Origin of the sequence: Peribacillus frigoritolerans, assembly GCF_030676415.1 — a bacterium.
Lineage (GTDB): Bacteria > Bacillota > Bacilli > Bacillales > DSM-1321 > Peribacillus > Peribacillus frigoritolerans_A.
This window is the reverse complement of sequence record NZ_JAUUTW010000018.1, coordinates 1-57,671: the sequence shown is the minus strand read 5'-3', so window position 1 is coordinate 57,671 and position 57,671 is coordinate 1. Positions and strand designations below refer to the sequence as shown.

General features: G+C 38.6%; 52 protein-coding genes and 3 pseudogenes. 14 read left to right on the top strand and 41 right to left on the bottom strand.

What is annotated here, in order from left to right:
• Positions 1–150: 150 nt before the first annotated feature.
• The 6 genes from Q8G36_RS17305 to Q8G36_RS17280 form a co-directional block, all read right to left on the bottom strand.
• Positions 151–888 carry a class I SAM-dependent methyltransferase gene (locus Q8G36_RS17305; protein ID WP_305161139.1) on the bottom strand — a complete coding sequence of 246 codons (738 nt, stop codon included), beginning with the start codon at positions 886–888 and terminating at the stop codon, positions 151–153.
• Positions 889–1,048: 160 nt separating this feature from the next.
• Positions 1,049–1,564 carry a MogA/MoaB family molybdenum cofactor biosynthesis protein gene (locus tag Q8G36_RS17300; RefSeq protein ID WP_305161138.1) on the bottom strand — a complete coding sequence of 172 codons (516 nt, stop codon included), beginning with the start codon at positions 1,562–1,564 and terminating at the stop codon, positions 1,049–1,051.
• A gap of 90 nt (positions 1,565–1,654) precedes the next feature.
• Positions 1,655–2,230: a dCTP deaminase gene (dcd, locus tag Q8G36_RS17295; protein ID WP_305161137.1), complete on the bottom strand. Its 576-nt coding sequence runs from the start codon at positions 2,228–2,230 to the stop codon at positions 1,655–1,657.
• A 51-nt stretch (positions 2,231–2,281) separates the two neighbouring features.
• Positions 2,282–3,130, bottom strand: a complete 849-nt coding sequence (locus Q8G36_RS17290) for a metal ABC transporter permease (protein WP_305161136.1) — start codon at positions 3,128–3,130, stop codon at positions 2,282–2,284.
• Positions 3,076–3,783: a metal ABC transporter ATP-binding protein gene (locus Q8G36_RS17285; RefSeq protein WP_305161135.1), complete on the bottom strand. Its 708-nt coding sequence runs from the start codon at positions 3,781–3,783 to the stop codon at positions 3,076–3,078. Before Q8G36_RS17285 ends, Q8G36_RS17290 begins: the two co-directional genes overlap by 55 nt.
• An 89-nt stretch (positions 3,784–3,872) precedes the next feature.
• Entirely contained in the window at positions 3,873–4,865 is a 993-nt protein-coding gene (locus Q8G36_RS17280; RefSeq protein ID WP_370694079.1) for a metal ABC transporter substrate-binding protein, read from the bottom strand.
• A gap of 446 nt (positions 4,866–5,311) precedes the next feature.
• Here Q8G36_RS17280 and Q8G36_RS17275 point away from each other — a divergent pair, with 446 nt between their 5' ends.
• The 5 genes from Q8G36_RS17275 (at position 5,312) to Q8G36_RS29330 (ending at position 9,380) form a co-directional block, all read left to right on the top strand.
• Positions 5,312–6,247, top strand: a complete 936-nt coding sequence (locus Q8G36_RS17275; protein WP_305161134.1) for a CobW family GTP-binding protein — start codon at positions 5,312–5,314, stop codon at positions 6,245–6,247.
• Between the two features lie 343 nt (positions 6,248–6,590).
• The gene (locus Q8G36_RS17270) at positions 6,591–6,983 is read left to right on the top strand and encodes a (2Fe-2S) ferredoxin domain-containing protein (RefSeq protein ID WP_054396478.1); all 393 of its coding nucleotides are present in this window, start codon (positions 6,591–6,593) and stop codon (positions 6,981–6,983) included.
• A gap of 14 nt (positions 6,984–6,997) precedes the next feature.
• Entirely contained in the window at positions 6,998–7,987 is a 990-nt protein-coding gene (locus Q8G36_RS17265) for a CobW family GTP-binding protein (protein ID WP_305161133.1), read from the top strand.
• A 141-nt stretch (positions 7,988–8,128) separates the two neighbouring features.
• On the top strand, positions 8,129–8,569 hold the full coding sequence (sufU, locus tag Q8G36_RS17260; RefSeq protein ID WP_305161132.1) for a Fe-S cluster assembly sulfur transfer protein SufU: 441 nt from the start codon (positions 8,129–8,131) through the stop codon (positions 8,567–8,569).
• A 382-nt stretch (positions 8,570–8,951) separates the two neighbouring features.
• Positions 8,952–9,380, top strand: a complete 429-nt coding sequence (locus Q8G36_RS29330; protein ID WP_370694078.1) for a Fur family transcriptional regulator — start codon at positions 8,952–8,954, stop codon at positions 9,378–9,380.
• Between the two features lie 560 nt (positions 9,381–9,940).
• Here Q8G36_RS29330 and Q8G36_RS17255 read toward each other — a convergent pair.
• The 11 genes and pseudogenes from Q8G36_RS17255 to Q8G36_RS17205 form a co-directional block, all read right to left on the bottom strand.
• A pseudogene (locus tag Q8G36_RS17255) lies at positions 9,941–10,120 on the bottom strand (C40 family peptidase); the annotation flags it as partial.
• Positions 10,121–10,300: 180 nt separating this feature from the next.
• Positions 10,301–11,044, bottom strand: coding sequence for an amino acid ABC transporter ATP-binding protein (locus Q8G36_RS17250; protein ID WP_305161131.1), 744 nt, complete (start codon positions 11,042–11,044; stop codon positions 10,301–10,303).
• A gap of 14 nt (positions 11,045–11,058) precedes the next feature.
• On the bottom strand, positions 11,059–11,718 hold the full coding sequence (locus Q8G36_RS17245) for an amino acid ABC transporter permease (RefSeq protein WP_305161130.1): 660 nt from the start codon (positions 11,716–11,718) through the stop codon (positions 11,059–11,061).
• Positions 11,719–11,788: 70 nt separating this feature from the next.
• Positions 11,789–12,562, bottom strand: coding sequence for an amino acid ABC transporter substrate-binding protein (locus tag Q8G36_RS17240; RefSeq protein WP_305161129.1), 774 nt, complete (start codon positions 12,560–12,562; stop codon positions 11,789–11,791).
• 604 nt (positions 12,563–13,166) lie between these two features.
• Complete coding sequence (locus tag Q8G36_RS17235; protein WP_336622973.1) at positions 13,167–13,745, bottom strand: PepSY-associated TM helix domain-containing protein; 579 nt, start codon at positions 13,743–13,745, stop codon at positions 13,167–13,169.
• A gap of 11 nt (positions 13,746–13,756) precedes the next feature.
• On the bottom strand, positions 13,757–14,299 hold the full coding sequence (locus Q8G36_RS17230) for a PepSY-associated TM helix domain-containing protein (protein ID WP_305161127.1): 543 nt from the start codon (positions 14,297–14,299) through the stop codon (positions 13,757–13,759).
• Between the two features lie 988 nt (positions 14,300–15,287).
• The gene (locus Q8G36_RS17225) at positions 15,288–16,598 is read right to left on the bottom strand and encodes a haloacid dehalogenase-like hydrolase (protein WP_305161126.1); all 1,311 of its coding nucleotides are present in this window, start codon (positions 16,596–16,598) and stop codon (positions 15,288–15,290) included.
• Positions 16,599–17,174: 576 nt separating this feature from the next.
• A pseudogene (locus Q8G36_RS17220) lies at positions 17,175–17,625 on the bottom strand (toprim domain-containing protein); the annotation flags it as partial.
• A 720-nt stretch (positions 17,626–18,345) separates the two neighbouring features.
• On the bottom strand, positions 18,346–18,774 hold the full coding sequence (locus Q8G36_RS17215; RefSeq protein ID WP_305161125.1) for a MarR family winged helix-turn-helix transcriptional regulator: 429 nt from the start codon (positions 18,772–18,774) through the stop codon (positions 18,346–18,348).
• A gap of 124 nt (positions 18,775–18,898) precedes the next feature.
• Positions 18,899–19,528: a fumarylacetoacetate hydrolase family protein gene (locus tag Q8G36_RS17210; RefSeq protein WP_305161124.1), complete on the bottom strand. Its 630-nt coding sequence runs from the start codon at positions 19,526–19,528 to the stop codon at positions 18,899–18,901.
• Positions 19,529–20,159: 631 nt separating this feature from the next.
• On the bottom strand, positions 20,160–20,795 hold the full coding sequence (locus Q8G36_RS17205; RefSeq protein WP_305161123.1) for an FMN-dependent NADH-azoreductase: 636 nt from the start codon (positions 20,793–20,795) through the stop codon (positions 20,160–20,162).
• A gap of 274 nt (positions 20,796–21,069) precedes the next feature.
• Here Q8G36_RS17205 and Q8G36_RS17200 point away from each other — a divergent pair, with 274 nt between their 5' ends.
• Both Q8G36_RS17200 and Q8G36_RS17195 read left to right on the top strand, forming a co-directional pair.
• On the top strand, positions 21,070–21,888 hold the full coding sequence (locus Q8G36_RS17200; protein ID WP_305161122.1) for a histidinol-phosphatase: 819 nt from the start codon (positions 21,070–21,072) through the stop codon (positions 21,886–21,888).
• 624 nt (positions 21,889–22,512) lie between these two features.
• The gene (locus Q8G36_RS17195; protein WP_305161121.1) at positions 22,513–22,665 is read left to right on the top strand and encodes a hypothetical protein; all 153 of its coding nucleotides are present in this window, start codon (positions 22,513–22,515) and stop codon (positions 22,663–22,665) included.
• Positions 22,666–23,098: 433 nt separating this feature from the next.
• Here the strand turns inward: Q8G36_RS17195 and Q8G36_RS17190 are convergent, their stop codons facing one another.
• Entirely contained in the window at positions 23,099–23,917 is an 819-nt protein-coding gene (locus Q8G36_RS17190; protein WP_305161120.1) for an MBL fold metallo-hydrolase, read from the bottom strand.
• A gap of 290 nt (positions 23,918–24,207) precedes the next feature.
• Between Q8G36_RS17190 and Q8G36_RS17185 the strand changes: the two genes are divergently transcribed.
• Both Q8G36_RS17185 and Q8G36_RS17180 read left to right on the top strand, forming a co-directional pair.
• On the top strand, positions 24,208–24,384 hold the full coding sequence (locus Q8G36_RS17185) for a hypothetical protein (RefSeq protein ID WP_305161119.1): 177 nt from the start codon (positions 24,208–24,210) through the stop codon (positions 24,382–24,384).
• A gap of 246 nt (positions 24,385–24,630) precedes the next feature.
• On the top strand, positions 24,631–25,251 hold the full coding sequence (locus Q8G36_RS17180; RefSeq protein ID WP_305161118.1) for an NAD(P)-dependent oxidoreductase: 621 nt from the start codon (positions 24,631–24,633) through the stop codon (positions 25,249–25,251).
• 189 nt (positions 25,252–25,440) lie between these two features.
• Here Q8G36_RS17180 and Q8G36_RS17175 read toward each other — a convergent pair whose 3' ends face one another.
• Complete coding sequence (locus Q8G36_RS17175; RefSeq protein WP_305161180.1) at positions 25,441–26,181, bottom strand: VCBS repeat-containing protein; 741 nt, start codon at positions 26,179–26,181, stop codon at positions 25,441–25,443.
• A gap of 424 nt (positions 26,182–26,605) precedes the next feature.
• On the opposite strand from Q8G36_RS17175, the gene Q8G36_RS17170 reads away from it, so the two are divergent.
• Together Q8G36_RS17170 and Q8G36_RS17165 are read left to right on the top strand one after the other, a co-directional pair.
• Positions 26,606–27,187 (top strand): TetR/AcrR family transcriptional regulator, encoded by a 582-nt coding sequence (locus Q8G36_RS17170; protein ID WP_305161117.1) that lies wholly within the window; start codon positions 26,606–26,608, stop codon positions 27,185–27,187.
• Between the two features lie 25 nt (positions 27,188–27,212).
• Positions 27,213–28,415, top strand: a complete 1,203-nt coding sequence (locus tag Q8G36_RS17165; RefSeq protein WP_305161116.1) for an MFS transporter — start codon at positions 27,213–27,215, stop codon at positions 28,413–28,415.
• A gap of 414 nt (positions 28,416–28,829) precedes the next feature.
• Here the strand turns inward: Q8G36_RS17165 and Q8G36_RS17160 are convergent, their stop codons facing one another.
• From Q8G36_RS17160 to Q8G36_RS17145, 4 genes are all read right to left on the bottom strand, one after another.
• The gene (locus tag Q8G36_RS17160) at positions 28,830–30,269 is read right to left on the bottom strand and encodes an NAD-dependent succinate-semialdehyde dehydrogenase (protein WP_305161115.1); all 1,440 of its coding nucleotides are present in this window, start codon (positions 30,267–30,269) and stop codon (positions 28,830–28,832) included.
• Positions 30,266–31,660, bottom strand: coding sequence for a solute carrier family 23 protein (locus Q8G36_RS17155; RefSeq protein WP_305161114.1), 1,395 nt, complete (start codon positions 31,658–31,660; stop codon positions 30,266–30,268). Before Q8G36_RS17155 ends, Q8G36_RS17160 begins: the two co-directional genes overlap by 4 nt.
• A gap of 14 nt (positions 31,661–31,674) precedes the next feature.
• Complete coding sequence (locus Q8G36_RS17150; RefSeq protein ID WP_305161113.1) at positions 31,675–32,826, bottom strand: iron-containing alcohol dehydrogenase; 1,152 nt, start codon at positions 32,824–32,826, stop codon at positions 31,675–31,677.
• Between the two features lie 133 nt (positions 32,827–32,959).
• Positions 32,960–34,564: a sigma-54 interaction domain-containing protein gene (locus Q8G36_RS17145; RefSeq protein WP_305161112.1), complete on the bottom strand. Its 1,605-nt coding sequence runs from the start codon at positions 34,562–34,564 to the stop codon at positions 32,960–32,962.
• A 745-nt stretch (positions 34,565–35,309) separates the two neighbouring features.
• On the opposite strand from Q8G36_RS17145, the gene Q8G36_RS17140 reads away from it, so the two are divergent.
• Positions 35,310–35,507, top strand: coding sequence for a hypothetical protein (locus Q8G36_RS17140; protein ID WP_305161111.1), 198 nt, complete (start codon positions 35,310–35,312; stop codon positions 35,505–35,507).
• Here Q8G36_RS17140 and Q8G36_RS17135 read toward each other — a convergent pair whose 3' ends face one another.
• The 6 genes from Q8G36_RS17135 to Q8G36_RS17110 all read right to left on the bottom strand — a co-directional run bounded on the left by Q8G36_RS17135 (position 35,508) and on the right by Q8G36_RS17110 (position 41,298).
• Complete coding sequence (locus Q8G36_RS17135) at positions 35,508–37,001, bottom strand: aldehyde dehydrogenase family protein (RefSeq protein WP_305161110.1); 1,494 nt, start codon at positions 36,999–37,001, stop codon at positions 35,508–35,510.
• Between the two features lie 53 nt (positions 37,002–37,054).
• The gene (locus Q8G36_RS17130; protein WP_305161109.1) at positions 37,055–38,020 is read right to left on the bottom strand and encodes a PDR/VanB family oxidoreductase; all 966 of its coding nucleotides are present in this window, start codon (positions 38,018–38,020) and stop codon (positions 37,055–37,057) included.
• A 5-nt stretch (positions 38,021–38,025) separates the two neighbouring features.
• Entirely contained in the window at positions 38,026–38,547 is a 522-nt protein-coding gene (locus Q8G36_RS17125; protein WP_305161108.1) for a hypothetical protein, read from the bottom strand.
• 16 nt (positions 38,548–38,563) lie between these two features.
• Entirely contained in the window at positions 38,564–39,550 is a 987-nt protein-coding gene (locus Q8G36_RS17120) for a heme-dependent oxidative N-demethylase family protein (RefSeq protein ID WP_305161107.1), read from the bottom strand.
• 46 nt (positions 39,551–39,596) lie between these two features.
• Complete coding sequence (locus Q8G36_RS17115) at positions 39,597–41,009, bottom strand: purine-cytosine permease family protein (RefSeq protein WP_305161106.1); 1,413 nt, start codon at positions 41,007–41,009, stop codon at positions 39,597–39,599.
• Positions 41,010–41,094: 85 nt separating this feature from the next.
• Positions 41,095–41,298, bottom strand: coding sequence for a hypothetical protein (locus Q8G36_RS17110; protein ID WP_305161105.1), 204 nt, complete (start codon positions 41,296–41,298; stop codon positions 41,095–41,097).
• Positions 41,299–41,494: 196 nt separating this feature from the next.
• On the opposite strand from Q8G36_RS17110, the gene Q8G36_RS17105 reads away from it, so the two are divergent.
• Positions 41,495–43,330, top strand: a complete 1,836-nt coding sequence (locus Q8G36_RS17105) for a sigma-54 interaction domain-containing protein (RefSeq protein WP_305161104.1) — start codon at positions 41,495–41,497, stop codon at positions 43,328–43,330.
• Between the two features lie 372 nt (positions 43,331–43,702).
• On the opposite strand, the gene Q8G36_RS17100 is transcribed toward Q8G36_RS17105, so the two are convergent.
• The 12 genes and pseudogenes from Q8G36_RS17100 to Q8G36_RS17050 all read right to left on the bottom strand — a co-directional run bounded on the left by Q8G36_RS17100 (position 43,703) and on the right by Q8G36_RS17050 (position 56,569).
• Positions 43,703–44,479, bottom strand: coding sequence for a YibE/F family protein (locus Q8G36_RS17100; RefSeq protein ID WP_305161103.1), 777 nt, complete (start codon positions 44,477–44,479; stop codon positions 43,703–43,705).
• Complete coding sequence (locus Q8G36_RS17095; protein WP_370694077.1) at positions 44,476–45,615, bottom strand: YibE/F family protein; 1,140 nt, start codon at positions 45,613–45,615, stop codon at positions 44,476–44,478. The genes Q8G36_RS17100 and Q8G36_RS17095 overlap by 4 nt, the downstream gene beginning before the upstream one ends.
• A gap of 392 nt (positions 45,616–46,007) precedes the next feature.
• Positions 46,008–47,099, bottom strand: a complete 1,092-nt coding sequence (locus tag Q8G36_RS17090; protein WP_305161102.1) for a hypothetical protein — start codon at positions 47,097–47,099, stop codon at positions 46,008–46,010.
• A gap of 185 nt (positions 47,100–47,284) precedes the next feature.
• A complete protein-coding gene (locus Q8G36_RS17085) occupies positions 47,285–47,623 on the bottom strand; it encodes a VOC family protein (protein ID WP_305161101.1) in 339 nt (112 codons plus the stop codon).
• A 151-nt stretch (positions 47,624–47,774) separates the two neighbouring features.
• Positions 47,775–48,317 carry an SRPBCC family protein gene (locus Q8G36_RS17080; RefSeq protein ID WP_305161100.1) on the bottom strand — a complete coding sequence of 181 codons (543 nt, stop codon included), beginning with the start codon at positions 48,315–48,317 and terminating at the stop codon, positions 47,775–47,777.
• Positions 48,318–48,753: 436 nt separating this feature from the next.
• A complete protein-coding gene (locus Q8G36_RS17075) occupies positions 48,754–50,169 on the bottom strand; it encodes an amino acid permease (protein ID WP_305161099.1) in 1,416 nt (471 codons plus the stop codon).
• A gap of 51 nt (positions 50,170–50,220) precedes the next feature.
• Entirely contained in the window at positions 50,221–50,982 is a 762-nt protein-coding gene (locus tag Q8G36_RS17070) for a dimethylarginine dimethylaminohydrolase family protein (protein ID WP_305161098.1), read from the bottom strand.
• 176 nt (positions 50,983–51,158) lie between these two features.
• Positions 51,159–52,346, bottom strand: coding sequence for an amidohydrolase (locus tag Q8G36_RS17065; protein ID WP_336622972.1), 1,188 nt, complete (start codon positions 52,344–52,346; stop codon positions 51,159–51,161).
• A gap of 51 nt (positions 52,347–52,397) precedes the next feature.
• A complete protein-coding gene (locus Q8G36_RS17060; RefSeq protein WP_370694080.1) occupies positions 52,398–53,741 on the bottom strand; it encodes a YfcC family protein in 1,344 nt (447 codons plus the stop codon).
• A 181-nt stretch (positions 53,742–53,922) separates the two neighbouring features.
• On the bottom strand, positions 53,923–55,539 hold the full coding sequence (locus Q8G36_RS17055) for a M20/M25/M40 family metallo-hydrolase (RefSeq protein WP_305161095.1): 1,617 nt from the start codon (positions 55,537–55,539) through the stop codon (positions 53,923–53,925).
• 76 nt (positions 55,540–55,615) lie between these two features.
• A pseudogene (locus Q8G36_RS29325) lies at positions 55,616–55,703 on the bottom strand (N(G),N(G)-dimethylarginine dimethylaminohydrolase); the annotation flags it as partial.
• Between the two features lie 2 nt (positions 55,704–55,705).
• Complete coding sequence (locus Q8G36_RS17050; RefSeq protein ID WP_305161178.1) at positions 55,706–56,569, bottom strand: dimethylarginine dimethylaminohydrolase family protein; 864 nt, start codon at positions 56,567–56,569, stop codon at positions 55,706–55,708.
• A 175-nt stretch (positions 56,570–56,744) separates the two neighbouring features.
• Here Q8G36_RS17050 and Q8G36_RS17045 point away from each other — a divergent pair, with 175 nt between their 5' ends.
• Complete coding sequence (locus Q8G36_RS17045) at positions 56,745–57,485, top strand: IclR family transcriptional regulator (protein ID WP_305161094.1); 741 nt, start codon at positions 56,745–56,747, stop codon at positions 57,483–57,485.
• Positions 57,486–57,671: the final 186 nt, after the last annotated feature.

Sequence of the window (57,671 nt, the reverse complement as noted above, 5' to 3'; positions counted from 1 at the left end):
CTGCCAATGTTAGAACACTTTTCGGCTAATTTATACAACTTTACAGCTTTCGACACTGTTCTTTCACTCCTTTTCTTCTTTTTCAATAAATACGTCACTCATCTTGCCGAGAATGGTGTTGATACTAAAAAGGTTTTTTCATCATTCATTTCATATTTTTTTTACACCTTTCTGACAAATAAAGATCATACGGGGTGATTGCCGTGAATTAAAACAACTTGCATCATAGTGACCCAAGATGTCCTGAACGATAAGTCCATATGAATTTAGCATAGATAGCATTTTTTCTTTATGATATAACTTAATAACCTCTTCATATCGTTTTTCATCGTTACCGGATTTAATGATGATTTTTTTATGTACATGTCCCCCTACTATCCTCCTATATTGAATCAGCTCCACTGATCCAACTTCCTCTCTTGAATACGGAATAAGATTTTCTTCAACAAATGTAGGATTAAGATAATCCATAATAAAGTAACCTCCATCCTTCAAAGAATGGCTTATTCCCTCAATCACCTTCTCATTCTCATCATCACTTTCAAAATAACCAAAGCTTGTAAACATATTTACAACGAGATCCATTTCCTTACGAAACGGAATCTTCCTCATGTCACACCTCATATATTGAATAGGCATGTTCAATGACAGGTTGATAGCCTCTTGAAGAAGGGGTGCGGAGAGATCCACTCCAGTAACTCTCCAACCAAGCTGAGCAAGATAGCGAGAATGTCTTCCGTAACCACAGCACAAATCCAGAACGGATTGACCTTTCTTCCAGGGGATAAATTCAAGTAGATCCTTTAACTCACTACCTGCTTCACTGTGCCTATGTTGATAAATTTTTATATAGTCCGTTTGAAAATGTTCTTCATACCACGCGTTCATTTCCAGTTCACTCTCCTAATCTATCTTATAAAAATCTAAAGGAATTTATCCGAAACACAAAACGTAATTATTACGATTTATAATCCACTCTATCATTTAAAAATTGATTAATCACAACAATTATTTAATAATATTCATTTACTCACTCTGCTATTATCTTCTATCTTAAGTCTTTTCGTATTTCCCTCACTACATGAGATATCTCAGGAATAATAATCTTTTCCATGGCTAATTTGACCGCCCCACTAGATCCCGGCATAGAAAAAATGGCTGTATCATGGGATACACCAGCAATAGATCTACTTAAAATCGCTGCAGATCCAATATCCTCTAAATAACTTAGCATCCGGAATATCTCACCAAATCCTGTAAGTTGCTTCTCTACTAAGCTTTGAACAACTTCAATTGTAACGTCTCGGTTTGCTATACCTGTTCCTCCATTCAACAATACGACATCTATACCATTGTCTAAACACCCTGCCTTTATAGCTTCATAGATGGCCCCATAGTCATCTGTCACAATTTGATAATCTTGTATAGAGTGTAAAGCATCCTCTAACATCTTGATCATCAAGCTCCCACTTTTATCTGTCTCTTTTGAACGTGTGTCACTTACTGTGATGACTTTACAATTCACCTTTTTAGGGGCTTCTTCCTTATGTTGCTCAACACTCATCATTTTCCCTCTTTTCATTATGTATGAACTTATGATGGTTTCAATATAGCTGACAACTTTAAAATCCTAAGGCTGGAGTATACCTATAAATTAATCAAATTCTTTAAATTTCCATTTTGTTTTCTGACTTACATCCTCAGACTCCTCATCAAGAGAGACTTGGCTCTCAGTTGCTTTATTTTGACCATAGTATTTTCCTATGTAAGGAGTAGTTTCTTGATCCAAAGCAGCTAAAACTAATTGACATATCCGTCTCCCTGCCTTTAACTCAATTGGCACACGATTTGCATTGTAAAGTTCCAATGTAATATGTCCCTCAAACCCGGGAACAACCCATCCAGCATTTTGAATAAACAGACCTAACCTTCCAATAGAGCTTCTGCCTTCAACGAAAGCAGACATATTATTTGGTAACTTAATAACTTCTATGGTTGTTCCTATTACAAAAGCTTGAGGCGGAATAATAATATGATCTTTGTTAATTTCTTTATAAGCAGCTGGTTTGTCCAGTGAAATAAGAGGTGTGGAATATTCATCAATCGTCAAAAAATGATTTCCTATCCGTAAATCAATAGAAGCTGGTTGTAGTTGGGATTGTTTCAGTGGTTCAATGATAAGCTCTTGCTCCTTTATTTTCTTTAAGATTGTTTTATTAGACAGAATCACAAGCGTTGTACCTCCCGATCAATATTTTCTGATATAATCTAGCGATGATAGTTATATGCTTTCCTGCCGTATTCTTCGCTTAATTTTTCTACTGAAATTTACTATTAATTTGTGACTAAGAAAACCAATAAATAAGATGATGACCAATAATAAAGTAATGGTAGCTCCTGGTGGAGTTCCTAATGTATAGGAAGAGACCAATCCCAAAAAGATACTAAACATGGCAATAAGAACAGCAGTCACAATTACCACTTTAAAACCTTTCATGAACCTTATTGCAAATGCAGCTGGCAAGACCAATAGAGCTGAAACTAAAAGGACTCCGATCGTTGGTATAATGACTGAAATAGCTAAACCAACCAAGACGCTAAAGGATAGGGACAATAGGTTTGTATTGATGCCACTTGTATAGGCGGTATCTTCATCAAATGTCATTAAATATAACGGTCGCTTTAAAAAAAAGAAATAGAGGAGGGTAATTGTGGTTACTCCACCCATCACATAAAGCTGTTCCTTGCTGATCGTTACAATGGACCCAAATAAATATTGATCGATATTGGTTGTCATTCCGCCTTCACTTAGACTTAATAAAAATAAGGCGAATGACAATCCTGCAGCCATTAGAATAGCAATTGAAACCTCTGAATACGTTCGATATGCCCGCCTCATGTACTCAATACCAATTGCCCCTACTATTACGACAAGAATACTAGATAGCGTAATATCTGTATGAATGAAGAAACCGATGGCTACCCCAGCCAATGATACATGGGACAATGTATCCGCCATCAAAGCTTGTTTTCTTAATACTAGGAATACTCCTAGAATAGGAGCGATAATGGCAATTAATCCACCTGCCCAAAATGCTCGCTGCATGAATTCCAAGTTAAACATTTCCATCCACCTTGTTCCCCCCTCTCTAAGCGAAGAATTTTATCCAAATATCCCTGCACTTCATCCTGTTCGTGCGTGACCATCACAACGGTCCGATGATGTTTTTTTACTTGATGGTACATAAATTCATAAAACCCTTTTCTGCTCTCAGCATCCATTCCTGTTGTCGGTTCGTCCAATACCAATAAGTCTGGATCGGTAGCAAGAACTCTTGCAATAATAATTTTCTGTTTTTGTCCTCCAGATAAAGCGCCAATTTTGTGATGACGAAACTCCCACATCCCTACCATTTTCAAGGAATTTTCTATTTTTTCTTCATCTTCATGGTTTAATCTTTTTAACCATCTGCCCTTAAGAAATCTCCCAGATCGTACTAGCTCTATAACTGTACTTGGAAAACCCGAATTAAAAGAGGCAATTTGTTGAGGGACGTACCCAATGGTAAGACGTTTTCCGTCGGCATTTTTTTCACTTATTGTAATCGTACCTTCCCAAGGTTTTAGTAAGCCTAGCATGACTCGTAGCATCGTTGATTTGGAAGCTCCGTTGGGTCCTGTAATTCCCACAAACTCTCCACTCTGTATCTCAAAGGATACTCCATTTAAAGTAGGTGAATGAGTATAACCAAAAACAATATTATGCAAAGTAACGAGTTTCATTTTTCCACTCCTCTCTGAAATCATTATAAAAAGTGTGCGTCCTTTCCTGTTTAAGGCGCACACTTTTTCAAAGTTAATTCAGCTTAGTTCTATTTATTTACAAAAGATTTTTCAAGAGACTTTAAGTTATTCTTCATAACTTCAATATAACCCAGGCCTTTCTCCTGATCTTCCTTGCTTAAACCCTCTAACGTATTTAACACCTCTGTTTCAGCTCCCAGTTCTCCAGCTAATGTTTGGGCAACCTTAGGAGAAGTTGTTTCCTCAAAGTAAATCACGTTAATTTGATGCTCCTTAGCATATTTCTTTAGTTCAGCAAGTTTTGCTGGACTTGGCTCTTCTGATGGAGATAATCCTGCAATGGGAACCTGTGTAAGACCATACTCTTTTGCTAAATATCCAAAAGCAGCATGTTGTGTAATCATTTCTTTATTGGAAGGTTTATCGAGAGTAGTACGGTAAAGTTCATCTAGCTCCTTCAATTGTTGGATATAATTTTTACTATTCCTTTCATAATAATCCTTGTTTTCCGGATCTTGTTTGACTATCGCATCAGTGATCGTTTGAACTTCCTTTTGAGCAAGTACTGGGCTTAACCATACATGCGGATCTAACTGCTTATGGTCTTCATCATGACTTTCTTCATCATGACGGTCTGATTCCCCGTTATCGTGATCTGAATCCTCTTCGGTTCCTTCCATTAAAGAGATCCCCTCACTTGCTTCTATAAACAGTGGCTGACCTTTACCCAAACTTTCTTGGATAGACATGATCCATGTTTCCATAAAAGGACTGTTATAAACAACAAGATCTGCTTTTTGAATAGCTGCCATATCCTTAGGAGTCGGCTGCCAATCATGCGGTTCAATATTTGAGGGAATCAAGAGATCCACTTGAGCCTTATCTTGTGTAATGTTTTTAGTAAATTCATACATAGGATAAAAGGTCGTGACGATATGTATTTTTTCATTTGCAGACTCTTTTTCCCCCTGATTGTTAACCACTTCTTCATTGCTACATCCCACCATGACCGTAAAACAAGCCAAGGCTACTAATATTGCTTTTACTTTATATAGTTTCATTTTTCTCCCCTTTTCCATTACCCAACAATTGAACATCCTTTTCGTTGCAAATCGTAATAGTTACGATTTATATTTAACCAATGACAATTTACCACTTATTTAAAAAAAGAACAAGTATATTTTTAAAAATAGAGGAATAAAAAAATCCATCTTTTTAAACGCTGGATCGACCACAGGGTCAAAAAGTTTGTTAGAAAGTTAAAATCTTGATGACCTTATTACAAAAGCCTATATATATTTACCCCTTTAGTTCATATGAACTTAGCATGAATCTCTTATCCCGATGATTTATGGTACACCTACCTTGTAGAAACGTTTCATTCACTTTATAATTATAAATCGTAATCATTACTTTTTAGGAAATTTACTAAATACTTATTTACTAATCAGGATGAAGTTAGACTTTGTTACGACAAATTCAATTAATAGTTGAGGGGATGATTTCAATGAGAAGTGTGGAGATTTATATTCTGGCAGGCTTTTTAGGAGCAGGTAAAACCACTCTGCTCCAAAGGATTATGAATGAGGAACAAGTAAATAACAGGAAAGTGGCTGTAATTATGAATGAAATGGGACAAGTCTCGATAGATTCAGATGCGGTTCCAAAAAATGTTCCTTTAAAGGAATTACTAAATGGCTGTATTTGCTGTACACTATCAGATAAACTCGAAGTCCAATTATCCGAACTCCTAAATCAGTTTGAATTGGATGCGATTTACATTGAAACGACTGGGGTTGCCCATCCAGTTGAAGTGTTAGATGCCTGTTTATCTCCTCTCCTAGCTGACAAGGTAAGGATACAATCGATTATTACTCTATTAGATGCTGCCTGTTGGATGGATCGCCATAAATTAAAGATTACTCTTCGAAAGCTAATTACGGAGCAAGTAAAACATGCTGATACGATCGTATTGAATAAAATTGATCGAATTTCAGATGGAAGCCAAAGGATTATTGAAAAGGAATTATCCATGATTAATCTAACTGGTAAGATTATTCCGACGAAATTTGCCAACATCAATTTGAGTACGATCCAATATATTGAAAGAAAAGGAAAAGGTGAACATGAGAAAACACATGCTATTGATCACCTGCATATCAAGACTTATGTTCATACCTTCTCTCACCCTATTAACGAGAAATTATTTGAAGACTTCTTAAAAACAATGCCTGACTCCATTTATCGAATTAAGGGGTATATCGGTTTTACAGGTAAACGGGAAACATTTCTCTTCCAATATGCTTATGGCATGCCCTTCCATACAAAATCAGGTTTAAAGGTGAATAATATTCTAGTGTTTATTGGGGATGGATTAGATCACTGCTACCTACAGAAAACACTGAATAATTTAGAGAAAAATAGCATGTCCTTGGAACATTAACTTTTGCTGAACTTTTTAGTATTTGCACATGGCTTAAAAAAGGGTTAAAATAACATCATTCAAATCGTAATGATTACGCTTTGAATGATCATACAATATTTATATGAGAAAGGAGAAATCGATTTGGCAAATAAATCAAAGGCGGAAAAAGAGAAGCAACGCCGAGAATAGTTAAATCCGGGCATCAAAACACCAGTTGGTAAAAACATCCTTTCAGGATATAGCTCTACTGAAAATGCTTACTCGGTAATTTAGTGAATTTAGTCGTTTAGAAAGTTAAAAATGAGACAATAATTTATTTTAAATCGTAATTATTACGATTTATCTGGAGGGGAAATTAAATATGGCCACATGGAATTTAAGTAATACGAAGCATCATGTTCTCATTTGTAACGGTAGCAGCTGTACTGAGGTCGGATCAGAAGAACTGACTCAAGCAATTCGTAAAGAAATCTCAGACCGACAGGTAGACGACACCATTCACACAACTCGTACACGTTGTAATGGAAGATGCCATGATAAGTGCGTTGTCATCGCCTATCCCAAAGGAACTTGGTATAAGGATTTAAAACCTGAGGATGCCTCCCCCTTTGTCGATTCACTCCTTGCTAATGAGGATTATACAGAAAAAGTAAGCCACTCATTCCTTGGGGATGGTTTTGTACGCGCAGAAGGAGTTGTTGCCGGGGTTACAAAAGACAAGGAAAAAGTAATCAGAGTATCAAAAATAAAATAAATGGGAGAAAAAATATGACTTTAATCGAAACAAACAAAATCCCGGTCACCATTCTGACTGGATATTTAGGTGCAGGTAAAACTACGCTTTTAAATCGGATCCTAACAGAAAAGCACAATCAAAAGATTGCGGTTATTGTTAATGAATATGGGGAAGTTGGAATAGACAACCAGTTAGTAGTTGATGCTGATGAGGAGATCTTGGAGATGAACAATGGTTGCATCTGTTGTACGGTTCGTGGGGATTTAATTCGCATCCTACGAACTCTGGTTTTTTCAAGTGAACAGGGGCAGACAAAATTCAATCGTGTTTTGATTGAGACAACGGGTTTAGCTGATCCGGCACCTGTTGCCCAGACCTTTTTTATGGATGAATTACTATCCGAAAAATTCGAAGTGGACAGCATTGTCACTGTAGTAGATAGCAAGCATGTTACAAAGCATTTGGATAGTCATGATGAGGCACAAGAGCAAATTGCTTTCGCTGATGTGATTATTCTAAATAAAACGGATTTAGTATCTGATGACGACCTGAATACGTTGGAGCGAAGACTTACCAACATGAATCCTGCAGCTAAGAGAATGCATGCTCAAAATTGCAATATAAATTTAAGAGATATTTTAGGAATTAATACGTTCGATGTGAATCGCAAGCTTGAAATCGACCCTCATTTCTTAGAAGATCATCACCATCACCATCATGATGATAAGGTATCATCGATTGCCTTTCGTGAAGAAAAGCCACTCGATTTCGATAAGATAAATGAATGGATGAGTTACCTTGTTCAAGAAAAAGGGGAAGATCTTTTACGGTATAAGGGAATTCTTCATATACAAGGAATCCAACAACGAATAGTATTCCAGGGACTCCATATGTTATTTTCAGGAAGACCAGATCGGAAATGGAAAGACAGCGAAACAAGACTAAGTGAACTTGTTTTTATTGGAAGGGACTTAAATAAAGATGAGTTAGAGCAGCAATTTAAAAATTGCATAGCGACCTAACATAACTGTTTTTTTCCTCACTACCAATAATCTAATTTTACATGTAAAAGAGAAAGAACCCGATTCAGAGATTAACTGAAAATTCCCATGAAAATTTTCAATTAATCTCTACATTCATAATGAAAGGGGAACTTCCTTACTATGCTTGAAAGCCTTTATCGACAAGTTATCATAGATCATTATAAACAAAAGAGAAATTTTGAAGAAATAACAGGAGAATATGTACGGAAAGTACATTATAAAAACCCTACTTGCGGGGATGTCATGACTTTATTTATTGCCCTTGAACATAATCAAGTTAAAAAAGCAGCCTTCCTTGGTGAAGGCTGCAGCATTAGTATGGCATCTGCATCTATGATGACAGAACTTATCGAAAACAAGTCACTAAAAGAAATTACTTCCCTAAGAAAGGCATTTAAGCAGTTAATTCGCCATGGAGAGATACCAGATGGGGTAGATTTAGGTGATAGTTTATCGCTACAAGGAGTGCATCAATTAAAAGCAAGACATAATTGTGCGTTAATGACTTGGCAAGCATTAGTTAAAATTTTAAAAGATGAGAAGGAATACGATACCCTTTAGTTTATGTAGGAAAATACTACTTAACCATTAACATCTTTATACGTTATTAGTGTTATCAAATATACTAAGATTCTTTCAAGTATCCGTCTTGTTCATACCCTTGCCATACAGTAGGTCATCCTTCTCATTCTATAAGTTCGGAAGGAAAATTATCTGTGTTGGTATCGGACATATAAAATGATCTAACAACTTTGGAGCATCTTCCCTCACATATTCTCGCAGAGACATCACCTAAACAAGGGCTAAAAACTCGATGAAGTTTTTTGTAAGATGCAATAGATAAATCAGCGCTATTATTTATGTGTCATTATCCAAACCCGGGATTTGGACATATAGACTTCAAAGAACGTTTTATTTCAGATTTAAAACAAAGAAAAACTAAATGGGGATGAATTTCTTGAATTTAGAAATATATCTAGATTACATAAAAGATAATGGTTACAGATGCACCCCTCAACGATCGAGTATATTATCTTATTTTATAGGGCAAAAAAATAGATTTGTGTCAGCCAAATCTGTAACAGATCATTTACGATATAAAATGGGAAATGTCAGTTCTGATACCGTGTATCGAAACCTTCACATGTTCAAGGACATCGGTATCATCGATCTTACTTTTCAGGATGGGGAGAGCCTATTCCATTTAAAAAATGAAATTAATACTCATGAATATAAGTTCATTTGTACAGAATGTGGGAATACGACCAATCTAAACTTGTGTCCAATGGAAAAAATGGATACCTCCCTTAATGATTACTTAATTTATGATCATAAGTTTGAAGTTTACGGAGTTTGCCCATCTTGTCTGTAATAGACTTCAATATTAGTACAATGTTTTCATAAAATGATATCAATTTACTCTATGTAACTATAACCATATACTTTTTGAGTGACTTCCCAAAAAAATTCCTTAGGAGAAACAAAAATAAAAATACCACCCAATTAATATCAGAAGGTATCTTAAAAAAAGAAAGGAACACCAAGAGAGTTTCTCAAGCTGTAATTAGTTTGTACACCTTTTATTAAATATCTTCGCTAATTTACACCGTGTCCCCGATTCTAGGTAAGTAGTAGCCTTTAGGCCCTGTGCCCCAATACTACTAGTATGATTAAAATAGCTTTAGCATTATCAAAATAAGGATCACGTTTCATAAAAATCCTGCCCTCCTATGATGCAACTAATTATATCTCCTGATAATCAAATTCAACCTGGTAAATTTCAACAGCTTTTGCCTATCATTATTCCTTCATTTGTAGGAGGGAATCGAAGGGGAAAGCAGGCTCAGGTTTTAAATCCTTTTGTCATGGGTAGATTACGAACCCAAACAAATAACAGCCAGTCTCTTTTATAAAAAGATCTGGCTGTTAGCTCTATTGAATTCTTTTCGCTCCTAAATATCTTTTTTCCCAATAACTATTATCCATAGAAGTAATAGTTACACCGGATGAGGAGCTGTGTATGAATTGATTACCCCCGATATAAATACCCGCATGCGAAGTACCAGGTTTATAGGTTTCAAAAAAGACCAGATCCCCAGCTTGTGGTTTGGACATTTTTATTACTCCTCTATAACTTTCTACTTAATGAAGCTCCAATCCTTCAAGGTACTACTAGCAGTTGACGATTTTTTCATAAAAAAGCCCTTCAAACTGAAGGGCTAGAATTGAAAAATAATTTAACACTGTGAGCTAAATCTAATTTAATTTACATTTTAAAGTCAGAATGAATTATTACAAACTACGTTTCAAGAAAGCTTTCGTCCTGTCAAACTGTGGATTTGTTAACAGCTCTTCCGGGTCGCCGGATTCAATGATTTCTCCATTGTCCATGAAAATGGCCCGATTTGCCACTTCTCTTGCGAATTCCATCTCATGCGTCACGACGATCATCGTCATGTGTTCTTCAGCCAAATTCTTCATGACCTTCAGTACTTCACCTGTGAGTTCCGGATCAAGGGCAGAAGTAGGTTCATCAAACAGCAGGATTTCCGGGTTCATCATAAGGGCCCGGGCAATGGCCACCCTTTGTTTTTGGCCGCCGGAGAGATTGGCAGGGTATGCCGTCGAGCGATTGGAGAGCCCCACTTTCTCCAGCAGTTCGGCACTTCGTTGCTGAATGACCGCGTTGGGCTCTTTTTTCGCCATTTTAGGTGCGATTTCCAGATTCTCTTTAACCGTCATGTGAGGGAATAAATTAAAGTGCTGAAAAACCATTCCCATTTTAGAGGTGATTCGTTTGAGTTCTTGCGCATTCGAGTAAACTCCGTCCTTCACCATAATATCACCGGATACCACGATACTGCCGTCGTTTATTTCTTCTAGATGGACGAGGCTGCGGAGCATCGTACTTTTCCCAGATCCAGATGGGCCGATCACTGCAATCACATCGTTTTTATTTACGTCAAAAGTAATCTGTTTTAGTACGTCTATCTTGTCATATGACTTTTTGAGGTTGGATACTTCAAGGATAGCCACATTCACCACTCCTTCTATTCAATTTTGAATCGTTTTTCGAGCCATTTAAACAACATAGTTAATACGAGCGTGATAAGGAGATAAATGATACCCGCCATGAAAAATGGAACAATTGTAAAATCACGATTCACTGCTGTCTGTGCAAAGTGTAATAGTTCCGGTACAGCTACGGCATAAAGCAGCGCGGTATCCTTGACAAGTGTCACCGATTCGTTGGAAACGGCCGGAAGCGCCACGCGGAACATTTGAGGCAGAATGATTTTCCTCATTGTCTGCCATTTAGTCAAACCCAGTACCTGGGCGGCCTCATATTGACCTTTATCGATAGCCAGCAGACCCCCGCGGAAGATTTCAGCATAATATGCCGCATAATTTAAAATAAAGCCCAAACATGCAGCTACAAAGCGATCCAAAACCATATATTCACCAATCACGGGAATCATCGGAAGCCCGAAACAGATAAATAGCAATTGAAGCAACAGCGGTGTACCGCGCATCAAGTAAATATAGGTATGGGCAAGCCAGGCTACCGGCTTGATTTTGCTTCTTACAGCCAGAGTTAGCAAGAAGCCCAAAGGAATGGACAAGACAATGGCGATCAAAAATAAGAGGACAGTCATCTGTGCCCCTTCGAGCATAGGCTTTAGTATTGATAAAAGATAATCTGCTGACATGAATTGATTCCCCCAAAAACAAAACAGGGTTTCCTAAGGAAATCCTGTTAGCTTAATTTTGTACGTTCAATTACTTTAAAACCTTATTTTCCCCGAACCATTTCTCAGAGATTTTAACGGCAGTGCCATCCTCGTTCAGTTCATCAAGTGCCCCTTGAAGCTGTTTCAGAAGATCTTCGTTCCCCTTTTTCACGCCTACTCCATATTCCTCTGGTGCTAGCGATTCATCAAGAATCTTAAAGGTTTCTTTTTCTTTGGACATGTAATATTTAATAACAACTTCATCAATGACGACAGCATCCACTCGGCCAGATTTAAGGTCACTTAGAGCCAATACGTTATCGGAGAATTCCGTGATCGTCTTGATTTTAGATTTAACCGGATTAGCATTCAATGCATCTGATGCAGATGAAAGCGATTGAAGACCTACTACTTTTCCTTTTAAATCATCAAGTTTAGTAAGCTTCGAATCTTCACGTGTAACAACCACCTGTGCATTTTTTAAATAGGGCTTCGTAAAAAGAACCTTCTCTTTACGCTCATCAGTAATGGTGTACCCGTTCCAAATGAGGTCTATACGCCCACTGCTTAGTTCGGATTCTTTTGTTTTCCAGTCTATGGGCTGAAATTTAACCTTTACCCCCATTTTTTCTGCAGCCGCTTTGGCATAGTCAATATCAAAACCAGTGATTTCGTTATTCTCATCTCGGAATCCCATGGGTGCAAATTTATCGTCGATGCCTATCACCAACGTCTTATCTTTTTCCTCCGGTTTGGAAGAACATGCTGCAAGAAGTGAAAACACGGCTACTATTGTCAGCATAATTGTCGCTATACGTTTCATATTAAAAAACCACCTTTGGCTTAAGTATGACTCTGTATACTTTAGTTTACTAATGTATTAGAGTGGTAAATTATCGTATGATAAAGTTAACACAATATAAAAATGAATGTCAACGATATTTTTTAGTGTATTAGTATACTAAAGGATTTATATTTTATCTGTGAAATTATGACTAGCCCTTGATTATCTCCTTGGGTCACGGCTCGCTTTCCTACTTCCTATTTAAAATACTAATGGTGGTCCCTTAACAACCATTAGTCTTTCTACTATAAGTATTACTTTATTTTACTTCAATGGACTCTTCTTGATGTCCATGTATGTCATCTTTTTCATAATGTACTTTTACATGGTAAATACCTTGTGTTGCAAATTTTTTAGTCAAATTATATTTTCCACACTAACCCTCGGTAGCTTCCAAAAATTCATGCCTTTCTTCATTTTCGTGCCAAATTTCAAATCTAACCCTAGCTTCGTTAAATGGTTGTTTTTCGGTTTTTATATTAGCTGATAAAGTAACGTCCTTATTAACTAATATTGCTACATTGGTTGTAAATTCAATAGTTATATCAGATTCTTGTTTATAAACCCGTATGGGACATTTAAGCTAAACCTCCAAATCTCTTGCTTTTTTTTTCGCCATTAAACGTTTATAAAGAGGAAAGCCAAACATATAATACCCTGAAAATGACAGCAGGATTAAGGATAAACCGGTCATTGTGAGGATACTGTATCTATACCAATCGCCAAAGAAGGATCCATCATGCAAAGTAATGAGGAAAGTCGAGTAATCTGGATTTGTGGATAACACTTTTCCCGTACTTACATCTATTTGAACACCTTGACCGTTATTAAAGCGAACCTGGTACACATTTGCACTTGGTCTATATTCAATTCTAAATATATCTTCAACCGAGTCCACACCTGGAAGATCCTGAGATGTAGCAATGGACACGGCCTTCTCCATGGATATCGCTTGATCTGGACTTGCCTCTTTCCCCGTCCTTAACTCATCAGCCACTCCGAGTGGTATCATATAAACAAGCACGAGACCCGTGACTGCGATGAACATAAAAAAAACGGATAAAATCAATCCGGTCCATTTATGTACTTTTCGGCTTAATTGATATAACTTTACAGATTTCGACATTCCCCAACACACTCCTCGACTTTTTTTCGAAACAATACAAATGCCTATTACGAAATTTCTGAATTTTTCGCTTTTTTTCTTGCCATTAGACGTTTATAAAGAGGAAAGCCAACCATATAATACCCTGAAAATGACAGCAGGATTAAGGATAAACCTGCCATCGCTACAGCACTGAATTTATACCAATTCCCAAAGAAGCTTCCATCATGCATAGTAATGAGTAAGGTTGTGTAATCTGGTTTATTTGATAAAATTTTCCCCGTGCTCGCATCCATGACAACTTCTTGATCGTTTGCTAGAACCCTGTAAACATGTGGACTTGCAGTCAATTCAATTCTTGAGATATCATTAATCGACTTTACACTGGAAAACTCCTGAGAAGTAATGGATAGAACCTTATCAATAGGTATCGTTTGGCTTGGCTCGGCATTTCCCTCCACTGTATTAACACCCGAACCCAATCCAAGTTGTGTTGAAAAAACAATCAAAAGTCCTGTCAAAGCCAAAAACATAAAAACAACAGATAAAATTAACCCTGCCCATTTATGTACTTTTCGACTTATTTGATATACCTTTACAGCATTTGACACAGTTCCTTCATCCCCTTTTTAAATTTGTTAAACCCTTAATAACAGGCTCTAGAGAACAAAAACATTAACAGAAATCCCCAAACAGAACGGAGAGATAATTTCAAGCAAACACAATTTATTGTGGCCCAATTGATTTCCGTCAAGTTCAAGACTGGCAAAAACAAATAAAAAAGGGGCCATATTGACAGACGGATCCCGTCATCAATACAGCCCCCTATTTTCACTAAATAACTATAGGCTTTTATTATTCAACTGTGGTTAATTCCACTATTTTTTGCAACTCCATTAAACCAACTTTTCCTGTTCCCTACGCCAATTCATTCGCGTTCACTCGCTTGTTAATGAGGATTCTTCCTCTTTTTCTGCAAACGCGTAAACAATTGCTGGTGTCCGATTCTTCTGTCAAATCCTCTTTTTTAATTTTCTGAATTGACTAATAACTTACCTTATTGTACGCGGAAGCATACTGTTCAGTCAACATATTTTTATCCAAGTGGTTCTTCATTATCTTCTAAAAGAAGGAAAACAACAAAACTGCTATTTTTTATTAAACATTTAAATATGTCTTTTTGCACTATCCTCCCTCAATAAACTAAACACAATCTCACACCAATAATAAGGATAAATATCCAGTTTTGTTTGTAAGTCTTATTTCATTAAATGGCCCTTAAATGTAAAAATGAGCGCGATCCTTCATACAGGAAAGCGCCCTTTTCTTGAATTTCAATTACTTTTATATAAATACGCTTGTTTGCTACCGAATTTGATTTAATTCTTCAATATGTAAAACCAAAAATACTTTATGTTTACGAAATGAGAGTAGAAGATTTATCTTCATTTAAAATGGCTTAATGGGAATAGGGTGCATGATTTCCACTGATTTTGGTTATGTTTCGGAAACTTGAATGTATAAAAGCGAGTCTAAGATGTCATCATCAATCTTTATTTTATACTCCCAGTGTGACTGAATCTACTGGGACGAATCTTTTTAATTCGCCAACAATTTTTCTTCATTTGACCCAAGCTTGATCGTGTATTCAGTCGGTATCCATAAGCCTGTATTCTCATTTCTTCCTTGGAGAACATATTTCGGGTTGTTTTTGCCCATCCGTTCTGCAGCTGTTTTCGCAAGCTTGCCGATATCACCTGTTTTGAGGCGGTTGATAATTAAACCGAGTTTCAAACTCTTAATTGTCAGCATTTCATAATCTGTGCTGCTGTCTCCCGCTACGAATATCGGACCGTAACCGCCCCTCGTTTTGGAGATGGCGTGTTCGATCACTTCCACCTTACCTTCTCGAGCAGTGATCGGCCAATTGTCTTCATATTCTGCTTGAGTAATTCCTTCCTTCTTTTTTAATCTCATCCCAAAGACATTTTCCTTTGGAAGGTTGTAGCCGTATTTTGGATTTGACGAAAATACCTCCACCACCTCTTCCATCGAAGCCGAAATAACATAAACGTCAATCCCATTCTCCATAAAAGTATGCATTAAGTTTGCGATTTCCGAGGCCAGACGCAGTCCTGTTGTATAGGTAACTTGAACAGTACCGGCTTTTCCTAACATGGACCCAGGACTTATAAGCGTCACCGATGCCATTTCCGCCCCTAAATTATAATCATTTGAAGCCTCTGCAAGCTGCTGAACTTCTTCGGTCGACATGTTGGCAAATAAATAAAGCACCCATGGATATCCGATTTCAACACCGTATGTTTCCCCAATGGCTTCATACAGAAAGTACATTTTCGCTTTAAAATCTTTAAATTGATCAGTTGAATGTAGCGTTTCTAACCGCTCTTTTCCATTCATCCCATTATAGTTGGAATAAAGAAATTCGTAATCGCGCTTCAGATCCTCGGCGATTTGCTTGAGAGTGACTGCATCTCCTTGAAGGTTTTTAAACTCGTGTGAAAAGGGTCCATTCGGCACATTCTTTTTGATCACTTCATAAAACTCTTCCGGTTGCATGTTATATGCCAAGTGATCAATTTGATAAAGAAAGAGGGCCTCCTCCGTATCATTCATGATGCTCGTATGATCCCAATCAAAAACAACATAAGGTTTTCGTTTTGGATCGTATCCTGTACTTCCAGCACCATGCTTATCAATTAGGTTTTGAACAGACTTATAGGTGTCAGGAGCCCATTTTCCTTTATCCAACACTTGAATACAATGGCCCTCCCTTTTTTGCGGAGTCGAAACTGCTTTTCCGCTTGCAGCCGCTCCTAAGGAAGCAGACAAAAACAAGCAAATAACGATCATGCCAAATAAAGCCTTTAATTTGGTTCTATTATTCATATTATCCCCCCTGAAAAATGCAAAAGACGCCTGCCCAATAGCTCGTTATTAGCTATTGAAACAGGCGCCATTGCCGATTGATTCTTTTATTTGTAAATACTATCACGAATTTTCAAAATAATCAAATATTTATTTGTGATTCTTTTCTTCATTTGTAACTTTATAAAAAGATTGATCATTTCTGTGAAATTAGTTTTTTCTGCAGGACGTTTATAGAGGTCCTCTTTCTTATCCATTTAATTTCTCAATAATGAGTTTGGATAACTTCTTCTAACTTCCTTTGAAGACACACTTGCCCCTATCAATTTATGCTTGAACACCTTAAAAAGGCTATCTAGTTTAGTGTTGATAATCCAGAAGAGAATCATATTTTTTCTCCTCCAAATTGATTCACCGACAATGAATTTTTGATGGTTCTAAGGTCGTTATTATATCGAATATTTTCATGAAGTTTTCGGTAAAAAGCCTAAATCTCTTTTCTGAAAATTAAATTCACCCAGTAAAACACGGGTGAATTTCGTACAAGCTATATATTCAGTGTAATTTTAAATACGCCCAAACATTTTACGGATACAATTGCACCCTTCCAGCTGAAAACACATCCGAAACGCCCCTTTGTTTCAATAAAATACTATATGCTCTCGGCATTCATTCCCACAACCCAGTCCGCACAAGCTCTCGTATACGCTTCATAATAGAGCGGCCTGTTTTTTTCCTCGCTCTTCAGATTTTGGAATCCCTCATAAATCGCTTCTGGGGTCAAAGAGGAAATCCATAAACGTTTCATCGGTTTATTGACATTGCATAGATTAACGATGTTGCGTACAATCAATTCTCCTTCACGCCCGGCATCACCTGCATGAATGATTTCATCGACATCCGGTTTCCTAAGCAATGTCTTCACAACATTGAATTGCTTTGCCTTTTGCCGGGTCACTTCATATTGAAATTCCTCAGGAATCATCGGCAACGTTTCCATCGACCGTTTTTTCCATTTTGAATGATAGGTTTCCGGCGAAACGAGTTGACATGAACTGGCCAAATGATGGGATCTGCTTTGTACAAGTTCCTCGTAATAATCCCAGTAATAATGCCATTGGGGATGAGGTTTTAAAAGGAATAACTTTAACGAATTAAAAAAGATGATCGTTTTAGGCTGCCTTCTTCTATTTGAAGTATTTTCAAATAAAGAGATAAATATATAAAGAGGTTCATAACTTTTGAGTCCTTCGGTGAAGATTGGAATTCAGGGCATTGGCAAAACTTGTCTTAATAGGAGGATTAATAGCCAAAATACTTTGGATTAGGGGGAAATCGGAGTATATGCAAAGGGAGTGAATGAATTATTCGTATTATCCGCAATGGCAACAGCGTTTTTATATCACTTTTGGACTGAATGATATCACTATTCACTTTATTTTTTTGAGATAAACTGTTATGAAAGCATTCTTTTCGTTATTTCTATTTGATATTTATGCTAAGAGATTCATCCCCAATATATTATACTTTCAGCTTACTTAAGAGGAGAACCAACAATTTTACCACGTAGCATATTATTTCCTATGAGAGGATTCAATCTTCACTTTGTTTTCTCACAAATGAATACGCTTACATCTAAATCAGGATTAACACTTCTCTCTTTCTCAACAGATCCGTTCATAATTACCTTACTTGGCTAAAGGAATATTCCTATCTAGGATATATAGAAATAACCGACTTCACTTATTAAAAGGTGTAAGAAACCATATTATAATTTCTTGATTAAGGATTGTAACTCATCTTGAAGGTTTCCTTTTGAAAAAGCAGAGTGAAGAATTTCATGAAAAGTATTTAAGGAAATTTGTAGTTTTTCTTCACCTAATGTAGTTAAACGTGTGTAGATACCTCTTCGATCATCTTCACAGATATGCCTTTGTAATGCTCCGCAGCTTTTTGCTTCTAGCCTGCCTACCAGCCTGGATATAGCACTTTGGCTTAACCCTACCATCTCTTGTAATTGTTGTAGCCTCAATTGTTTATCGCTTGTTTTGGATAAAAAATAAAGAACATAAAACTCTTTTAGCGACAGATTATGATTTTTTTGCAAAGCACTTTCCAGCTCATTCGTAATGCTCATTTGAATATTAGTAAGAGATAGCCAATTATCTAAATACTTCTTTTCTTGGTTGTTTTTCATGCACATTCCACCCTGTTCTATCCTTGTATGTTATATTGTTCTCTTCATTTTAGACGAGTTTCTTCTTTTTGTCTAAGATTGAATTATTCCATAAAAAAAACAGTCGAAATGACTGCTCCTTTTTTCATGAATGCAATGTGACTGAACAGGATCCTATTTCATTTCCATCCCAGTTTAGTGAAAGCTTGTCTTGATCTGAAAGAGGACCTACGCCGCTTGGAGTACCGGTGAAAATAATATCTCCTTTCCCAAGCCCGAAATGCTCTGCTGTAAATTCTATAATGGTTTGCAAATCAAAAAGTAAGTCTTTAATATTTCCGACTTGTACACGCTCTCCATTTTTTAAAAGGGAAAAATCTAATTGTTTACATGCTTCGACACCTGGAAACGGAATAAAATCACTAACAACAGCTGAATTTTTGAATCCTTTGGCCAACAGCCAAGGATGCTGTTTTTGTTTTAACTGTGATTGAACATCTCTAAGCGTTAAATCCAACCCAATGGCCATGGTATCTACTATTTCATCTACGTTCATTCCTGATTCGTACTGCTTTGCGATATGTATGACAAGTTCAGTTTCAAAGTGAACCGAACCCTGATTACTCGGCAACGTAATTGACTGACCATTTGCTTCCACAAGCGAATGAGTTGGTTTTGAAAATAAGAAAGGGGAAGTTGGTATTTCATTATTCAACTCTTTTGCATGCAAGGCATAGTTTCGACCTACACAATAGATATTTTTAATGTTATTCATAATTGAACTCACTCTTTTCTTAAAAAATTTAATGATTAGTAAAGATAGTTGTTTTAATAGTCAACCAATCACAATTTTGGATTGAGCCAGGATATAAGGGAAAAATCCCCGGATTTAAATACATTTTATATTTTTCTGACTTTTTATACAACCGATATACCTATTATAAAGAAATCCAAATTGCTTAATATAATTTCATATTCGTATAAGGAAGTTGGTCTGTTTTTTCAAAATGGATAGCGTCCCTATGGTGAAACATGAACCAGATGTGGTGCTTTCCCTTCTTTCTTCTTTATAAAGTATTTAAACTTTGTTTTCATAAAACACATATAACACCGTCCTATTTTTCGGACGGTGTTATGCGTGTTTAAGTTTCTCTATCCGTAATTATTATTTACAAATACAAATCATTCTTATAGTTTTATTGATGCACTATTTATTGATAACAATCGATAATGGAAGAGGGGAAATATTAAAACTTGCTGGTTTACAAAGGCCCCCCCCCTAGCAGACTAAATAAAAAAGCATACTCCTTTATTAGCCGAAAATGCGTCTGATTGGCGAAGTGAGGATTAATCCAAATATCACCATTTCATAAAAATAAGAGCCAACAAGTTGTTGACTCTTTGATTTAAAAAGTAGAAGCTAAATCTTTTGCTCGTGCTATAGCATTCTCTTTAATTTCTTGTGCTTTATCAGGCATTGCTGCATGTCCTTCAACGAATACACCTTCAAAGGAAGGCACTCCGAAGAATTGCATGATGATATTTAGATATCGGTGACCCATTTCCATTTCAGCTGCCGGTCCTTCTGAATAAATACCACCACGAGCTTGAATATGCAAGGCTTTCTTATCGGTCAAAAGACCAACTGGGCCTTGTTCGGTGTATTTAAATGATTTACCTGCAACAGAAACGGAATCAATATATGCTTTCAATACTGGTGGGAATGAAAAATTCCATAAAGGTGTGACAAATATATATTTATCGGCAGCTATAAATTGCTCACATAACTCTGAGAGTCGACTAACTTTTGCTTTCTCTTCCGATGAAAGGTCTTCAAAGCCCTTTCCAGATTGAAGTTTCCCCCAACCACTGAAAACATCTACATCAATTTCAGGAATATTTTCTTTGTAAAGGTCAATATTCACAATTTCATGGCTAGGATTTACTTCTTTATACGTGTCAATAAATGCTTTTCCAACGGCCATACTGTAAGATTGTTTATCATCATGAGGATGAGCTGTGATGTACAATACCTTTGTCATTCTTTATCTTTCCTTTCCTTTTACATATTTGAACATTCTAGTTTGTCTAGGAAATTCAACCTTTATACATTCACTCGGACTAAAATATCTTTAATTGATAGGTATAAATTTAAATCCGTAAAATAGAAATTTGTTTTCGAGGGGCAGTACCAAGCTTTTTTCATATTTCCCAGGCAGATTTAAGGAAGGTATCTTCTTTCAATTTGTGAGAAAGAGTGGAATTTTGGATATGATAAAACAAGACAATCTGGTTCATTTTAGGAGGGCTACGGAAATGACGAATTCAATAAAATTTGATCTGCACACTCACCATCAGCGCTGTGGACATGCTATCGGCACAATTGAGGATTATGTAAAGCAAGCCATTGAATATGGGTTGCAATATATTGGGATATCCGATCATTCCCCATATTTTCACAGCGAGGACGATCATCTCTACCCAACGATTGCAATGGCAAAAAGCGAACTTGTCCCTTATATTGAGGAAGTTCTTCGTTTAAAAGTGAAATATGAAGGTAAAATTCACGTGTTATTAGGAATGGAAAGTGATTTCTTCCCTGATCACATTGAGGTCTACCGTGATCAATATCTTTTACACCCTTTTGACTACATCATTGGATCTGTTCATTATGTTCAAGACATTAGCATTTTTAAACGAGGGCGTTGGAATGGTTTGACCTCTAAAGAACAGGCAAGAATTAAGGATGAATATTATAGATTAATACAGGAATCTGCAAAAAGCGGAGTGTTTCAAATCTTAGGCCATATCGATGCAATGAAAGGTTTTTATCCAGACTTTTCATCCATTGAAACAGACAGTATTGAAAAAACGTTAAAAATCATTAGTCAAGAAGATATTGCCATTGAAATCAATACCTCTGGTAAAACAAAAGATTGTGGTGGATGGTATCCAGCAGATGACATTTTAGAACGAGCTCTTTTCTATAATGTGAAAGTAACATTTGGATCAGATTCACATACACCTGAACGTATTGGAGATGAATTTGAACAAGTTCAAAAAAGACTGAAGGAAATCGGCTTTTCTGAGTGGGCTTACTTTGTTAACAAGCAAAGGATTCTCACTCCACTTTGATCTTCTTAGTCAATAGGATTAGAATTGGTCCGGATAGCCAACTTCCATGCTAACCAGGTCTCGTAGGTCATCACAACCATAACATGTTTCTCTTTACCATAAACATCCATGTCAAGAAGGGTATTACTACATAGTGGTACTCTTTTTTTGTTAAATGGAAACGGTTGATTACGTTTAAGAAAAGGGTAAAAAGGGAAAATGCAACATACCAAATCCAATTAACAGTCATTTTCGTTTTAGCAAGATATTGATTTACTGTTGCAGTTCCCCCTCTTACAGGGCATCCTGTAACAATGTGTATCGGAGGGATGGAATGTTGTTTTTCAATCCTTTTGCTACTAAGAAGGGCGATGCAAAAAAAATTCGTGGACAGGTATCGATAATGATACTACTTGGAATTTGATTACATCCCTCACCTGATCAATGAATCGGTACCAATCTTTTTTATGAACATAAAATAATCATTATGCATTCTGTAATAAAAATTATAGACGATTGCTTACAAGTTCTTACCCGTTCATTTCAACGAATCCCAGTCATCGCCATATTTTTCAGCATAAAATCAACATATTAAGGGAATTAATAACTTATTCTTTAATCTTATTAAAAGGAGTTGATTTGGGTATGATTGATAACCCATTGCATAAAGAGAATGACGAAACAGTTGAAGGTGGTATCAACTCTTCTATAGGGCGATCCGAAGCCCCTCCAATAACTCAGTCAAAAGATCCTGAATTCGATCTTTTTGGCACAGTATTAAATGGGTATCCGTTTTAATTCAAACTTCCTTATTCAAGATACCTTAGAACATTGTGAATGGTATTGGAGGATTAGATATCAAGACCAACCTTATAAAAACCTATAAAATAAAGAAGAGCACATATTAGTCACGTATAATATGTGCTCTCCTTTTATTAAATTCAAAGGTCCTTTTCCGGAATAAAGCTGGTGTGCCTAAATAATAATGAACTTAATTATCTTAGTTATCCTCCATGCATTAATAGACCTAACGCATTTGCTCGCTGAAGCTGGTCTGTTTCAGTTCCCCGAGTTCTCCTCATTTCCCGGCTGTTGTACTTGTACCTTGTCCCCTATTTCAATGGACAACAAATCCTCACCTACTATAACTGTTCCTTCATATGTTTTTTTTGTTCTTTCGAGCAAATTAGCTTTTTCTTCAAGTTAATCCTCCCAATAATACAATATGTGACTACACAGCAAGTTTTGGTTGTATTTGGTTAAAGACTTTACCTGCTTCCTCAGGTGTAGTGTGAAGATCAAGTATATTGGCTATTGATTCTGATTCATTATCAGGTTTTGCAGCTGCAACCTCATGAATAACTACGTCTGCACCATTAGCAAATTGAATTAGATTTTCGTTATAACGGGTGTCACCTGAGATAACTACAGAATGTCCTTTGTAATTAACCCGATAGCCGAAAGCAGGCTCAATTGATTTATGGTCAACCTTGAAGGCTATTACTTCAATTCCTTTTTTGTTATAGATGATACCCTCCTTGATATCATTTGCGACTATACTTGCTCCTTCAACATTTCCATTTCCAGAGTCATCTCTTGCATCCAAATCGGCTTGAAATGCTTTATTCATATGTAACATCATTTTCTCGGTTCCCTTAGGTCCCCAAATCTTAAATGCTCGCTCTCTTTTCCCTCCTGTTGGTAAAGAACCTGTACGCCATACGTCTGGTATGCCGATTGTATGATCCGAATGCAAATGAGTAAGAAATAACTTGTCAACATTGCCTGGTAACATATTTGCTTTATATAATTGCAAGGCAGTTCCACGTCCAGCATCAAAGAGGAGTTTTTCATCATCAACCTCTACAAGTGTAGCTGGACCGGAGCGAGATATACTTAAAATAGGAGAACCTGTTCCTAATAGAGTTACTTTAAAGTCCGTTTGCTGTACAGCTGTTTGGCCAAAAGAAGGAAGAAATAATGATAATGATAGAATTATTGAAACTACCAACAAAAAACAAATAGACGTATTCCTTATTCTTTTCTTCATAACAAAAACCTCCTGTTAGATTATTTGACTTTACTCAAGGGAAATCAAACTGCTTGTTTTGAATATAAAACTTCGTTTTGACAAATGCGTTCGCAAACTAAATATTACAATATTCACAATATTTAGTTAATAATAACCAAACTAAAATCATGCATACTTTTACAACCTTCCATCAAGACAACAGGCCTCAATTCGGGAAAGCAGCTGAAATAATCTTACTGAATATTGGATTTCATATTGGTTCAATTGTCCATACTATATAAAAAATATCTGTTAAAGAAGGAGTTTATATGCCAAACCAAAAAAATGATAACCAAGATCCAGCTCAACTTAAAAGTCAGGTTAGTAAATTAAATAACGACGTAATGGAAGTGGATACAGATGTCAATGAAGATCCTAATCGGGAAAAATTATTAGATGAATCAGTTGATTCTTTTCTAAAATCGAAAGAAGGACAGGAATATTAGAGGAGGAATTGTGGTCGCGATTGTTTTGTTTTAAAACGTTTTTATATTTTTTTCTAATTCAAATGGACCCCTCATGAAGCTTTTGAGCGGTCCATTTTGTATCTTTACCAACGAACGTTTTTCTTCTTGGGGTACCGCCAGCAAACGTTGAATTATGATGTCCTAATGCACTAAAGCTCCCATTATTTGAAAATGACGATATAATGTTAGTGGAATGATTGTATTCGCAAAAGGAGGTTCGTTTCTATGAATATTTTAATTTTGGGTGCAACTGGACGAGTTGGGGGTCAATTAGTTACTTATGGTCTGCAAGACAGACATCATGTTACAGTTTTAGTTCGCACTCCAGAGAAGATTCAAATAAAAAATGCCAATTTAACCATTATTCAAGGTAATGTTTTAAATAAAGATGATATCGTACGTGCCATGCATGGGATTGATGTAGTTATTAGTGCACTGAATACTGATGGGACAAACACTTTATCAGCAAGTATGCCACTAATTATCGAAGCAATGGAATACGAAGGTATACAACGGATTATAACGATTGGAACGGCAGGTATCCTGCAAAGTAGAACAACCCCACAATCACTCCGTTATCAGTCCAGTGAATCAAGGCAGAAGTCTACCCGCGCAGCGAAAGAACATCATGTAGTTTTCGACTTGCTAAAACAATCAACACTTCAATGGACGATTGTCTGCCCAACGTATTTGCCGGATGGAGAAAGAGTTGGTACATATCGTGTAGAAGGTGATTTTTTGCCGCAGGATGGGGTTAAAATATCCGTGCCGGATACAGCAGAATTTGCATTTAGCCAAATAAAAAGCAGTGATTATTTAAAATCACGTGTAGGTATCGCCTACTAAAAATTCCAATTAGCATTACTCCCCTTTGAAAAAGTTGAAGTAAAGAAACCATCACGTCCGCTTAGAAAGCCGGTTCAATTATCTTCGTAAATGAACATGGTCAGGTGAACCATTGCCAAGAATATTTCCGGTTTCTTTTGGGCGAAGATTTCGCCTGTACCTTGTTCATGAACCTTCTATTCCAATGTGCTAAATTCCCCCTCCCAAAATAGCCACATTCTGCCGGTCAGGAGCAAACGCTTCCCCGTTCCATTTCAATACGGTCTGTACAAATCCTAGTGAATCGGCATTATATCTCCCTGCGATCCTCTGATACGATTCGAGCTCATATATGCCATCCCTATTGTAATCAACCGGATATAAACCAGATAAAGGATTGACCCATCCTTCTATCGGCGCCTTCAATACACCATCCTTGTTATAAATTTCAGATAAATATTCCTTATCCTTATAAGTAAGGTCAAGAATGTATCTTTCTTTTAGGTAATAACTGTTCAGCTTTACTTTGTATTGGTTTGCATAATTAACATCGTATTTAAAGGTTTCATTGAATGTATCTGAATTAAAAATGGTCATGAGTTGACCGTTAAGATATGAAAAAACATACGCATAAACGGAACCACCGCTTCCTCCTGTATCAATGACCACTAAAATGTCATCCCCCTTATTACCTGTAAAATCACCAAGAATAAGGGTCGGATTATATCCTGCATTATTTTTCATGGGAACTTGTTCATATTGGTTAGTCCTCCCATTTTGGATAACTAAAGTTAAATTCCTCCAAAAAGGGCTATCAGGGGTTTTGTTTGCGGTAAGAAAAACATTGTCCTTTGTCCCGTCCCCATCAATATCGCCTTGCTTTGAGGTCACTATGACTGTTCTGTTCAAGTTCATTTCTCTTGAAAGAACAGTTTGGAGGTTCAATTGCATGCCCAGCAATTCCTGTTTTGAAGGATAAGGATTTGGAAACGACAAGGCGTTATCAATCGTTTGCAGTGCTTCATTTGTTAATCCGGCCCTACTTTGAGTCTCAGCCAAACAGTACCAATAATAAGGATGATTCGTTTCTTGTATTTTTGTGTAATAGTAATGAATCACTTTTCTGATGTCATACGTATCCAACTTCATCCCACCTGTCTCTTTATGATCCGTATAGAATTATATGCGGGAATTTAGTGAATAGCCTTGAGTGACTATCTATTGCTGGAAACAACAATATTGTCCTTTTCAAATATGGTCCTAATTAAAAATGATTTTTGTTGCATAATACTTTTTATAACGTATTCGCTTGCATTTATTTGTTTAATTTGCTATTATAACTGACGAACGTTCGTTAAATTATGAGGTGATATTATTGAAAAGTAATGAGATTAAGGAAGCCGCTCTAAAATATTTCACGATTCATGGTTATGAAGGGGCGTCGCTTTCTCAAATAGCTGAAGAAGTCGGCATGAAAAAGCAATCCATTTACGCTCATTTTAAAGGCAAGGATGATCTTTTTCTGCAAGTTTTACGTGATGCGAAAGAGACGGAGCTATCTTCGAAACTCCAATATTTCAGTAAAGTTGATTCAAAAAATCCTGAAAAAGATTTATACGGATTCCTAAAATTGACCATCGATCTTTTCCAAAAAAATGAGCATATAAAGTTTTGGCTGCGTATGTCCTTTTTTCCGCCAGCGCATCTTGAAAAAGAAATCGGGCAGGAAGTCTTAGATATCGAGGGAAAAGTGCAGTCGATTCTGGAATGTAAATTCCAGGATTGGATCAATGCTAAATTAATCGTCGAAGATGCAGCCATAACGCCGACGTATGCATTCTTGGGAGTAGTGGATTCCATTTTGCTTGAGCTTGTATACGGCATTGATGAGAAACGGCTGAAGGAAAAATTAGCAGCCTCTTGGAAAGTGTTTTGGAGAGGTATTTCACAAGAATGATTCACAAAGAAAGTGGTGTTACTACATGAATAAACCAATTAAAGATCAAAAGGCGGTATTAATTATTCTTCTAAGCAATATATTCATTGCTTTTCTGGGAATTGGACTCATCATCCCCGTTATGCCGTCATTTATGAATATCATGCATTTATCTGGAAGTACGATGGGTTATCTGGTTGCCGTATTTGCGGTATCACAGCTTGTTATGTCCCCATTCGCAGGTCGTTGGGTTGACCGTTACGGCAGAAAGAAAATCATCATCATCGGCTTATTCCTTTTTGGTGTTTCAGAACTTATCTTCGGTGTAGGGACAAACGTGTCGGTGTTTTATTTATCAAGGATCCTAGGCGGAATCAGTGCTGCCTTTATCATGCCAGGTGTTACTGCATATGTTGCGGATATTACATCCGTTCAGGAAAGGCCAAAAGCAATGGGCTATATTTCAGCCGCCATTAGCTTGGGCTTTATAATAGGACCCGGGATCGGTGGCTTTGTTGCAGAATATGGTATACGCTTGCCCTTCTTCCTTGCGGCGGCCATTGCTTTTTTAGCTTGCCTTTCATCAATATTCATTTTAAAAGAGCCGATGACAAAAGAACAGCTTGCAAAAGTTTCTGCTAATACAAAGCAAACAAACTTTATGGGCGATTTAAAAAAATCACTAAATCCGCTTTACTTCATTGCGTTCATCATTGTCTTTGTACTCGCTTTTGGTTTATCAGCCTATGAAACTGTGTTTAGCCTATTTTCTGATCATAAATTCGGTTTCACGCCGAAGGATATTGCAATTATCATTACAATAAGCTCTATTTTCGGAGTTGTTGTGCAAGTATTTATGTTTGGAAAACTGGTAGATATTCTCGGCGAAAAGAAGCTTATCCAATTTTGTTTAATCGTCGGTGCCATTTTTGCGGTAGCGTCCACTATGATTTCCAGCTTTTTGGCAGTTCTTGCGGTAACCTGCTTCATCTTCCTTGCATTTGACCTGCTTCGACCGGCACTTACGACATTTTTATCAAAAGCTGCCGGGAAAGAACAAGGATTCGTTGCTGGAATGAACTCCACCTATACGAGCTTAGGGAATATCGCCGGGCCATCTATGGGAGGATTGCTATTTGACGTAAACATCCACTACCCTTATCTTTTCGCTGCTGTCATTATCGTCATTGGCCTGGGCATTACAGTCATTTGGAAAGAAAACCGATTGACAGAAAGCTTAGCGAAATAATTAAAGTCCCGGATTGTTATTCCCTGATTTTTCAGAGCACCTTTCCTTTTCGAGCTGGAAAACGCTCAAACTTGAAAATTGATATTCTACTAATAAACCCCTTGTCCATTTTTAACATTCTTCCCCCTTTGATTACTTAGGGGGTTTTTTCATACGATTCTTCATAAATTCACTTAGGAAGCAATCACCTAGTATGATAGCGATGGCCCCCGTACACTAACTGTAAACGTACCGCTAGTCACTTGGATTATTATATTGGGAAGATTTGAAAAATAACTTAACGATTGGATTTGCCTTTGAAGGAACGTAAAAATGCTTTTTAACCATTTAAAAAGAGTAAAAGGCACATCGATATTAGATGTCCCTTTTACTCTTTTTTTGCCTGAAGAATCATGGCGGATTCTACTGTTTTATTTACTGGCCTAGCTGCATGGATACATACTTCACTTCTAAATATTCATCCATGCCATAGTGTCCCCCTTCCCTGCCTAACCCACTTTCTTTCATGCCTCCAAATGGTGCTTGGGCAGTGGATGGGGCACTGTCATTAATACCGACAATCCCATATTCAAGAGCATCCGAATAGGCAACTGCCTTATTTAATGACTCGGTATACACATAAGCTGCCAAGCCAAAATTCGTGTTATTGGCTCGCTTTATCGCTTCTTGATCGGTTTTGAATGTACTGACTGGCGCAATCGGCCCAAACGTTTCTTCCTGCATGCACAGCATATCATCCGTTACATTGGAAAGTATGGCTGGTGCGATAAAATGGCCTTGTTTTTCATCGACTTTAGAGGTTTTATGGATGATAGCCCCTTTACTTGTTGCATCCTCTAATTGAAGCTGAACTTTTTTAACTGCAGCTCCATCTATCAATGGACCAAGATCGGTTCCTTCCATTCCATTTCCAACCTTCAAAGTTAAAACGGCTTCTTCAAAAGCTTGTAAAAACGGCTGTTCGATTGTCTCATGGACGAATATTCGATTCGCACAAATGCATGTTTGTCCAGCATTCCTGAATTTCGATTGAATCAAACCATTTACAGCTTCTTCGATATTCGCATCCTCAGCAATGATGAACGGAGCCAATCCACCGAGTTCAAGCGAGACTTTTTTTACTGTTTCTGCGGCTTTTTTCATTAGATGTTTCCCTACAGGAGTGGAGCCGGTAAATGTGATCTTTTTAACACGTGAATCATTCATCCACACGTCTGATACATCTCCCGGTTTCTGTGTAGTTACAATATTTATCACACCTGCCGGAATGCCTGCTTCATGGGCACTTTCAACTAATAGCAAAGCGGTCAAAGGCGTTTGTTCCGCGGGTTTGATGATCACGGTACATCCTGCGGCAAGGGCTGGCGCCACTTTCCTCGTAATCATGGCAGCAGGAAAATTCCATGGGGTAATGGCAGCAACGACACCGACTGCCTGCTTTTGCACTAAAATACGCTTTGATGCAACGGAGGCTGGTATGATTTCCCCGTAGTTGCGCTTTGCTTCTTCAGCGTACCATTTCACGAAACTTGAGGCATATTTCATTTCACCTTTTGCCTCTGCCAATGGCTTTCCTTGTTCCAGTGTCATGATCGTTGCAATTTCATCCAGCCTGTTCTCAATGATCGTGTACCACTTCTCAAGTAATTCCGCCCTATGGTATGCACTTGTTTTCGACCAAGTCAGAAAAGCAGCCTGAGCTGCATCCACTGCAGCCTTTGCCTCTTTTTCGTTAGCGTCCGGAACATAGCCCACAGGCTCCAATGTTGCTGGATTTTCCACTACAAAATGATATTCTGTATGAATAGATTCACCGTTTATATAAATTGGCCATTTTCCCACTACTTTTTTCATCCTGCTTTAATCTCCTCTTCTTCTTCTTCTTCATGATCTGTAAATGTCTTATCATTCTCTCCTTTGAAAAAGTCCTTGCCATATAGAAGGGCACATAATAGAATTCCTGCTGCGAATGCCATTCCAGCACCTTTTATAACAAGGATCGCAGCGACGACCCCTGCAATTCCCAGATCTCGTTGGCTCTTCGCCTGCATCACACCGACGCGTACGCTAACATATCCTTGAACCAAAAGCGTCAAGGCCAAAGCCACACCCAGAATTGGTTCCACCAAGCTGACTACCGGCAATAAGAATAACCCTGTATTCGTACCCCAACGGAACGAGCCAGCACCGCCGAAGAAAGAATTCATGGCTTTCTTGCCATTCTTGAACCGTTCCACAACCACGACCTGCATGGCTGCCCACAACGGACCGCACATTGTTATATCAGGTCCGATAAAACTCATGATCACATTTCGGCCGCCAAAAATTAAATGAGCTCTGTTTGGGTTATAGTCCACTTTTTCATCTTCCCTGATCTCATCGGATTCAGAAAGCAGCGCTTTTGTTTTGAGCACATCCCCGAATACGACTAAATAAGTAGCAAAAACAGCTGGAATCGCACTTAAAAAGAAGGTCAAGGCAGGAAAACCTAAACCGAAAACAGTATAGTCTGACCAAAGCGTAGCAAAATCCGGACTGCTGAACCCCCATTGAATATCAGGCCATTTTGCTTCTCCAAAAATTGGGGCTACAAAGACCGCAAGCAAGATTGCTGGCAATATCCCTAAATTGCCTATGAATACCCAAACTTTATTTCGCATTTTTAATTTTCCAAAACTTTTCGAAAAAAGTAAGTAAAAGGCAAAGCCGATACAAATGCTTATTGTATAAGGAAATAAATCAAACTTTCCACCCACTTCGAAAATGGAAACGACAGCACCGATACCCGCTCCTAAAATAATGCCTGATTTGATTGCATTCGGCACTAATCTAACGACCTTACTCGCAAGTCCGGTCATTCCAAGCAATATCGATAAAATACCTAATGTTAATTGAAATGCAACGAGTGCATAGACCCGATCAGGTCCTTCCGGAAATTGCCCGACGAACAAAACAAGCAATGGAACCGCAGGGGTAATCCAACCTGGTATAACCGGGTCCCCGAGTAAATGATGCGCTAAATATAATAATCCATTCAAGACAACAACGGCTAGTGCTACATCAAAAGGCATACCCAGATGGTCTGCAAGCAGTGTAATCGCTCCAAGGTCAACTGCACACATCAATAAACCTTGAACATAGTCAGGCCACTCAAAACGATAATGGACAAATGGCAGTCTAATTTTAAAAGGTCCCGCAGGTATATACGATGTCTCTTCTCCGTAGCGACGGTTTTTCCATTTCATATTGTTTCCTCCACTTAAAAGCCATAGGCTGAACGGTATATTTTTTCGATATCCCGAACGCTTAATGCACGGGGATTATTCCGAAGTAAACGGACTTGTTTGATGGCCTCGGCAGCCATTTCACTTAAAGCCGATTCAGGAATATCAAATTCACTAAGTGACTCTGGTATATCAACATAACGGCATATTCTGGTCATCGCTTCAATAGCTTTATCCGCTGCCTCATCATCATTTAAATGATTGACTTTCTCTCCAAGTGCTTCAGCAATGTCGCGGAACCTTTCCAAACAAGCAATTTTATTCCACTTCATGACAAATGGCAGTAATAATGAATTGCTGACTCCATGTGATAAATGGTAGCGGCCTCCAAGCGGATAAGCTAAGGCATGGACTGCTCCAACACCGGCATTTCCAAAAGCTAACCCTGCCATTAGGCTTCCCGTGATCATCGCTTCCCGTGCTTCCAGATTATCTGGCGCAGCATAAGCCTTTGGTAGATTTACAGCGATTAACTTCATGGCCCCAATTGCCAAAGCATCCGTAACGGGCGAAGCGAATTTGGAAATATAAGCCTCGACCGCATGAACAAGTGCATCCACTCCACTCGCAGCAGTCACACTTGGCGGGCAAGTCAGCGTCATGATGGGCGATACAATCGCTACATCCGGTAAAAGATACGGACTTACAATTCCCTTCTTAACCTGTTCTTTCTTGTCCGATAAAATCGAAATATTCGTCACTTCTGACCCGGTTCCTGCCGTCGTCGGTATGGCTATTAAAGGTAGACCTGGGACTTCAATCAAGTTCGTACCGAAATATGTCTCGATGCTACCTGAATTCGTAGCCATGACGGAAGAGGCTTTCGCAATATCCATCGCACTTCCACCGCCTACCGCAATCAGTCCATCATGTTTTCCATCCTTGGTTGACCGAACACATTGCTCAACAATTTCAATTTCCGGTTCTGGATTCACATCCGAAAAAATACCGTATGCTGAAGAAAGTAAATCCTCAACCTTTTGTACAACCCCAGCACCCACTAAAACTTTATCTGTAACGATCAACGGATTCTTCATCCCTAATCGCGTAACCTCATCAGTCAGCTGCTGTAAAGAATCTGATCCTGTCACCAATTTGTTAGCCATAGAAAAAACAGAAATATTCATGGTTATCTCCCCTTTCATGCATTTACTAATGCAGGAATCATGCCAAAGTGTGAAAACGCTTAATTCATAAGGGGGATAACCTTTTTTTCATGGGTAACAGTATAAATAATGAGTAGAAATCAAATCAAAAAAACTAATTCGATTCGTTTTCTAATCGCATGTGAAATTTTTTCATTTTTTGCACCAAAGCGCTTTGACTGATATCCAAAGAGATGGCAGCGGCCCTTGTAGTCCCATACTTCTTCATCGCATTCAGGATCAGGGAACGCTCCAGCTCTGAAACGGCTTCCTTCAAAGAATGTGTTGTCGTTTTTTTTGCTAAGACCGGCTGGATGAAAGATGGTAAATTAGGCAAATCAATCGTATCATCATAAGTCGTGACGACCAGCCGCTCTGCAAGACTCGCAAGCTCACGTATATTACCAGGCCACGAATAGTTCGTCAGCCATTCATAACATTCCGGTGTCATCTTTTTCTTTTCATTATATTTTTCATTGAATTTTTTCAAATACATTTCTAAAAGTGGAATCGTTTCTTCCTTTCGCTGGCGTAAAGGCGGGACTTCAAAGGATACGATATTAAGCCGGTAATATAGATCTTCGCGGAAAGATCCTTCTTGAACGAGGGAGGCCAGATCGCGATGAGTGGCTGTAATTAACCTGACATCCACTTCTTTCATTTCGGTAGAACCGACTCTCATAAACTTGTTTTCTTCTACCACTTTCAAAAGTTTCACCTGTAACTCTAAAGGTAAATCCCCTATTTCGTCCAAAAATAACGTACCACCATTCACTTTCTCGAAAATCCCCATTTTCCCATTCTTAAGGGATCCGGTAAATGCCCCTGGTTCATATCCAAAAAGTTCAGATTCCACCAAGTTTGCTGGAATGGCTCCGCAATTTAATTCAAGGAAAATTTTTTCCTTCCGGGAGCTTTTGGCATGTATGTACTTGGCGATTAAACTCTTCCCCACTCCAGTTTCTCCCTGCAACAAGATCTTCGCATCCGTTTTAGCTACTTTATCAGCCAGTTTAAATAAAGGAGTTGTAGAAGGACCAATGATTATTTCCTGTAAATTCACCTGTTCCGAGCCAGGCAATAATTGAGAAATAGGTTGGAATGATAACTTTTGGCTGTCGATCGTGTATTTCATCCGGATTAATTCAGTAATATCCCTAACACTATTTATGACAAATATGACTTCATTCTGCGGCGATAGAATAGGTGTGGCCGATACGATAATCTTTCTTCCATTTCGAATTCTTTGTGTCAAAGTAACTTGATTCTTCGTTCGAATGGAGTCCAATGAAGCAGAAACGGATATCATACCCTGCTCAATTAAATAACTCATCGGTTTTCCGATGATTTCCTCTTCTCTTATTCCAGTAATACGCTGATAAGCTTGATTGATAAATAATGTCGTTCCATCACCATCCGTGATATACACGCCATCATACAGGGCATTAAATACAACCCTGCATAAATCACTCTCAAAGAATGCTTGAAAGTGTTCATATGGTATTGAATAATTCCGTAAATTTTGCAGCGGTGCATTCACAGTAATGAAATGGGAAATAGGCTTCGTTAAATCACTCTGCTGCACTGCCGCAGATAACGCTTCTATTGTTAAAAATCCGATGAAATCTTCTGAATCATCCAATACTTCCACTTCAGTGCTTCCTATTGGGAAACATGAAATCGCTTCCTCCACTGTCATATCCGAATAAAACTTAGTCATCAATATTCACTCCTAACCTGCTCCCTGACTGGTCTTTTAACATTTGATAGAACGCGTTCTCCTTGATTGGAGTACTTTTTGATAGTCAAGGCACTTCCTCTCTATTTGTGAGCATTATGTAATGTCTTTTCCTTTTTAATGATACTATGTACGACAATCAACGACACCAAGAATAAATGCTACACCGGTAAAAACGATTCAATCTCAATATCCTATTTCTGAATAAAACGATAAATAGCATTGGTATGTTACTTTTATCATATCAATGGTGTTTTTTATGCTCAAATCCATTTTCACTCATCACAGGGAAAAATTGTCCTTTTGTTGCATAATAAAAACGCCTGCGAAATGGCTAATTCCTTGAGATTGTTTCATTCACAGTTATTTTAAGCTTAAGAACAATTTGTTAAGTGCTTTAAAAAGTTTCTCGGCAGTTTGAAAAAACCTAATCCGTATTTGGATTAGGTTTCAGACTGTAGACAAACTCGATGAAAATCGAGTTTGTCTATTTTTTTTATGGCTTGTACAATTTGGACGTTGATTTCCACTCCAGGCACTCGCTTTCCGCGGGCGGTCGGGGAGCCTCCTCGGCTTTCGCCTGCGGGGTCTCCCCTAGACGCGCTTTTCCCGCAGGAGTCTCGTACCTTCCGTTCCAATCAACTTTGTCTTACCTTTTAGATAGAACACTTTTGCCTGGAGTCATTTTTGTTTTAAAATAGAAGGATTAAAACTTGAGGTGATGAGTATGCTTTTTAAACATGATTCTATTCAGCGAGATCAACTTGAAATGATTACTTTAGCCAGCGAACCTGCCATTGATAAACCTTGGACAAAATTTCAAAGAAAATTTCAAAGAAAATTTCAAAAGGGTGCGGAATTTTTTACTTCCGCACCCCTTTGGTTTAATTATGGTAAGTTGTTTGTCTCCTCTTTAATCATATGATTATTTTGGAAACCAGCCGACCGGTTTTACATCGAGATTAATGTTGATTTGTTTAATTTCCTGGTATTCATCCAAGCCGTATTTTCCTAAACTGCGTCCAATCCCGCTCTGTTTGTAACCGCCCCATGGCGCTTCGACATATGTTGGATGATAATCATTTACCCATGTGATGCCTGCCCGTACCTTCTTGATCACTCGCAATCCTTTTGCCCCATCGTTAGTGAAGACGCCGCCTGCAAGGCCGTAGTCTGTATCATTTGCAAGTTTAATAGCTTCTTCTTCATCTTTAAACTTTTGAATGACAACGACCGGACCGAAAATTTCCTCTTGTACGATGCGCATGTCAGATGTTACATCGGTGAAGACAGTCGGTGCAATGAAGTATCCTTTGTCAAGGCCTTCATCAACAAGACGGTAACCCCCTGCTGCAAGTGTCGCCCCTTCCTGTTTCCCGATTTCAATATAGTTCAAAATGCTATTCATTTGCGCTTCGCTGACAATTGCCCCCATGTTGCTGTCTTCTGCAAGGCCAGGTCCAACTTTGATTTTATTTGCGCGTTCCACATAGCGTTTTACATATTCATCATAAATACTTTCTTCAACTAGAATGCGGCTGCCTGATGAACATACTTGGCCGGCACCGAAGAAGATGCCAAATAATCCGTAATCAACGGCTGTCTCTAAATCTGCATCTGCAAAAACGATGTTAGGTGATTTACCGCCAAGCTCAAGGGAGATTTTCTTTAAGTTGCCCGCGGCCGCTTTCATAATAGTGCGGCCAACATCCGTACTTCCCGTAAATGAAACAATGTCAACATCCTTGCTTTCTGCAATGGTTTGACCGACAACAGTGCCGCGGCCCATCACCATATTAGCCACACCTTTAGGGATGCCCACTTCCTCTAGGATTTCAAATAATTTCATTGCTGTTACAGGTGTCACTTCAGCCGGTTTATATACAATGGTGTTACCTGCTGCAAGGGCCGGTGCAATTTTCCAGACACTCATTAGAAGAGGGAAATTCCAAGGTACAATCAAACCGGCTACACCTACTGGCTCACGAACAACCATAGCTTGTACGGGAGCGGGAACTTGATAAGTTTCCCCTTCTGGATGAAGGATCAAACCAGCGTAGTAACGGAAACACCCGGCGGCATCGGCAATATCGAAACCCGCCTCTGCTTTAAGTTTCCCGTTGTCCATTGTTTCAAGAATCGTTAACTCTTCCGCACGTTCATCAATTTTATCAGCGATTTTATAGAGGTAGGAAGCACGCTCCTGTGCTGTCAGGCCTGACCAGATCCCACTATCAAAAGCTGCTTTTGCAACTGAGATTGCCCTTTCTGTATCTTCCTTGGTGGCACGCGGAGCCCTTGCAATGACTTCCTGTGTTGCAGGATTGATTACCGGTATTACTTCATTTGAAGATGAGGTCTGCCACTTACCGTCGATGTAATTTTTAAGCTCTAAAACTGCCGTTTCTAAAATTGTCATGTTTTTATGCCTCCGGTTTTCATTATTTTTTAAATTTAACCTGTACGGAATCGTTAAAGTTTTAAGACAAGTCTGTCGTCCTTCGCACGTGAACAGCAAGTCAGGATTGACTTGCGTTTTTGACGGTTTTCTTCGCTAAGGAAGTTATCCCGGTGATCCACTTCACCTTCTGCTACATCTATCTCACAACTTCCGCACCCGCCGACTTTACAAGAATAAGGCGCATCAATTCCTTCCCTTAAAAGCGCATCAAGCAGTGTTTCACCCTCATAAACGTGGATGGACCGATCGCTGTCTGATAGGTCAACAATGAAAGGGTCTTGCGGCCCATCATGTTTAGTCGCAAATAATTCGAAGTGAATCGCATGTTCCGGATAACCATAGGAACTGGCAGCTTTTCGATACTCTTGTACCATCTCGAGAGGTCCGCAAAAATATACATGCGTACCAATGCGATGATCCATCATCGTTTCAGGCATCATTCTGCGTTTGTCTTCTGCCTGCGAAAAATAAAAGGTGCATTGATCAGGATATTTGGCTTTCAACAAATCATAAAAAGCACATAATTCCGGAGTGCGTGCTGCATAATGGAGTTCGAAGGTTTGTCCTTCGGCAGCCATGTCTTCCATCATTGCCAGAAATGGAGTGATGCCGATTCCAGATGCATAAAAAGCATGATGCTTAGCTCGAAAGCTGAGAGGGAAGTTGTTTTTAGGGAAACTGACTTCCAACCTGGAATCTATCTTTACATGATCATGCCAGAAAGCGGAACCTCCGCGTGACGCCTCATCACGCCGAATGGAAATTGCATACTTTTTACGGTCTCTTGGGTTGTTGATAAGGGAGTATTCTCTCTCGATTATCGTATCCCCGGCCGGCATGAAAGTGGTCAAATGCGAACCGCCTGTAAAAGCAGGCAATGGTTTTCCATCCACTGGAATCAACTCGAACTGTTTCACGAATGGAGTTTCTTGAATGATCTTGTTTACTTTCATTTGAATATTTCCTACTACCCGCATGATGATCAGCTCCCTACTTCTTCTTCTTTTCCGATTGGGATGAATGGGTATCCAATATAACCTTCCCGTACGATTGAATAAAAAGGACCTATTTCAAGACTGGCTCTGCAATGATCACATTCTGCAATCTCTGCTTCTTCTGCGATTTCCGACACTTCGAAACATTTCATGCAATATACGTACCGCCGTTTAGGGCCGATAATCACCGTCTGGATCTCAGCTTCAGAAAGACCAGCTTCCACCCCGAGCGAGAAGATCATTACGGCATTGTTCCAAGCAGCCGCAATATAAAATTGGGTGCCCATCTTTTGTGACAAAATGACTCTCTTAATCTCCTCTTTATCTTCCATTCCATTAATGGAAAGACATTCAACAGGCACTGTTCCTGCGATTTCAGAAGTGAAACTTTTCGCCTTTTCATATCCGGCTTGATCAGAAATGACCACAAACTTTCTTCGTTCATTCCGAGGAGTAAATTTATTTACGATCGTAATGGATTTATCAAACAATACTGGACTATTGTACAAGGCCCTATCCTCCTACTTATTGTTTATCTTCGCTTTTTCGTTTTTCATCAATACGCCTCAAATATTCGACCGATTGCGGAAGAAACGGGGCAATTCCTTTGTATTCAGCCATAGGTTCCGGAATATCCTGCAGTACGCTATATGTCAGATCAAACCACTCCTGACGCAATGTCAAATCCTCCAGAGGCAGGAACTGAGTATTCAATACGAATAGAATGGCGTTGCTTCGTGGCATGCGATAAAATTTTTGTTCTTCCACACGCAAACGAACAAGTTTACCTGCATTTTCCGGTGTTATTTCAGAACGCTGCGGTCCCCATATATCCATCGTTTCATAGTTGACATCCCAACGGTCCGCCATCAGGTTCCAGTTAATGCGTGTCCATGGCTTTCCTGGCTCGATGGATAATAAAAACTTACGAACGCGATCTGCCAGTTCATCACCTTTCCGTGATACAAATGGAACAGGTGCATGGATTTCATCAAAGGACATGCCTTTATTCCAGTTAGCCGAGAAGAGTGCGGCGTATGAAACTTGCCCCACTTCCAAATAGAAATTACTATCGCGATGAACCATTAAAACAAAATCATTATGGAAATGGCGGCCTATATAATCAAGCGGCTCATTTGGAAGCGTGCTGGCATCGCCATACACGAATGAATCGGATTCCCCGAAAATGTGGTTCTTGAAAGTCCAGTTGTCACCATCTTTAATAACCTCGAAATGCTCCGGATAGCGATCAGCTGCCATGTCGATGAGCATTTCCAACACTTCCCATTGCATTTCCATTGTGTGTGAAAAAGATTGAAACCTTATATGCGGCTGTTCTTGAAGGAGACGACGCTTCGTTTCCACTTGGAGTTTGTATTCTGGTGTAACTTCAATACAGTTAACGTTTGAGAGTTTTTTCAAGTCGTTTGAATAACGATAGTTACCTGAAGTGAATGGAAATGGGAATGTATCTAAATCTGTTGTTTTGAAATCTAAACTTTGTGTAAACATTGAACAATCTCCTCTCGTTCCCTAGATTCTTTAAAGTGAGTTTTTTCTATTTAGCTTCCTTTAATTCCACGAATGGACGCTCCATGTCAACTTCAAAACGGAAAATGTATTTAGATGAAACATAGTAGATGACTAAAGCGACAAAGTATGTTGGAATTCCAGCAGCTGTATAAAGGAAAAAGTCACTTGCTTCAAAAGTCAATGGATTATAGAGTGCCCAGTAAACGATCGTTCCGATAACCACCGTGAGAACGGCCGACGGGTTAATGCCTTTCCAATAGGTATAAGAGCCTTGCGTGTCATACAAATCCCTTATTGAAATGCGTTGGCGCTTTACAAAAAAGTAATCTGCAACGACAATGCCGCCAAGAACAGCCATAATAAAAGAAATGACAGCAATGAATGAACCAAAGGCATCGTAGAACGTTGAGCTTAGAAGTAAGAATATAGTCGGTACGGTTGTACCCATCGCAATCATCCATGACTTTTTCGGGAATACAGTTTTAAAGCTGACAGCTTGTGAGTACATAAGGAATATGGCTGCACCGACATTCCCGACCGAAAGTAAAATCAAGCCAATGAAGCCGCCCCAGCTTCCTGCGATGGAAAACATCCAGTCAGAAGGATTAAGAGAACCAGTGACTAATGCAGCAAGGGCCCCAACTAAAGCAGCGATACAGACGATGATTCCATAGCTGTAGAATCCCGCTTTAAATGCTCCTCCTTCTGTTTTAGATAAACGGCTGTATTGGCCAAGGTACGGAAGCCATGAAAAGCCGAGACCGATGTTTAACTCCAGGGCTGTCGTGAATGAACGAGAACTCGTTTCAAATGGCTCAGAAGGAAGTATATGAGCAACTTTCGTGAACCCCTGTCCAAACAAGACTATTGTGAGCAGGCCAAACATGAGAACCATAAAAACCGGAACAGCTACTGCGGTATATTTTTGAATGGCTACCGGTCCCCTCACCGTTACAAGGAATGCACAGATGAAGAGCAAAATCGAGAAAAACGGCGCTCCCGTTGCTTGGCTTGAGAAAATCGCGGGCATGCCCATCCAATTAGCCGCCTCTGCTAACGCCTGGCCGGACATAAAAAGCGCAATGGAAATATAGCCGAGAGTTAAAATAAGAAAAACAAAGAAAAAGATATTCGATCCTAGATACCCAAGTGAACTTCGAAACCCTACAAAGGTGTCTATGCCATAACGCGCAAAATAAAGGGTAATGGGAACTATCAACAGCATAGGGAAGGCATTACCGAATAAAATCGCTGCAAGTGACTGCTTCGCATCAAGCATTGTACCTGTGTATCCACCAGTTAACAGCCCAAAAGATGAGAGGCCAATAACAACCTGAACTAATATTAAATCCCGAAGGTTAAAAATCCGGTCACTTTTACTTGCCGGTAAAAAGCCAAAGGCCACATCCTTTGAAATGGAGGAACTCTCTTTGCTCACACGCTTCTCTCCCAACTATAAAATAATGATTGTATCACTTGGAAATAAGGCTGTTATTGTTCTGGGTGATCTAAACAAAACTACTTTAGACAAGTGTATAGACTAGGTAGACAATGATTAAAATCATGAGAAAAATAGAACCTGTCGCATCCTTCCATTTCATTTTGTCAATTTTCACGGCATCTTCCTGCTCATACGCATTGATCCGCTCATTCAAATCTGAATATAGATTTTTAATAAAGGGATCTTCAGAATTGATATTCTGTTGGAACTGATTCTCTTTATTCAAAATAGCTTCTCCCTCCTTTGCAATCATGCTTTTTAGTCCCTTCTCTTTACTTTATTGCAATAACCATGCCAATCAGAAAACACCATGCTTATAGGGTTTTCAATAGGAAGAATATTCATTTTTGAAACTATTGAACAATTTTGAAACTTCTGTCATATTGAATCTAGGAAGTTAAATGAAAGGCAGGTAGACATAAATGGATCACTTCACCTCTGCACTCTTGTCTATTTACGATCAGCTTATTGTGACAGATAAAAATGGCACCATACTGAAATCGATTGGAACAGGGAATTCCTTATTCCATACAGTCAAATCCGCTAATGTAGGTGGTTCCATCAAGGATGTTGAACAAGATTTATTTTCTATAAGCTTGGCACAAGAGATAATGGGCAAAAATGAAAAAAGATCTTTCATGCAGTCCTCATGGCAGGGGCCAGAGCTGCTGATGACGGCCTATCCGATTGAATCCGGAGCATGGGTCTGGGCTTACAAAGAAATTAAAGACTCTTATCCAGATACACCAAGGGGGCAATCGGGGCCATTATTGGAATCGAAGAAGCCATCTTTTCCATTTGTGATCCGCAGTAAACCGATGCTTGATGTTCTGCATAAAATGCAAATGGTTTGTGATGTCAGCGCAACGGTCCTATTATTGGGGGAATCCGGTGTAGGAAAGGAAATAGCCGCCAGGGCCATACATAATATGGGTAATAGAAGTGACGGTCCATTTATACCTGTCAATTGCGGCGCCATCCCGGAAAACCTGATAGAAAGCGAACTGTTCGGCTATGTAGAAGGGGCTTTTACCAGCGCTCGGAAAGACGGCGCCAAGGGAAAATTCACACTGGCCCATAAAGGTATCTTATTCTTGGATGAAGTGGGCGAGTTACCGCTTAATGTTCAGGTAAAACTGCTTCGCGTCCTTCAGGAGCGCATTGTCACCCCAATTGGAAGCACGGCCTCACACCCTGTTGACATTCAAGTGATTGCCGCAACAAATAAATCGCTCGAAAAAATGGTGAAAAAAGGAGAATTCCGAGAAGACTTATATTATCGTCTTCATGTCGTCCCTATCCATCTTCCGCCGCTTAGGAATCGTGTAGATGAAATCCCTCACCTGGTTCAGTTTTTTTTACAAAAGTACAATGCACTGTACAATCGAAAGGTAGCTTTCACACCGGATGCAATCGACTTGCTATGTATCTATCAATGGCCCGGTAACGTGCGCGAACTTGAAAATACAGTTGAAAGGCTTGTGATTACTAGCGGAATACCGGAAGTGGATGTTGCGTTGGTTAGAGAGGTGCTTCCTTTTAAAGGACCCAACAAACCCACTTCACTCCCTGTCATCGATTTTCTAATGCCTTTGCAGGAAGCAGTCGACCTTGTGGAGGAACAGTTGATTAACATGGCGATGGAACAATACAAATCATTAAAACTAGCGGCAAAGGTATTGGAAGTCAGCCAGCCGACGATGAGCAGGAAATATAAAAAATTACGTAATAAAATTGAAGAGGCAAGCTTTTCACCAGTGGATAAACGGGCCATTTTAGAAGAACAAATAAACCAGCGGCTTCGATCCATTGCCGTTGTAACCGCAGCCATCATCCCAGCTGAGGAGGTTATCAGTCTACAAAAAAATATGAACCGGCAAACTTCCTATTCCCAGAAATTAAAACAAAAACTTACCATGATTCAAGAAAAGGAAGGCGTAATTGAATGGGTCTTTATATTTATCATGACGGATGATGGACGTCTGATTCACCTCGTTGCAGACAAAGGCTTTGTAATTGAACCGGGGGAAGAATATATGGGTCCTCCGGAAATGGTTAATGTTGCTTATCAGGCGTTTAATGGTAAAGCGGGTGTTACTCCCATATACGAAGACAGGTACGGTGAGTGGAAAACAAGCTTTGCGCCAATCATTGATGATGACGGCACTATCGTAGCTATTGTCGGATGTGATTACAGCAAAGCCTATTTCAATTCGGAAATGCAACGTCTCCGTAAGCAACTCAACATACATGTTTGATTTCAGAATGCAGTCATTTTTTCATTATCAGACCGGCTGGAGACTAGGGTAAAAAAAAGAAAAGCTGATTACAGGAGCCGTTTTGAACGGGCTTCTGCAGTCAGCTTTTTCATTATTATCTTACCATATACATCATGAACGTTATGTAGGAATTAGAATGGCATTAACGCCAGCCATTTTTCGGATCCAACTGGTATTCCCAAATTGACCACGTTTATATTGGCAATATTATATGGTGTTCTTCCACTAAATATAAACTGTTAAGAGGATTTGGCAGAGCATATGGATACTCATTGCAATGCTTTTACGGAACAACCCATGACTTATTCCTATTATACAAATGAGTGCTCATAAGCCTTTTTGCCATGAACCCTATATAACTTTCTCTTTATTTTCTCTATTTTTCACCAAAAAATAAGCAGTAATCAAGGCAGTAATAGGAATTATCAGGGCTACACCTGTTCCAGCACAAAATATAGTGATCATTTCAGCACTAAATATTTTTGAGTTTACGATTTCTCCAACAGAATAGGATAAATCTTTAAACCATATAAGCAGTGCCAAATAGCCTCCAAAGAAAGCAAAAAATAGTGTATTCGTAGATGTACCTAAGATATCCCTTCCAATACTTAATCCAAATGTGAATAAATCTTTCTTGCTAATGGATGGATGGTGAAGAAACATTTCTCGCATGGGAGATGAAATGGCCATGGCTGTATCGATAATCGCGCCAATAGTACTCATAATAATTACTGAAGCTCCAATTTTAACAAAATCCACTCCAATATAAAGGGAAAAGATGCTAAGCTCTTCTATTTCTTCTTCACCGAAACCTTGTATCATCGCATTTTCCGTCACAATGACAATAAAAATGAGTACAATAACAATCGTGATAATAGTAGAAATGAATGCTGTTTTTGTTGTACTGTTCACTTCGTTAATAAAAAATAAATTAATATAACTAATCACCGTACATGCAATCAATGTTACGATATACGGATCATTATTTGGATTTGTCATAAAAATGATGGTAAAAAGTAACACACCAAAGTTTAGGAACAAAGCAAAAAATGAACGTGCCCCTTTTTTTCCGCCAATCAAGATCATCAATATTAATAGTATAAACGCTAGCAACACTAATACATTCATTGTCTTTCCCTCTTTCGATTAATGAAAAAAATAGAGACATATAGACCTATCGGAATAGTTAACACGATTCCAATACCACCAGCTAGGGCACGGGCCAATTCCAATGTAAGATTCATGGAAAGGGTAAATCCCAATGCAGAAGCATTTTTCAAATACAAAATAATCATAGGTATGGAGCCACTTATATAGGCAAAAAACAAAATATTTGTCATGGTTCCCATAATGTCTTTTCCAATCTCTAATCCTGAAGTTTTAAGTGCTTTTACTGATATGTGGTTATTCTTTTCATACAACCCAAAAATCGAAGAAGACATGGTAATGGCTATATCCATTACGGCTCCTAAAGATCCGATAAATAACCCGGCCATAAACACCATTTTATAAGGACGAGTGATAAATTGCATTTCTTCATATCGAAGGCCATTTTCGGAAGTTACCCACATAACAAGATAAGTAATGAACAGCGATAAAAAAGTCCCTAACAGTGTCGCAATAATAGCTGCATATGTTTTTTCATTAAAACCGTTAACGAGTAAAAGGGAAAGGACCGTAAATAGAATGATACTTATACTGCATATCAATACCAAACCAATGTCTGATGAATTCAAATAAAAATCTAATGCATATGACAACAATATGGCATTGACTGCCAAACTTATAATTGAAAACAGGCCTTGCTTTTTTCCAACGATAAGTAATGTAAAGATAAAAACCCATGCTACAATCAACACAAATTTATCACGCTTTACGTCTTTTATGGTTCCAGTTAACTCTGAATTTTCTTCTTTCTTTGTATCAATCGAAACAAATAAATCATTTCCCACTCGATATTCTTGATCATAAGCTCCGGATGAGGAATATTCATTCTTTAAATGAATAAGTTTTCCTTTTTCTTCTCCATTTTGTAATTCGGCTATTATACTCTGGGTAAATAGTCGATCTTCATTTTGATACATATCATTCAATTCAGTTGTATTTTCCAGATTTGTTTTGATGACTTTGGCTATTGGAAGTTCATAGAATGAATAATTGTGATTAACAAAGAATAAAGAGGCGACAAAACAAAGTGCTATGACGGCGTACAAAGAAACATGCTTGTAACCCATTTTTTTAAATTTATTTACGAAAACATTCAAAATAAAACCTCCAATTATCGGGTGGGCAAAAAAAGCAGGGCGGAGCCAGAATTGACTCCACCCCGCCTTACTAGTATTTGATTTTTTTATCTTATCATGAATCGATTTAATTTGCGAACAATGTCCGATTAACGTCCTTTACGTCTCCTCCGGTAAAACGGGAAGAAGAAATTGAGGTGACATCTGAGGAAAAACAAGCAGAGATCACTTTGCGGTCATGAAGACAATCTTACCAGTAACAATCCGCTGACTTAATACCCATTCACTCATAAATGGACATAGAATTCCACCAATTTCTACAATTAATATTCACTTATTTTAAAATGATCATACTTATGATACAACTTGATTGATTGAATATTTATCTATTTTAAAATCACCATAATAAAAGATTACATTTCTTTCAACTCACTAAGAAATCCTAAATATTTTTTAAAGTTATTATGATAGTCATAGTCGCTCATTTCCAATTTATCTGTTATTATTAATTGTTTCTCTAAGCAATTTGGACAAACTGGTTTTTCACTAATATCACTATATAAATCAACTATAAAGTCTGCTAATACTATTTCTTTCTCACATTTCTCGCAATGAATTTCGTAGCCCCAAAATACTTTTCCCTCATTAATTTTCAAATTAGGACGATAGCCATTATAAATAATCTCCTTCAACTGCTTAATTGCATGGCTTAGAGCAACTATATTTTCTTCTATTTTTAATTCTATGCCTTTAAAAGAAAACCAACCATTTGGATTACTATTAATCCCCTGGGTTAAACCTATTCCTATTGGTCCGTATGAAAATTTAGCTCCTAATGTTCTACGATGCACAAATTCATTTCTTATACTAATGAACTCTTTTACCGGTTCAGAGTAGTATAAGTCAAATATGTGTTTAAACTTTTCATTATTAGAATATGTTTTTTTCATTTTTTTATGGAAACTGTTACTTTTTGATTTACTCGATAAATTAAATAATTTAATTCTTTTCTTCAACTTATTTTTTCTTTCTTCTGATATTTCTATTGAGTATTCTTGAAAAACAGGCTCTATTTTTCCACCAGATTCTTTAAATTTAACCTCATATTTACTACTTTCCATAATTTTATTTAATAAATCTCTTCCTACCACCATATCTAAATTAAGATATGCGTTAACTAATATAAAAAGATATTCCCAACAACTACAAATTCTTATTACAACATTCTCTAAATGATAAGCATTAATTTTACTATTATTATTTTTTTCATATTTTGATAAAAATATAGCTGCAAATATACATACATCATTATTATAATAATTTTCAATTTCAATTATTAAAGGAGAAACTGAAAGAGAACTCAACAAATCAGAATTGTAATTTTTTCGAAATTCAACAATAAAATCATTACGCATTCTATTTAAAATTTCCTCGGTGTATTGTTGTGTGTCTTTATTATGTTCAAATCCGTCTAATTCTAACAAATCATATATTTTTTTATTCATTTAATCCCTCCTAGTTTTTAATTATAATTAAAAACAGCCCAACGAAAATCAGTCAGACTGTTCACTTTCCAGCTATTTAATTCAATGTATACATGTATCGTTACTTAAAATAAAAAATCCTCATTTACTTATGATCAACTTCACCGTACCTCACTGAACTGCGTTTTTTACTCCAATTTACTTTTTTAACACAGTACTTCAACGTTAAATCCTCCAGGTGCTTCTACATAGAAAGTATACCTGTGTAAATGTTTTGGAGGTTTTACCATGAATCCATCATCTTTCAACCGCTGATTGATCCTGTTAACCTGTTCTTCATTTTCTTGTATGAAACCAACATGAAATGTCTTGGGGTATTGTACATCGCTTCCTTTCATTAGTGTCAAGATCGATCCATCATCATCTTTCATGGCAGCAAACCCATCTCCTCGACTTCCTGCACATGACAATCCAAAGTATCTTTCTAAAAACTCCCGCGTAGCTGTTACATCATTAACTGTTAAATTTATGTGATTGATCTTCATTACTTCCCCCAATATTAATATTATTGTTTTCTTTTCCCTCTCTCGGTTTTCCTCATGCTTCACTGCCCTTAGCAGCATAAGAAAAGAGCGATCCTGCTTAAGTAAGAATCGCATTTGTTAAGTACATATGACCGGAGTTGTTAAATAGCACCTAAACCTTATTACCCCATCTATTGAAGCTTTTCAGAAGGTCGTCGAGGCGGTAAAATTGTGAGGAACATCCTTGGACTACACCCATTTCCATTACTTGCCGAAGTCCCTCGACTGAAGCGAATCGAGAACGCATGATAAGTTTTGTCTTATCTTCGTGTTCAACAAACGTCATCGTAACCAGTTTAACTGGCATACCTTCGGCTGCGTTGCCTTCTTCATCTGCAAACATATCCGTGAATACAATCTTCTCCGGTACGATTATTTCTTGATAAACAGCTTTACCCCAAGATTCTTGGCCATAGAATTCACCTTGGTTTTCATCTGTGCAACGCATGCAATAATGCCATACGCCGTTAGACTTAAAATTAAACTCCCGATTTTCCGTTTGCCATCCACTCGGCCCCCACCAGCTAGCCAAGCGCTCCGAATTCGAAAACGCTTTAAAAACAAGGTCCCGCGGCCCGTCAAATATACGCTCCATGACGAGATCCCGCCCCTCTACGCTCGTTGTGATGTTGTTAGTCACTTTGTTATCAGACATGTTAATTCCTCCTTCCTATTTTTGTAATAAGATATTCCTTCTATTTCGTCATAATGTCAGTATTTTCCTTCCTATTCAGTAAATCATTATCCAAGTGACCTCAACTACAAGATAAAAAAGGTCAACCAGTAAAAACTGGCTAACCTTAATACGAACGGGCAATCGATATCGATTAAGTTGTAAGAGCATGAGGGAAAACCTAGTCTTAATCCTGGTTCGGGATGAGACCATTTCAATTGATGGTACCTCCAGACTGTCGACAAATTAGAAGAAGTTCCAGTTGATTGAAGAAATCCGCTCCCTTTCCGCCGACTGTCTTCCAAGCCGCATCAAAGCAAGCGTCTCCGGGGTCTTGGCTAGCCAGTTATTCGGCAGGAGTGTCGCAAATTTCTTCAATTTAATAAGGGTTTAATATTTAACAGTAATATTAACTCGATTACAATATTTTTTCATTTTCAAAGTTAGTGTTTGACTCTACTTTCTTAGCCAATTTAAATTTATAGAATAATATACAGGCTACCAAAAATCCTATCCCATAAAACAGTCCAACTCGTTGAGTAGGGTCAAAGGCAAGGAATACTAGAATCAGCAAACAAAAGCCTATACAAAACAACGGGACAAATGGGTAAAATGGTACTATGTATTGTAAATCTTCCGTTTTACCACCCGCTTTTATAAATTTCCTTCTAAACATATATTGCGATAAAGCAATTCCCATCCATGAAATCGTGACGGAAATACCCGCTATGGACATTAGAATCACGAACACAGTATCAGCAGCAATGAAGCTAGTCAATAACGATAGAAGCGAAAAGCATATCGTAAAAAGAAGGGCATTCAATGGCACTTTCCTTTTGGACAATAGACCAAACACCTTAGGTGCCATTCCATCGTGAGCCATCGACCAAAGCAAGCGTGTAGATGCATAAAGACATGAATTCCCCACAGAAAGAATGGCTGTCAAAATAATGAAATTCATGATACCTGCTGCATAAGGAATCCCCGCTATCTTCATCAGAGTCACAAAAGGACTTTCCAATAAGCCTAATTCCGAAGAAGGAAATATGGCGGAAAGGATGATAATGGACGAAATGTAAAAAACAATGATTCTAAATAGTACGTTTCGAATGGCTTTAGGGATGTTCTCTTCAGGTTTTTCACTTTCCCCAGCCGCTATTCCTATTAGTTCTGAGCCTTGATAAGAAAATATTACATTCATCATTGTCACAAAGATAATTGTAATGCCACCTGCTGGAAAAAGACCAGAAGGAGCCAAATTCTCAAAGAATGGGGTTGGACGATCAGATAAAGAGACAAAACCAAAGATGCCAGCGATTCCAATCAAGATAAACAAAATCACTGCAACGATTTTTATTCCAGCGAACCAATATTCCGCCTCAGCAAAACCTCTTGTCGTTAATGCATTCAATGTAAATAAAAGTACTATGAACACAGCACACCAAATCCAGGTAGGACTATGGGGGAACCATTGTTTCATCAATATTCCTGCTGCCGTGAACTCAACTCCTGCAGTTGCAGCTGAACCTACGAAATACATCCATCCTAGAGAGAAACCAGCGGAAGGCCCAATATATTCGGCAGCATATTTTTGGAATGAACCTGTTACCGGCATATGAACCGCTAGCTCGCCAAGGCAGACCATGACCATATACAAAATAAGACCGCCGGCTAGATAACCGATAAGGGCTCCTCCTGCCCCTGCTTGGTTGATTGTATAGCCTGCATTTAAAAAAAGGCCTGTACCAATTACGCCGCCAAGTGAAAGCATAAATAAATGGCGTCTTTTCATTGAGCGTTGCAGCTGATCATTATTCTCCAGTCCATACCCCATATAATCACGTCCTTATCTTATCTATTAACCTATGCCTTCTCCCAAACCATCTTAGAACCTCAATGACAGACAACTAAGGCCGCCATCTTGTTTTTGAAATTCAGACATTTCCACTTCAATCACTGTGTATCCCAAATCTTCAATTTTTTTCTTTGTACCCTCAAATCCTTTTGGGACAATAACAGAGTCGTTCATTCTGACACAGTTACCCGAATATTCTTCTTCCTCTTTTACGGTTATTTGATTAAAGCTAGAAAAAGCCTCGTGATTAATGAATTCCCCGGCCACTAATAAATTATTGTCTCCTAGGTAATTGACACCCGTTTTTAAATGAAAGAATTTCTTAAGGGGAATGATGGTCGTATCATAACCATACTTACCCATGATATCTTTGAACTGCAGAGCACCTGCTTCATTCGTTCTGGTTGAAAGGCCAACATAGAAGTGATCTTCAACTTGCATTACATCTCCGCCATCTAACATACCTGGAGATTGAATATATTCGATTGTGTCATAGAAGTCCTTTAAAACTTCTTTCATTTCGATAATCTCACCATTCCGGCTATCTGCACCAGGATTGGTTACAAGCGCACATTTTGGGGTCAACACGGCAGTATCTTCTACAAACGTAGAATCAGGGTATCTTTCATCCGATTCGAGAACGGTCACGTTCACACCGCAGCGTTTTAATGCTTCTATATAAGCCTCGTGTTGCACAAGCGCTTTTTCATAATCCGGGTTTCCTAAATCCGATGTTGTTAAGCCATTTACAAAACTCTTTCCAATCTTTCTTACAATCGCGTGGTTAAACATATATATTCCTCCTAAATAGGTAGTTTATCTTTTTAAAATGTGGGAAATTAATTTTGAACCTGCCGTACTTTAAATGAAGTTTCTATTATTCCAGAAGCGGAAACCATAGAAATATTGTCATGAAAGGGAGAAGAGACAAAAACTATAACGGTTATCTCTTCCAGCCCAATGCTTTCTCAATTATTTTGATGACCGCATAATTTATCCGCTATTCCTACAAAATACCTTACACCATACCCTAAAGCCTTCTCATCAATTTTAAATTTAGGATGGTGTAAAGGGTAAGCTTTTCCAAACTCCTTATTATGGACACCTATGAACTGCATGGAAGATGGAACGATTTCGGAAAAAGCCGAAAAATCTTCTGTTCCAAACATAGGATCATCAACCTGGATGATATTATTTTCTTCAAAAATACCTTCCATGACCGTTCTTGAAATATCAACAGCCTCTTTATCATTTACCACTGCTGGATACCCTAAATACCAAGTAATTTCACATTTTGCCCCATGCGCTTCTGAAATCCCCTTAACGACTTGCTCTAAATACTCCCTTGCTTTCACTCGGCTATCAGAGTCTAAGGAACGAATGGTACCGCCAATTTCTGCATATTCAGGTATGACATTGAGCGCACTTCCGGAATGGAACTGAGTGACTGAAATCACAGGTGTCCTAAGAGCTGAAATTTTTCTGGAAACGATATGTTGAATATTCGTGGTAATTTCCGCACCAATGATTAGCGGATCTACCGTTAATTCCGGAGTCGACGCATGACCGCCCTGACCAATAATTTTAATTTCAAAATCATCGGCTGCTGCACAGAATACCCCTTCCCGTAAACATATGGTTCCTGTTCGTTCATAAGGAGTAACATGCAGTGCAAATGCGTAATCCACTCCTTCCATGACCCCTTTTTTCACCAATTCCTGAGCTCCTCCTGGCAGAACCTCTTCGGCGTGTTGGAAAATGAACCTAATTTCTCCATCAATCGCATCTTTTTTCCCAGAGAGAACTTTAGCAGCACCTAATAACATCGCAGCATGTGCATCATGTCCGCATGCATGCATAACCCCAGGATTTTTTGACTTATAATCAATTTCTGCTTCTTCCTCAATCGGGAGTGCATCAATATCGGCACGAAAGGTGATGGTTTTCGATTTTCGGGCAGATTTTTTAGCTCCTTTTAGAACCGCTAAAACGCTCGTTTCGGTAGGTCTCGTCACTTCTAATCCTGTAAATGTTTTTAATTTCCTATAGATGAATTCAGAAGTCTGGTGCTCCTGATATGAGAGCTCCGGATTTTCGTGAAAATGACGTCTCCATGAAATCACTTCATCCACAACTGTCTCCTGTATTGTCTTCATCATAAATGCCTCCTCGATCACTTAGTGCCAATATTCAGACTTTTTAGATCTTTAAAAAGGGCCATACTGTATGCTTTGAGCAATGATCAAAAAGATTATCGCTACGGCAACCTGAATCAAAAGATATGGAAACACCCATTTTACCCATTTCGTAAATGATATGCCTGCCACTGCCAGTCCAGCCAATAGCACTCCAGAAGTCGGAAATATCATATTCGAAATCCCATCCCCTAATTGGAAAGCTAACACTGCCGTTTGTCTTGTCACACCCATTAAATCCGCTAATGGGGCCATAATCGGCATCGTCAATGCTGCTTGTCCGCTTCCGGATGGAACAATGAAGTTAAGGAATAATTGGACAATGAACATTCCGATTGCATTTATGGCGGGAGGAAGCTGCTCAACCAATCCTGCAGCATAATATAAAATAGTATCCAGCAATCCGCCACTTGTAATGATGACTAAGATTGTCTGCGCAACTCCTATTATCAATGCCCCGGAAACCATATCGCCTGCTCCTGAAATAAAACCATTAGCCATCCTGGATGGAGTTAAGCCTCCAATTAGGCCCATTATGATCCCGCTTAATAAAAACAAGCCGCCAATTTCACTTATATACCATCCTAATTTAATAACTCCATAGACTAATAGGATGAAATTCACCAATAAAATAATTAAAGCAGCGCTATGTCTTTTACTCATCCTAAAGTTTTTATCAAGATATGCATGCTCTTCACGCCTGAACTTCCCATATTCACCCAGTTCAGGGTTTCTTTTCACCTTCATTGCATGGAAATAGATGTACAATACTGTAACGATATAAAACACTGCAAGAAGAGCGATTCTCAATCCCATTCCCGAATACATGGGCAGTTCTGCAATGCTTTGGGCAACTCCTATATTAAAAGGGTTCGTAATGCCCGAAATGAACCCAGTCGCCAATGTTCCAAGGATGACGATCGCAAAACCTGTAAGTGCATCAAAGCCTAATGCAATCGTCATCGGAACAATGATGGCGATATAAACTAATGCATCTTCAGCAGAGCCGATCAGTGTCCCTAATGATGCGAAGATCAATACCATCAACGGAATAAGCAATTTCTCTTTTGTTCCGAATCGGACAGCCACAAACTTAATGAAAGAATCCAGTGCTCCTGTTGCCTGCATGATTCCCAGTGCTCCGCCAAACAAAAAGACGAACAAGATAATTGACGCTCCTTCAATCATCCCTGCGTGAATACTGCTGAACATTTCCAATAATCCCACTGGTGTTGATTCAACGAATTCAAAAGAAGTGGGATCGACTACACTTCGGCCATCCTTTTCAATTCTTTCATATTGGCCTGCGGGTAAGATATAGGTTAAAACCGTCACTATCACAATTACGATAAACATTAAAACAAAAGGATTAATCCCTTTTTCCGGTAACTCCGTTAGTTGGTTAAGTGGCTTATTATTCTGATTGAGCGGCTCGGAAGTGATTTGACCATTAGGCAGGTCATTCATATGAATACCCCCAGTTAAAGTTTAATACTTTTAATCCAGTTTTCCTGTCGGAAGGGGTAAATCCCCTCCATCACTTCTCAACCAAACACTTGAACATACTCTTTATTAACTTCTCCAGCATAACGGGCGTATGGACGAAGGCGCTATCGATGTGGAGGCGCTCAGTACGCTGGTGGGCATCCTTACCGAACGGACCCACATTAAGTACCGGTGCCTGAAGTTTCTGCATATCAGCAAAAGGAATGCTGTAAGTATCACCCCAGACTGGTGTATTTTTTTCAAAAGCCGTCCAGCCATCAGACTCATCACTATATTGAACATAGCTTAAATCGCAAAGGCCATTAAAATAATGAATTTGGCTGACTTCTTCATCAAGCATACTGGCAGTTTCCTTCATTAATTTCACAGATTCCATGATAAGCGGATCATCGGACGTATTGACGGCTGGATAATATGGCGGTGCGAACAGCAATACAATGGCGGGTGAAAGCTCCTGACATTGTATCATCAATTTTTCCGCGATCCGCACTGATTTTTCCCGCTCATCCATATCCATATTTTCTTTAACTTCACTCTTTATTTGCGCAACAAAACTCCCGCCAAATTTGCCCTCGGCATATGAAAGTAACTTTTCGTAGCGCAATACTTGCACTTCACCTACACCTTCAATTTGTTCACGCAGACAAAGCTCTTTATAAGATTCATTGCATTTCATCGCTGCTTCGTTTGCAACCTGCTCGAATAGATCCATTATTTCTGCAGCTGTTCTTTTCATAATGAACACATTATAAAGCGCGGCTGCCCGATAAGGTGTCTGTGTTGAATATTGTAGTTTCAGATCTTTTTGCTGAAGCGATACTGGTAAAGGTGTTTCCTCGCCAAGATCACTTTCCAGAAAAAGAGTGTTCCACTCCATGAGCTGCGTAAGGAACGAGGCTATATAGTTAGCCGTTATACCCTTTAATGGCTCACCTACATGAGTTTCTTTCCCATAAAAAAGGGCAGCGGGCATGATTTTCCCCAAAGTTCCAGAATAAATATAATGTCTATTATCACCAGGTTTCTGTGAAAAGGACGGTTCACTATTAAAAAACATTTTATAGGAAAGGTCATATTTATCACGTAAAGTCACAAGTTCTTTAACTGCAGCCCTCATTCCCGCAGAATTCACTTCCTCATCAGGAACCGTTAACAGCAGGAGATTGATCGGCCATTGTTCGATGCTTGCCTTTTCGACGATAGCCATATGAAGGGCAAGCCCCATTTTCATATCCATCGTTCCTCTACCAAACAAGTACTTTCCTGATTCAAGATCAATGCGCGCTTCTTCCGGTAGATCATCTTTCCGGTCATGAAGTTTTTTAGTGAGCTCCTCCGGTTTAAATGCAAGAGTCTCAAGATCACCGTATTCTTCAGTATGAACCGTATCAAAATGGCTAATTAATACAACGGTCTCCTTGCTATCGGGATGTTTATAAAAGGCATTGACAAAATTCCTCCCTAAATCAGCTTCGTGAAGCGATAAGTCCTCCGGATTCCTTTTAAAATATTCAAGCTCCCTCAATTTCTCTTGCACCTTATAAGGAAATATGCGTTCCCCCGCTGTAAGAGTACGGCTTTCCCAGCTAACAAGTTCACATAACAAAGCACGGAGCGTATCTGGAGTACCCCATAATAATTGACTCATTGAAATCCCCTTTCCGATTTTCATCAAATATAAGAGTAATAGTTAGGAAGAAGCATGTATCGAAAATTTCTGCTATTTAAAACCGCAGTGACAAACAGCTCAATCCACCCTCCCGCTTTTGAAACTCAGACATTTCAAAGCTCGATCGTTTTATATCCAGCTTCATTCAATAGATATTTGTACGCACCACCGGGCAGGTTAAACAAGTTGGACCTCCAGTGCCTTTGTAACTGATTTCAGTTCCTTTATATTCATGAACTGTTGCACCGGCATCAAGAAGCTTTTGCTTTGTGTAAGCGTTACCAGAAGATATCAAGCAAACCCGCGGAGCAATGGCAAGTACATTACAGCCTAAGGTCAAGTACTCATCAACCGGCACTTCGATAAGCTGAATACCTCGTTCAATAAGCAGTTTTCTGAAAAAGACAGGCATAAGGCGGGAATGAACTACTGCTAAATCATGGTCGACCATGCTGATGAAGGACATAAGATGGAGACACTCTGCCTCTCCTTGATCATGCGGAAGCTGAACTACGATGAATTCATCCACAAGATGTGCGGTCATTTCCTTTAATTGCCGAATGGCTTCAGCGTTTGTACGATAACCATGTCCGACAACTAGGGTCTTATCATCAAGCCAAACGATATCGCCGCCATCCGCGACCGCATCACCCGTTAAATACCCAATAATCGGGATGTTCTTTTCTATACAATATTCCTTGTAAACATTAGCTTCAGGCTGCCTCAATTCTTTCCCGGACTTTAAAATAATGGCCCCTTGGCTCGTGAATTTGACCGGGTCATGCGCATATAAGGAGTCAATGCCGACTACCGAAGATGCTGGCAAATAATCGATGTTTGGAACATATTTCTCCAAAATGGAAATAAAGTCACCATACTCTGTCAGTGCTTCATTGAAATCTGGTTCTTCCAGAAAGTTGAAGTTCCGCCATGCTTGGCTTAAATGCTCTTGACTAATAAAAGCTTCGTTCGGATGTTTTACAATAACACGTTCCAATGGTTTGTACATGGACGAACAATATGTCACTGCCTCCCCCTCCTTTTCCGCATAGTGGAAAACGTTTCCGCTAATAGGAATTTTTCTTTTATTATAAAATTAGTTTTGGTATAATGTCAATATGTTTTAAATATTCAAATAAATAAGCTTTTTATTTAACCTGGAATGAAAGATAGGTGGTTTGTTTATGCAATCGATCGACCGTGCCATGAACGTTATAAAGGTGCTGGTTTCCAATTCATCGGAAAACTGGCTGTCAATTACGGAACTTTCTCAAGAATGTGATCTTCCTGTCAGCTCCATGCATCGTTTGTTAAAAGCGATGTCCTTGCATGGATTAATCCAACAGGATGGTCAATCCAAACAATATGGTTTGGGGAATATTTGGCTCGAATATGGTTTACGTATGTATGACAAAATGGATTATATCAGCCAAATAAGGCCTGAACTGGAAAGGCTGATGAACAAAGTGGAGGAAAGCGTCTATCTAAGCCAGCCAATAGGAATGGAATCACTCGTTATCGAACGAATCGACAGTGAAAAAAGCCAAATCCGGGTTTATGACCAGCTTGGCTCACGAGTACCTATGAATATCGGGGCTGCCAATAAAGCAATGCTCGCCTATATGCCATATGATCAAGCGAAAAAAATCGTGGATGCTCTTCTGCCAATTCAAGAAAGAGCAGCTTTTTGGGATATATTGCAGGATACTAAAATGAAGGGGCATGGAATCAGTCACAGTGAAAGAACAGAGGGAACATGTTCTGTTGCCGTGCCGATATTGAACCATTTTGGGGAAGTTCACGGGGCGGTGAGCATTGGTTTTGTCAGTTTTAACCTGACAGATGAAAGACTTGATTTCCTCATTAAGAATGTAATGGAAACTGGTAATCGGGTTTCTACAAAATTGGGGTATAGGGGAACATGAATAAGAGAGCAATGGAGGATTATCGGATAAGCCAAAAAAGAAGATGAATCATTTCATCTTCTCAGTTTGTAGACAAAAGGGGTTCGGAATTAAAAAATTCCGAACCCCTTTTGAAATTCCCTTTTAAATTTTGACCAAAGGTTAAGAGATTTGGGCTCTTCGAGCCACTATGTTAAGCCATTTTAG

Bases quoted from the DNA above. Each gene is read 5' to 3' on its own strand.
- Q8G36_RS17180 (WP_305161118.1), top strand. From the start codon at position 24,631: ATGAATATTTTAATTTTGGGTGCAACTGGACGAGTTGGGGGTCAATTA.
- Q8G36_RS17155 (WP_305161114.1), bottom strand. From the start codon at position 31,660: ATGAAATGGAAAAACCGTCGCTACGGAGAAGAGACATCGTATATACCT.
- Q8G36_RS17085 (WP_305161101.1), bottom strand. From the start codon at position 47,623: ATGAAGATCAATCACATAAATTTAACAGTTAATGATGTAACAGCTACG.
- Q8G36_RS17160 (WP_305161115.1), bottom strand. From the start codon at position 30,269: ATGAAAAAAGTAGTGGGAAAATGGCCAATTTATATAAACGGTGAATCT.
- Q8G36_RS17215 (WP_305161125.1), bottom strand. From the start codon at position 18,774: ATGAAAAACAACCAAGAAAAGAAGTATTTAGATAATTGGCTATCTCTT.
- Q8G36_RS17060 (WP_370694080.1), bottom strand. From the start codon at position 53,741: ATGTTTATCGTAATTGTGATAGTGACGGTTTTAACCTATATCTTACCC.
- Q8G36_RS17240 (WP_305161129.1), bottom strand. From the start codon at position 12,562: ATGAAACGTATAGCGACAATTATGCTGACAATAGTAGCCGTGTTTTCA.
- Q8G36_RS17075 (WP_305161099.1), bottom strand. From the start codon at position 50,169: ATGGGGTATGGACTGGAGAATAATGATCAGCTGCAACGCTCAATGAAA.
- Q8G36_RS17105 (WP_305161104.1), top strand. From the start codon at position 41,495: ATGGATCACTTCACCTCTGCACTCTTGTCTATTTACGATCAGCTTATT.
- Q8G36_RS17130 (WP_305161109.1), bottom strand. From the start codon at position 38,020: ATGCGGGTAGTAGGAAATATTCAAATGAAAGTAAACAAGATCATTCAA.
- Q8G36_RS17195 (WP_305161121.1), top strand. From the start codon at position 22,513: ATGATTGATAACCCATTGCATAAAGAGAATGACGAAACAGTTGAAGGT.
- Q8G36_RS17285 (WP_305161135.1), bottom strand. From the start codon at position 3,783: ATGAAACTCGTTACTTTGCATAATATTGTTTTTGGTTATACTCATTCA.
- Q8G36_RS17245 (WP_305161130.1), bottom strand. From the start codon at position 11,718: ATGTCAGCAGATTATCTTTTATCAATACTAAAGCCTATGCTCGAAGGG.
- Q8G36_RS17165 (WP_305161116.1), top strand. From the start codon at position 27,213: ATGAATAAACCAATTAAAGATCAAAAGGCGGTATTAATTATTCTTCTA.
- Q8G36_RS17145 (WP_305161112.1), bottom strand. From the start codon at position 34,564: ATGACTAAGTTTTATTCGGATATGACAGTGGAGGAAGCGATTTCATGT.
- Q8G36_RS17120 (WP_305161107.1), bottom strand. From the start codon at position 39,550: ATGTTTACACAAAGTTTAGATTTCAAAACAACAGATTTAGATACATTC.
- Q8G36_RS17185 (WP_305161119.1), top strand. From the start codon at position 24,208: ATGCCAAACCAAAAAAATGATAACCAAGATCCAGCTCAACTTAAAAGT.
- Q8G36_RS17270 (WP_054396478.1), top strand. From the start codon at position 6,591: ATGGCCACATGGAATTTAAGTAATACGAAGCATCATGTTCTCATTTGT.
- Q8G36_RS17190 (WP_305161120.1), bottom strand. From the start codon at position 23,917: ATGAAGAAAAGAATAAGGAATACGTCTATTTGTTTTTTGTTGGTAGTT.
- Q8G36_RS17050 (WP_305161178.1), bottom strand. From the start codon at position 56,569: ATGTACAAACCATTGGAACGTGTTATTGTAAAACATCCGAACGAAGCT.
- Q8G36_RS17275 (WP_305161134.1), top strand. From the start codon at position 5,312: ATGAGAAGTGTGGAGATTTATATTCTGGCAGGCTTTTTAGGAGCAGGT.
- Q8G36_RS17135 (WP_305161110.1), bottom strand. From the start codon at position 37,001: ATGACAATTTTAGAAACGGCAGTTTTAGAGCTTAAAAATTACATCGAC.
- Q8G36_RS17290 (WP_305161136.1), bottom strand. From the start codon at position 3,130: ATGGAAATGTTTAACTTGGAATTCATGCAGCGAGCATTTTGGGCAGGT.
- Q8G36_RS17305 (WP_305161139.1), bottom strand. From the start codon at position 888: ATGAACGCGTGGTATGAAGAACATTTTCAAACGGACTATATAAAAATT.
- Q8G36_RS17205 (WP_305161123.1), bottom strand. From the start codon at position 20,795: ATGACAAAGGTATTGTACATCACAGCTCATCCTCATGATGATAAACAA.
- Q8G36_RS17090 (WP_305161102.1), bottom strand. From the start codon at position 47,099: ATGAATAAAAAAATATATGATTTGTTAGAATTAGACGGATTTGAACAT.
- Q8G36_RS17140 (WP_305161111.1), top strand. From the start codon at position 35,310: ATGCTTTTTAAACATGATTCTATTCAGCGAGATCAACTTGAAATGATT.
- Q8G36_RS17070 (WP_305161098.1), bottom strand. From the start codon at position 50,982: ATGTTTAACCACGCGATTGTAAGAAAGATTGGAAAGAGTTTTGTAAAT.
- Q8G36_RS17100 (WP_305161103.1), bottom strand. From the start codon at position 44,479: ATGAATGTATTAGTGTTGCTAGCGTTTATACTATTAATATTGATGATC.
- Q8G36_RS17045 (WP_305161094.1), top strand. From the start codon at position 56,745: ATGCAATCGATCGACCGTGCCATGAACGTTATAAAGGTGCTGGTTTCC.
- Q8G36_RS17210 (WP_305161124.1), bottom strand. From the start codon at position 19,528: ATGAATAACATTAAAAATATCTATTGTGTAGGTCGAAACTATGCCTTG.
- Q8G36_RS17175 (WP_305161180.1), bottom strand. From the start codon at position 26,181: ATGCAATTGAACCTCCAAACTGTTCTTTCAAGAGAAATGAACTTGAAC.
- Q8G36_RS29330 (WP_370694078.1), top strand. From the start codon at position 8,952: ATGGGGATGAATTTCTTGAATTTAGAAATATATCTAGATTACATAAAA.
- Q8G36_RS17265 (WP_305161133.1), top strand. From the start codon at position 6,998: ATGACTTTAATCGAAACAAACAAAATCCCGGTCACCATTCTGACTGGA.
- Q8G36_RS17225 (WP_305161126.1), bottom strand. From the start codon at position 16,598: ATGAATAATAGAACCAAATTAAAGGCTTTATTTGGCATGATCGTTATT.
- Q8G36_RS17200 (WP_305161122.1), top strand. From the start codon at position 21,070: ATGACGAATTCAATAAAATTTGATCTGCACACTCACCATCAGCGCTGT.
- Q8G36_RS17280 (WP_370694079.1), bottom strand. From the start codon at position 4,865: ATGAAACTATATAAAGTAAAAGCAATATTAGTAGCCTTGGCTTGTTTT.
- Q8G36_RS17055 (WP_305161095.1), bottom strand. From the start codon at position 55,539: ATGAGTCAATTATTATGGGGTACTCCAGATACGCTCCGTGCTTTGTTA.
- sufU (WP_305161132.1), top strand. From the start codon at position 8,129: ATGCTTGAAAGCCTTTATCGACAAGTTATCATAGATCATTATAAACAA.
- Q8G36_RS17300 (WP_305161138.1), bottom strand. From the start codon at position 1,564: ATGAGTGTTGAGCAACATAAGGAAGAAGCCCCTAAAAAGGTGAATTGT.
- Q8G36_RS17080 (WP_305161100.1), bottom strand. From the start codon at position 48,317: ATGTCTGATAACAAAGTGACTAACAACATCACAACGAGCGTAGAGGGG.
- Q8G36_RS17065 (WP_336622972.1), bottom strand. From the start codon at position 52,346: ATGAAGACAATACAGGAGACAGTTGTGGATGAAGTGATTTCATGGAGA.
- Q8G36_RS17150 (WP_305161113.1), bottom strand. From the start codon at position 32,826: ATGAATATTTCTGTTTTTTCTATGGCTAACAAATTGGTGACAGGATCA.